Consider the following 57088-nt stretch of genomic DNA (forward strand, 5'->3'; position numbering starts at 1 on the left):
GCGGCATTTGGTGGCGGCTTCCATTGCGCCACACTCGACGTCCGACGGCGCGGCACATTGAAGAGCTATTTTTGAACCGACTTCCAACACGTCTCGTCGCACCGTTCTGCCTAAGTGGTGATTTCAGTCCGATCATGCCCAATAGAATAAAGCCGATGCAGGTAAGCCTAAGCAACGTCAGGGGCTCGTTAAATAGATAGATGCCGAGCGCCGTGGTGCCAACAGTGCCAATGCCTGTCCACACCACATAGGCTGTACCGACCGGCAGCGACTTAAGGGCGATTCCGAGGAACCCAATACTGGCCGCCATAGCGACAATTGTGCCGATTGTCGGTAAAACGCGCGCGAAGCCTTCCGTGAATTTGAGACCGATCGCCCAGGCGATTTCACACAGGCCAGCAACGAGCGGTAAGAGCCAAGCCATGGGAATGACCCTAAACGCTTGAACCACGAGCAATCTCTCTCAGGGTATGTTCCAAATCAATGCTTTGAAAGTTTTGTAGTAGGATCGGGCTTAGGGCTGGCCCCAAAGAGATCGAGCATTGCCCGCACACCGTCTTGGTCGTCTGCAACCACCGCACTGCTAACGGCGCAAGAGTCGGCTTGGGGTCAGGAGCAGACGATCGCGGCCAAGCCAAGTGACTTCCGCTGGCCGTTGCAACCCGACGCTGATGAGGACACGCCCTAGCTCGTTCGCCTGCCCCTACGCATCGTTGCCAGCACGATGTCGGCGGCGAGCACGCTCGGCAATTTGTTGCCGGTGGACATGATCTGATCGAGCTGGGCGAAGGCCTCGACCTGATGCCGGCGCAGCGGCGAATCCGTCAGCAACTCGGCGAGCGCCGGTGCCAGATTCTCCGACGTGCAGTCCTCCTGCAGGAACTCCGGAATCACGTCCTTGCCGATCACGAGATTGGCAAGGATCACCGAGGAGACGCGGATCGCGCGGCGCAGGATGAAGGCCTCGATGGCGCCGACGCGATAGGCCGTCACCATCGGAATGCCCGACAGCGCAAGCTCCAGCGTCACCGTGCCGGATTTGGCCAGCGCGGCCCGCGCGATGCGGAACGCGGCGCGCCGCTCATTTTCGCCGATCACGATCTGCGGCTTGACCGGCCAGTTCGCGATGCCTTCGCGGATGGTGGCTTCGAGATGCGGCATGGTCGGCAGCAGCAGCTCGAACGCGTGCCCTTCCGTCTGCAAGCGGCCGAGCGTTGCGCCGAACACCGCGAGATGGTGCCTGACCTCGCTGCGACGGCTGCCGGGCAGCACCAGCAGCACCGGCGGCTCGCCGGCGCGGCGCACCTGCTCCTCCGCATTCGGCCGCAACGACGGCAATTGCTCGATGAGGGGATGGCCGACATAGCTGCATGGCGGCCCGCCGAGCTTGCGGTATTCCTCCGGCTCGAACGGCAACAAACCGAGCACATGGTCGACGTAGCCGAGCATGGTCCGCGCCCGTCCCGGCCGCCAAGCCCACAGCTGCGGCGAGACGTAATCGACGACCGGGATCGCGGGATTCTTCGCGCGCACGCGGCGGGCGACGCGATGGGTGAAATCCGGGCTGTCGATGATGACGAGCGCGTCGGGCGCCGCCTCCAGCACAGCCTCCGCCGTCTTGCGGATCAACCGCAGGATCTTCGGCAATTGCTGCACCACCGCGGCGAAGCCGACGATCGACAGCTCCTCGATCGGAAACAGCGATTCCAGCCCCTCGCGCGCCATGGTGCGGCCGCCGACCCCGACGAACTCTACGCCGTCGCCGAGGCGCTGGCGCAGCACCTTCATCAAGGCGCTGCCGAGCCGATCGCCGGATTCCTCGGTGGCGATCAGGAAGATCTTGCGCTTGGGATCGCTCGACTGCATCACGCCGGCAGGCCAATGACGAAGAGATATTTCGCGTCGGCGAGCGCGATCATCGCCTGCGGCTCGGCGGCGATGGTGTTGCCGGCGATGACGGCGATGCCGGCCAAGCCCGCGGCGGCAACACCTTCGAGCGTGCGCGGCCCGATCGTCGGCAGGTCGAAGCGCAGATCCTGGCCACTCTTGGGCGCCTTCACCAGCACGCCGCGGCCCATGGCGGCGCGGATGCGCCCCTCCTCACGCAGCCGCGCCACGCGCGCGAGCAGCGCGTCGGTGCCCTCGATGTCCTCGACCGCCACCACATGGCCGTCGATCACCACCGCGGCCTGGCCGATGTCGAACGGTCCGAGCGCAGTCAGCACCGCACGGCCGCGCGCGATGTCGGTCTTGCTGTTGTCGTTCGGCCAGGCGCGGCTGATGCAGCCCTCGGGCATCAGGAGATCCGGTGCGACGTCCTTGATGCCGACCATGCGAAAGCCGTCCTGCTCGAGGAGGCGGCCGACGCCGGACAAGAGATGATCGTCGCCGCCGCGAAAGGCGCGGATGACGTTGCCGAGCAGGCGCAGCGTCTTGACGTCGAACCGGATCTCCGCAAGCGAAGGCCGCACCAAGGTGCCGATGAAGATCAGGTCGCGGCAGCCCTCCTCGCGGAACAGCCGCATCGCACGGCCGAGCTGGCCGACCGAGATCCAGCGGTGGCGGAACTTCTCCACCCGCGCCGGATCGCAGGCCCCCCGCAGCGGAAACAGCACCGGCGTGATGCCGCGTGCGGCGAGCGAATCGGCGACCGCGAACGGCATCGCGCCGCCGCCGGCGACGATGCCGACCGGCGAGGAAATCTCCGACGCCGCCGATGTCATGCCCGCGGCCATCCCAAGATCACTTCGTAATAGCGGGAAGACAGAGCGGGCGCTTGCCCTTGCCGATGAAGTCGAGAATCTCGGCAATCGCCGGATCCTCGCCCGCGAGCGGCCTGGATGCCTCCAGCCGCTCGGCGAAGGTGCCCGGTCCGTGGAAGAGCTTTTGGTAGAACCCACGCACGGTCGCGAGCCGCTGCTTGGTGAACTTGCGCCGCTTCATGCCGATCAGGTTGAGGCCCTCAAGCACGGCGTATTGGCCGTTGACGAGGCCAAACGGGATGATGTCGTCGCGCACACCACACACGCCGCCAACCATGACCTGCGGCCCGATGCGGGTAAATTGATGCACGGCGGACAGTCCGCCGATGAAGACGAAGTCGCCAATCTCGCAATGACCGCCGAGCGTTGCCGACGTCGCGAAGATGACGTCATTGCCGACATGGCAATCGTGGCCGACATGGCTGCAGTTCATGAAATAGCCGCGGTCGCCAACCGTGGTGACCCCGCCGCCGGCGACGGTGCCGGCGTTCATGGTCACGGATTCGCGGATGGTGCAGCCCGAGCCGATCTTGAGCTGTGTCAGCTCGCCTCGATAGCTGAGCGACTGCGGCGGTGTGCCGAGCGAGGCGAACGGGTAGATGGTGCAATCGTCGCCGATCGTGGTCTGCGCGGTGATATGCACATGCCCGATCAGCTTGCAATTCTTGCCGATCACGACGTTGGGGCCGATGATGCAATAGGGCCCGATCTCGGTGCCCTCGCCGATCACGGCGCCGTCCGCGATCCGTGCGGTGGGATCAATCTTGCTCATCAAACCCAATCTTACTCGTCAAGAATGTCTGGTTATCTACTGAAGTCGCTCAGTTTTCCGGTGGTTAGCGCGACTATGCCCGATCTGTCCAGTGACGTATCATCTCTAGCTGTTTCAAGTACCGGATGAGGCGGCCGTCCCGGTCCGTCAACACGTTCAAGCGGAGCTTCAGCACCGTGGTCAGGGCCTTGGCACTTCTCTTCGCACAGCTCGCGGCCGCGCCGATCGTGTCCGAGACGGTCGAGACCGGCGATCGCCGGCCCATCGACCTCACGACATTCGAATGCCGTGACATCAGCCGCAGCACGGTGCTTCAGCGTGTCTGCTACGACCCCGCGCAGCACGATCTCGTCGTCGCGACTGGCGGCTTCTATGCGCGCTACTGCGGCGTCGCGGCCGAGACAGTCGACCGCCTTCTGGGCGCGCCATCCATGGGTCAATTCTTCAACCGGCATATCAGGCGCGAGGCCGCCGGCAGCCGCTACGATTGCAGCGCGTAAGCCTCGGCCTGAAGCCGCTCAGTCCGTCAGCATGGCGCCGACATCGGCTTCCGCAACCACCTGCCCGTTGACCTTGGCGTCGCCGTGAAACCACCACATGGCCTTGCGCCGGCCGAGCGAGCGCATGTGGTACTCGATGGTGTCACCGGGCAGCACGGGCTTGCGGAACTTGCACTTGTCGATGGTGAGAAAATAGACCGCCCGCGGCTTCTCGGTGCCTTCGACCGACTTGATGCCGATCACGCCCGCGGTCTGCGCCATTGCTTCGATCATCATGACGCCGGGATAGACCGGGCGCTCCGGGAAATGCCCCTGGAAGGCCGGCTCGTTGAAGGTGACGTTCTTGATGCCGATGCCGCTGTAGTCGGCGCGGATATTGATCACGCGGTCGATCAGCAGCATCGGAAAGCGGTGCGGCAGGGTCTGGAGGATCGCGTTGATATCCACCAGCTCGAACTTAACAGGTGATTCCGCCGTCATTCCCGTCCCTCGTCCTTCGCATCGGCCTTACTGTCGCGCACCAGGCGTTCCACCGCGATGATCTCCTTGAACCACTGCTTGGTCGGTTTGGCAAAAAAGCCACCCCAGCGTCCGCCTGCGGGGATGTCGTCCTTGACGCCGCTCATCGCGGTGACCTGGGCCCCATCTCCGATCTTGAGGTGGTTGTTGATGCCAACCTTTGCTCCCAGCGCCACGTTGTCGCCGATGGTCAGGCTGCCGGCGAGCCCGATCTGAGCCGCCAGCAGGCAATTCCGGCCGATGGTCACATTGTGGCCGATCTGGACCTGATTGTCGATTTTGGTGCCCTCCCCGATCACGGTGTCACGCAAGGACCCGCGATCGATAGTGGTGCCGGCGCCGACCTCGACATTGTTCTGGATCAGCACCCGGCCGGTCTGCGGCACTTTCAGATGGCCCTCGGGGCCGAAGAAGATGAAGCCGTAGCCGTCCTGGCCGATCGAGCAGCCGGGATGGATCAGCACGTCGTTGCCGATCAGGGCGCACTGGATGGCTGTGCGGGCGCCGACATTGCAGTCCCGGCCGATCTTGACCCCGGGGCCGATCACCGCCCCGGCGCCGACCACCGTGCCGCTGCCGATCTCGACGTCCGGGCCGATCACTGCCAGCGGATCGACGATCACGCCGTCCTCGAGCCGGGCCGTGGGGTCGATGATCGCGGACGGCGCGATGCCGTCATTGCCGACCCAGGATTGCGGCCTGAGCGCGTCGCCATGCCATTCCCGGGCGAGCCTGACGAAGGCCCGGAACGGCTGCGCCACCCGCAGCACGGCCACATGCGCGGGCACCTGCGCCTCGAAGCGCGGGCTTACCAGGCATGCGCCGGCTTTGGTCGCCTTGAGCTCGTCGGCGTATTTCAGATTGTCGAAGAACGCCAAATGCATCGGGCCTGCTTCGTCGAGCGAAGCAAGGCCCGTGATGATGTGGCCGCCCCGGCCGGGATCGACCAGCTGCGCCTGAGTCAGCGCGGCAATGTCAGCCAGCGCTGAGGCAGGCGGTTTTGTGAAGAAGATCGGCTGCGCCATTCCACCCCGTCGCGGTCCGGCTTCGGCATGAAGCGGTCAGGCCGCATCATGCCCCATCTCTTGGAATGGCACGATCCCTTTCGGAAACCGGCTCCAGTGATCCGGATCGTGCCGTGCTGATCGAACTAGAACGTGGTGCCGCCGCCGAACCGGAACTCCTGCGTGCGGTCGTACTTGCCCTTGCTGAGCGGCACGGCGTAGTCAAAGCGCAGCGGGCCGAACGGCGACTGCCAGATCAGGCCGACACCGACCGACGAGCGCACCACCTTGCTGTCGTCATAGACGAGGCCGGTACAGGTGCCGGTGGACGACGGATTGACGCTCGACGGGATACAGCCGGGCACATTGACCTCGTTGGTCGTGGTCCAGCTCGTCGGTCCCCTATAATCGTAGAGGCCGCCGGCGTCGGCATAGACCGCGCCCTTCAGACCCACTTCCTTCGGCAGGAACCAGAACGGCATCTGCAATTCGAGCGAAGCACCCCAGTACTTGGTGCCGCCGAGCGCATCCTGCGTACCAAAGGGGTTCAAGTCGCGCGGGCCGATGCCGTTCGGGGCAAAGCCGCGGACCAGATTCGGACCCATCTGGAAGTGATCGAGCATCCGCAGATCATCGTTGATCTTGGTCAGAATACCGCCTTGGAGACGGACGAGACCGACGATGTCAGACACCAGCGGAGCATAGTACTTTCCGTCCGCGACGGTCTTCAGATAGGAGACGTCGCCGCCGACACCGGCGAAGTCCTGCCGGAAGTCGATGAGCAGACCGTCGGTGGGGTTCTTGTTGTTGTCCAGCGTGTTGTAGGTCAGCGTGTAGCCGAGCGCCGAGGTCAGGGTCTTGCCGTTGGCAAGCTCCTTGCGCACCGGCAGCGAGGCTTCGCCGTCGTAGTAGCAGCCGAGGCCGTTGGTCGCGCTGAGATCCGGGACGCCGCCATTGGCAGCGGAGAAGGCTGGGCTTGTATTGCCCGCAACGCCGTTATTCAAACAGTTCGCCAGGTAGCCCGGCAGCGAGATTTCCTGCTGGTAGATCGAGTAGCGCAGCTGGAGCGACAGATCTTCGCGCAGGGAGAAGCCGAGGCGCGGCGAGAAGCCCAGCGTCTTGGTGCCGTAGGAGATGTAGTTGTTGGCGAGTTGCTGGCGCTGATAGAGGTCGAGGCCGAGCGCGACGCGGTAATCGAGCAGATATGGCTCGACGAACGACAGCGAGTAGCCGCGGGCATATTGGCCATAGGTCACCGACGCTTTGGCGAACAGGCCGCGGCCGAGCAGATTGCGCTCGGAGATCGAGACTTCGGCCAACGCGCCATCCGTGGTGGAGTAACCGCCCGAGACCGAGAAGTCGCCGGTCGATTTCTCTTCCATGTCGACGATCAGGATCACGCGGTCGCTCGACGAGCCCGGCTCCGTCGTGATCTTCACGCTCTTGAAATAGTCGAGGTTCTTCAGGCGCCGCTCGGCACGGTCGACCAGGGCGCGGTTGTAGGCATCTCCTTCCGAGATGTCGAACTCGCGGCGGATCACGTAATCGCGCGTGCGCGTGTTGCCGCGAAGGTTGATGCGCTCGATATAGGTGCGCGGGCCCTCGTCGATGTTGAACACGACGGAGACGGTGTGCGCCTCGAAATTGCGGTCGCCGCCGGGACGGACCACGGCGAAGGCATAACCGCGGCGCGAGGCCTCGATCTGCATTTCCTCGACCGACTTCTCGACCGATTCGACGTTATAGAGGGAGCCGACATTGACGCGGGAATAGCCGCGCATCGAGCTGGGATCGAAATTCGGAATGCTGGAGCGGAAATCGACCGCGCCGACGCGGTACTGAACGCCTTCCTCGATCTTGAAGGTGACGTTGAAGCCCTTCTTCTCCGGATCGTATTCGGTGAGCGCGGCCACGACCTGGACGTCGGCGAAACCGTGTTTGAGATAGAAGCGGCGGATCAGGTCGCGATCGGCCTCGACGCGATCGGGATCATAGACGTCACCGCTGCCGAGGAAGCTCAAGAGGTTCGTTTCGCGCGTCTTGATGACATCCCTGAGACGATAGGACGAGAACGCAACGTTGCCGACGAACTCGATCGATTTGACGCCGGTCTTGGCGCCCTCCTCGACCGTGAAGATGAGATCGACGCGGTTGTTCGGCTGCTCGATGATCTCAGGCGTGACGTGGACGTCGTAGCGGCCCGACCGGCGATAGATTTCAGCGATTCGCAGCGTGTCGGACTGCACCATGGCGCGGGAGAAGGTGCCGCGCGCCTTGGACTGAACTTCAGCGGTGAGCTGCTCGTCCTTGATCTTCTTGTTGCCCTCGAAGGCGACCCGGCCAATCACCGGGTTTTCCACCACCGAGACGATGATCTGGCCGCCGGAGCCGCGGTTGATCCTGACGTCCTGGAACAGGCCCGTCTCGATCAACGCCTTGAGGCCGTCGTCGACGGCGGCTTGATCCAGGCGACCGCCCGGACCCGGCTTGAAATAGGAGCGGATCGTCTCCACCTCGACGCGGCGATTTCCTTCGACGGAAATCGACTGAACGGTCTGAGCGAGCGCAGACGAAGACACAAAAACAGCCCCAACCGGGGCAACCACCGGCGCGCCGAACATGATCAGGGTTGCGAGCAAGCCCCCCCGGAGTCGCAGTCCAAACTTCATCGCGCAACGCGCCCTTATCATTCCGAGCCAGACCCAACCCCAACGCCGGTCTGGAGATTCCCCAAGTCGAGGCCGCTTGTAGCCAATTTCCCCGACGCCGCAAACGGCCGAAAGCGTCGTGATTTCAATTTCATTCCAAGACGTTGCTCAACAGCAACGCCACAAAAAAGCCTCCATCAAGAGGCCGCCATCCGCAGGATGTCGTTGTAGGTCGCAAACACCATCAACATCAGCACCAAGCCGAGCCCGATTCGGAATCCCATCTCCTGAGTCCGCTCGGACAGGGGCCGGCCACGAACCACCTCAGCCGCGTAGAACATAAGGTGACCGCCATCGAGCAGCGGGATCGGGAACAGGTTCAACAGGCCAATCGATACCGACAGCACCGCGCACAAATTGATCACGAACTGGAACCCGGCGCTGGCCGCCTGCCCCGACATCTTCGCGATTCCCAGGACGCCGCTAACCTCGTTGGGATTGCCGTTTCCGACGAACAGCGATCCCAGGAACTTGAAGGTGCTGGTGATGATGAACCAGACCTGCTCGACCCCGATCTTGAGTGCCTCGCCGACGCCGACCGGCGCGGTCGAGGCCTCGCCGGCCTGCGACTTGTGCTCGACGCCGAGCACACCGAGACGGTGGCTGTTGCCGAATGGATCCTTGCGCTCGAGCAGCGCCGGGGTTGCGGTCAGCGAGACGATGGTACCGTCCCGCTTCACCTGGAAGGCAAGCGCCGAACCGGCGTTCATCGCAACGATTCGCTGCATGTCGGCAAAGCTCTCGATCGGCTTGCCGTCGATCTGGACGACGATGTCCCCGACCTTGAAACCGGCCGCAGCGGCGGCGCCGTCGGCGACGACGCCGTCAACGCGCGCGATCGTGCTCGGCTTGCCGTAATACAGCGCCATGCCCGCGAAGATCAGCGCACCCAGGATGAAATTGGCGATCGGTCCGGCCGCGACGATGGCAGCGCGCGGGCCGACCTTCTTGTGGTGGAAGCTACCGGCGCGCTCCTCGGGAGACATGGCCGCGAGCGTCTGGGCCGACGGGGTCGAGGCCTCGCTCTCGTCGCCGAAGAACTTGACGTAGCCGCCGAGCGGAATTGCCGAGATCTTCCAGCGGGTGCCGTGGCGGTCATTGAAACCGACCAGCTCAGGTCCGAAGCCGAGCGAGAAAGTTAACACGCGAACGCCCGCCCAGCGCGCGACCAGAAAGTGGCCGAGCTCATGGAAGAACACGACGATCGTCAGAACGAACAGGAAGGGAACCGCGTAGCCGAGGAGCCCATGGCTCAACGTATTGAAACTATGGACGAAAAAGTCGATCATCGATTTCCCTCATCCAGCGCCGCAAGGCCCTGGCCGCGAACCATCTAGGATGCCTTTAAGGCAATTTGAGGCAATAGGGCGGCAGCCCTATTTCGAGCAACATGGTCAACAGAGATTGCATCGTCGGCGGACGTCAGGGGCGCCTGGTTCCCGCTGCGGATCCAGTCGTCCAGTGTCGCTTCCACCAGCCGGGCAATCGCGCCGAACCGGATCTTGCCGGCGATGAACGCGGCGACCGCGACCTCGTTGGCTGCGTTGTAGACGGTGGTCGCCCCCTTCCCGGTCCGGAGCGAATCGAAAGCCAAGCGCAGCCCGGGGAAGCGCTCGAAATCGGGGGCCTCGAAGGTGAGCTGGCCAATCTTGGCGAGGTCCAGCCTGGCCGCCGGTCCCTTGATGCGATCGGGCCAGCCGAGGCAGTGCGCGATCGGGGTGCGCATGTCGGGCGCGCCGAGCTGGGCCATCACCGAGCGGTCGGAAAACTCGACCATGCCGTGGATGATCGACTGCGGATGAACGAGAACATCGATCTCGTCGGGCGTAAGCGCGAACAGATAGGACGCCTCGATCACCTCGAGCCCCTTGTTCATCATCGAGGCGGAATCGATCGTGATCTTCTGGCCCATGCTCCAGTTCGGATGCTTCAAGGCCTGCGCAAGGGTCGCCTGCTCGATATCCGCCGGCTTCCAGGTGCGGAATGGGCCGCCCGAGGCCGTGATGATGACGCGCACGAGCTCGTCGCGATTGCCTGACGCGAGCGCCTGGAACAGCGCATTGTGCTCGGAATCGGCCGGCAGGATGCAAGCGCCCGCCTTGGCCGCACGCTGCATGAAGAAATCACCGGCGCAGACCAGACATTCCTTGTTGGCCAGCGCCACATGCGCGCCGCGATCGACCGCTGCCAGTGCCGGTTTCAATCCGGCAGCGCCACTCACGGCCGCCATCACCCAATCGGCCGGACGCGCGCCGGCTTCGATCACCGCGCTTTCACCGGCACCGCATTCGGTGCTCGTTCCCGCCAGTGCGGACTTGAGCTCGGCGAGCTTGGAAGTGTCAGCGATTGCGACGTAACGCGCGGAAAATTCCTTCGCGAGCTTCGCCAGCGCTTCGACGTTGCCGTTCGCCGTCAGCGCCTCGACGCGGTAGCGCTCGGGCGAGGCGCGCAGCAGATCCATCGTGCTGTCGCCGATCGAGCCGGTGGCGCCGAGAACCGTGACGCTGCGGACATCGGACGCAGCAAGCCTGTTATTACGCAATGGGACCGCGCTCATATCCTCACCAAACCATAAGACCGCTTCCGGCGCTATGCACACCATGGCGGAGAAAGCCGATAATCCATGCCGCCAGGATGGCGGCGACAAAGCCGTCCAGGCGGTCCAGAAGCCCGCCATGGCCGGGAATTAAGTGACTGGAATCCTTGACGCCGAAGCGCCGCTTCACTGCGGATTCGAACAGATCGCCGAGCGCCGACACCACCGAGAGGATGGCGCTGACGAGGAGCAATGGCGCCATCTTTCCGAGCCCGCAAGCGGCAAATCCGACCGCAACCAAGAGGCTTGCGACAAAGCCGCCGAGAGCGCCCGCCCAGGTCTTCTTGGGGCTCACGCGCGGCCATAGCTTCGGTCCGCCGATGCTGCGGCCGGCGAAATAGCCGCCGATATCGGTCGCCCACACCACGAGCAGCACGAACATCAATGCGGAGAACCCGTTGACGAGATCCTTTCGCACCAGGATCGCGGCCAGTAGCGCCGCCGCCGCGTAGGCGAAGCCGGTCGCTGCCCACAAGAACTTGCCCCGCGCAATCAGCGTCACGATCGCACCGCCGACAAGGCCGACGACGACTGAGGTCTTGAGCGCGCCGAAAGCGACGGCGGCCCCCATCATGGCGATGACGATCGTGCCTGCGCCGGTCAGCGCGACCGAGGCCGCGCCCACCACCATCAGCCATTCCGCGAACAGTCCGATCGATACCAGGGTGACGAGAAGCGCCCACAACCAGCCGCCGGCATAGGCCAGCGCAATGGCGAGCGGCGCCAGCACCAGCGCTGCGAGGACTCGCATCACGAGATTGCTCGGGGCAGGCTTGGCGCCCGCCGGTGCGGAATCTTGTTCGCTCACGAGGCGGTTTTCGCAACCAGACCGCCGAAACGGCGCTCGCGCCTGGCGAATTCGGCGATCGCGCTTTCCAGCGCCGCCTTGTCGAAATCGGGCCAGTGGATCGGAACGAACACGAGCTCGCTATAGGCGGCCTGCCACATCAGGAAATTGGACAGGCGCTGCTCGCCGCTGGTGCGGATGATGAGATCGGGATCTGGAATATCGGGCGCATCGAGATGCGCGCCGAGCGTTTCGGCGTCGATCGTATCAGGGTCGCGCCTGCCCTCCGCGACCTCACGGGCGAGCTTCTGCGCCGCCTTCGCGATCTCCTGCCGCGAGCCGTAGTTGAAGGCGACGACGAGCGTGAGACGCGTGTTGTCGCGCGTCAGCTCTTCGGCCTCGTTCAAAAGCGCGCAGATGTCGCTCTCCAGCCCTTCGCGCTCGCCGATGATGCGGACCTTGACGCCGTCACGATGCAGGCTCGCCAGGTCGTTGCGGATGAAGCGGCGCAGCAGACCGAAGAGATCGCCGATTTCGCTCGCCGGGCGCGACCAGTTCTCCGACGAGAAGGAGAAGATGGTGAGATAGCGGATGCCGAGCTCGTGCGAGGCACGCACGACGCGGCGCAGGGCCTCGACGCCGCGGCGATGCCCTTCCGCACGCGGCAAACCGCGCGCGGCCGCCCAACGCCCGTTGCCATCCATGATGATGGCGACATGCGCGGGCGCCTCGGACCGATCGGGTCCTTCCGTTGCGGGCGCGGCGGCGTTGGACATGAAGGCGATGCCTTAAACGGTGAGGATTTCTTTTTCCTTAGCGGCCAGCAACTGGTCGATTTCGGCGATGGTGCCGTCGGTCGCCTTCTGCACCTCGTCGGCGTGGCGCTTCTGGTCGTCCTCCGACATCTCGTGGTTCTTCTCGAGCTTCTTGAGGACGTCGAGACCGTCGCGGCGGACATGGCGCGCGGCGACCTTGGCGGCTTCGGCATATTTATGCGCGACCTTCACCAGCTCCTTGCGCCGCTCCTCGTTGAGTTCGGGGATGCGCAGACGCAACACCTGGCCCTCGGTCGCGGGCGACAGGCCGAGATTGGAATCGACGATCGCCTTCTCCACCGCCTTGACCATCGACTTGTCCCAGACCTGCACCGAGATCAAACGCGGCTCCGGCACGCTGACGGTGGCGAGCTGGTTCAGCGGCATGTGACCACCGTAAGCGTCGACCTGCACCGGATCGAGCATCGAGGCGGAGGCGCGCCCCGTGCGCAGGCCTCCGAGCTCGTGCTTGAGCGAGGCGACGGCGCCCTGCATGCGGCGCTTCACTTCGTTGAGGTCGAAATTACCCGTGGGCATCACGTTTCTCCTTCAAAATCCCGGCGACCGCTCGGCGCCCCCTTCCGCGGGTGCGCCAGACGAGCCGTCAGCCGGCGACGATGGTTCCGTGGCCGACGCCACGCAGAATCGCGCCGATCGACCCCGGCTCCGCGATCGAGAATACGATGATAGGCAGCGCCGTCTCGCGGGCAAGCGCGAAGGCGGTCGCATCCATCACCTTGTAGCCGCCCTCGATCGCCTGCGAATGGGTCAGCCGGTCAAACCGCGTGGCGGCCGGATCCTTCTTCGGATCCGCCGAGTAGACGCCGTCGACATTGGTCGCCTTCAGCACCGCCTGGGCGCCGATCTCGGCGGCGCGCAGCACCGCGGTCGTATCGGTGGTGAAGAACGGATTACCGGTGCCGCCGCCAAGCAGCACGATGCGGCCCTCGGCGAGATATTTGTGCGCCGCAGTGCGGGTGAACAGCTCGGAAATCTCGGGCATGACGAAGGCCGACAGCGTGCGCGCCGGCGTGCCCTTGCGCTCGATCGCCGCTTCCAGCGCGAGGCAGTTCATCATGGTGGCGAGCATGCCCATGGTGTCGCCGGTCGGGCGCGATACGCCGCGGGCCGAGACCTCGACGCCGCGCACGATATTGCCGCCGCCGATCACGACCGCAACCTCGGTGCCGAGCTTGCGGGCGGCGATCAGATCGTCCGCAACCCGGTCGACGGTCGGCTGGTCGATGCCAAAGCCTTGCTGTCCCGCGAGATATTCGCCGGACAGCTTGATCACGACGCGACGATAGACCGGATCAGTCATGAGCACTTTCCTTGTCCGGGCGCCGCTTCCGGCGGCACGCCGGAAGGATCGTTCCGGCGCTTACTTCTTGCCGCTGGCCGCGGCGACCTCGGCTGCGAAGTCGCTTTCCTGCTTCTCGATTCCCTCACCGAGAGCATAGCGCACAAAGCCGGCGATCTTCACAGCGCCGCCGACCTTGCCCTCGGCCTCCTTCACGGCCTGCGCCACCGACTTGCCGGTGTCGTGGATGAAGGCCTGCTCGAGCAGACAGACTTCCTTGTAGTAGGTCTTGAGGCCGGACTCGACGATCTTCTCGATCACGTTCTCGGGCTTGCCCTGCTGGCGGTATTTGTCGGCCAGCACGTCCTTCTCGCGCTTGACGACCGCCGGATCGAGGCCGGACGGATCGAGCGCCAGCGGGTTGGTGGCGGCGATGTGCATGGCGATCTGGCGGCCGAGGGCTGCGAGCTCGTCGGCCTTGCCGGGCGATTCCAGCGCCACGATCACGCCCATCTTGCCGGCGCCATCGACCACGGCACCGTGGACGTAATGCGCCACGGCGCCCTGGCTCACCTCGAGCGAAGCTGCGCGGCGCAGCGTCATGTTCTCGCCGATGGTGGCGATCGCGTCATTGATCGCGGCTTCGACCGTGACGTCACCGACCTTGGCGGCCTTGATCTTCTCGACATCGGCGCCGACATCGAATGCAACCTGGGCAATCATCTTGACCAGGCCCTGGAACTGACCGTTGCGCGCGACGAAGTCGGTCTCGGAATTGACCTCGACCACGACGCCCTTGGTGCCCTTGGTGAGCGCGCCGATCAGACCCTCGGCCGCGACGCGGCCCGACTTCTTGGCGGCCTTGGACAGACCCTTCTTGCGCAGCCAATCCTGCGCCGCTTCCATGTTGCCGTCGTTCTCGGTCAGCGCGGCCTTGCAGTCCATCATGCCCGCGCCGGTTGACTCGCGCAGGTCCTTGACCATCGCAGCTGTGATCGTTGCCATCGTTGAAAATCCTTTGTGCCTGCCGGTTCGCCGCGGCGCGGCCCGATCGCCTCGCCGCGGTCCATCTCAGGGATTCGCGTCAACTGAATGGTGGCCGGATCCTATCCGGCCAATCCATCGCTCTTTTTTGACTATTCCGCTTCCGCGGTCAGCGCCTTGGCCTTGGCCACCCAGGCGTCCGCACGGCTCGGCAGACCGACTTCTTCGCCGATCTTGTGCGCGGTGTCGTGATCGAGCTCGGCGAGCTGCCAGTAGTGGAAGATGCCGAGGTCGTTGAACTTCTTCTCGATCGCACCCGACACGCCCGGGAGCTTCTTGAGGTCGTCGGCGGTGCCGCGCGGACCTGCAAGGCCCTGGAAGCCGCTCGACGAGGGCGCCGGCAGCTCTTCAGCAAGCGGACGGGCCGAGGCGCCGACGTCGATGCCCGAATCGCCCTGGGCACGGGAGATACCGTCGATCGCCGCGCGGGCGATCAGATCGCAATAGAGCGCGATCGCACGGCCGGCGTCGTCGTTACCCGGCACCACATAGGTGATGCCCTTGGGGTCCGAATTGGTGTCGACGATCGCGGCGACCGGGATGTTGAGGCGCTGGGCCTCCTGGATCGCGATGTCTTCCTTGTTGGTGTCGATCACGAAGATCAGGTCGGGCAGTCCGCCCATGTCCTTGATGCCTCCGAGCGAACGGTCGAGCTTGTCGCGCTCGCGCTGAAGCGTCAGGCGCTCCTTCTTGGTGTAGGAGCTGGCATCGCCGCCCGACAGCACGTCGTCGAGGTGCCGCAGGCGCTTGATCGAGGCCGAGATCGTCTTCCAATTGGTCAGCGTGCCGCCGAGCCAGCGCGAATTGACGAAATACTGCGCGCAGCGCTTGGCAGCGTCCGCGACGCCGTCCTGCGCCTGGCGCTTGGTGCCGACGAACAGGATGCGGCCGCCCTTGGCGACGGTGTCGCTGACCGCCTGCAAGGCCGTGTGCAGCATCGGCACGGTCTGCGCGAGGTCGACGATGTGAATGTTGTTGCGAGCGCCGAAAATGAACGGAGCCATTTTCGGATTCCAGCGGTGAGACTGGTGACCAAAGTGCACGCCAGCTTCAAGCAGCTGACGCATAGTGAAATCGGGTAGCGCCATCGTTCTAATTCTCCGGTTGGTTCCTCCGGAAACGTGTGAGCAAGACGGAGCGTTCTCGCCCCGGCTGCCACCGGACGGCCTTGTGAGCCATGTTTCCGTGTGAGATGGCGCGCTATATAGCGCCATTTCGGCCAGAAGCAAGGAAATAACGGGCCCATCTGGGGCACCGGAAAGCTTCGGTTGCTTCCCGGCACCCCCGGATGCCTAGCACTTCGGCTGGCCGGGCGGGCAAGGCTTTGGTGGCGGTCCGGCCGGCCGCGGCGGCGGGGGTGGTGCCGCACGCGGCGCGGCGGCCATGGGAGGCGGCGCCGGCCGCGCCACAGGAGGTGGCGCCGCACGCGCCATCGGCGGCGGTGGCGCTGGACGCGCCATAGGGGGAGGTGGCGCTGGACGCGCCATGGGGGGCGGTGCGGGCCGGGCAATGGGCGGCGGGGGTGCCGGTCGTGCCACCGCCACCGGCGGAGGCGCAGCCCTTGGCGGCGGAGGTGGTGCGACCCGCGGCGGTGGTGGCGGGGCCGGTCTCGCCAGAGCTTGCGGATGGGCTGGGGGCGCAACGGGCCTGGCGGCCTGCGGTAACGCGGCGGGCCGGTGATCCGGAACCCTGGAGGGCTCCCGTGCTGCCACCGGTGGCGGCGGAGGTGCCACCGGCTTGACCGTGTTCGGAACGGCCGGTTTGCCAGTAGCCGCGCTCGGCGGCGGCAAACCGCCCGGTTGCGGGCCGGTCGGCCTGCCGCGCGGGTCAGCCGCGGACGGAGGCGATGCCCCCGGCCTGGGTAGCCCCGCGGACGGGGTCGTTCCTCCGGGAGCCGGCGGATGGTTGGGCGCCGTCGCGGTCGCCGCGTTCGGCTGCGCGGGCGGGTTATTGCCGGCGGGCGACGTGGTGGTCGCAACGGGTTTGCCAGGAGCTGAGACAGCGCCGGGCGCGCCCCCTGCTCTTGCTGGGGGCGGTGGTCCGCCAGGTGTCCCTGGGACCGGCAACGTGTTCGCCTGCGGCAGCTTGGCCGGCGCTGCTCCGTGCGGGATGGTAGCAGCGTTGCCAGTCGGGGCCGTCGCGGCCGGACCCGGTGTGCCGCTCGGCGTGACAGTGCCGGGCGCCACCCCTGCCCCCGCCGGCGGAGCGCCAGGAGTCCCCGGCGATGGCGGGGTGGCCTGCGGCAGCTTGGCCCCTGCCGGGGGCTGCGCTGTTGTGGCGGGAGCGACATTGGCCGGAGCAGCTGCCGGGATACCCGGCTTCGCTGTCGGTTGGATGGTCGCGCTCGGCGGCATCGGCGCCTTGCCCTGCTGAATCAGGGCGGCGCGCTGCGCGACGGCCTGCGGCACGGCCGGACCTGCCGGGTTGGCACGACCGGCAACGGCTGGCGCCAGATTGGCCGGACCGGGTCCCGGCCCCGCAGCCGGCGCAGGCGCCGGCGGGCGATTGATCACCGTGTTGATCACCGTCGTATTGTGGATGTTCTGGTAGATGATGTTGTTCGGCGGCGGCGCGACATAGACCGGCGGCCTCACGAACACCGGGATCGGCACGAACACCGGCTGCGGCAGCACGAACAAGCCGACGACGGGCAGCGGCGGCGGCAGCACGACGAAATCCGGTGGCGGCGGCGGCAGATAATAGACCGGCGGCGGCGGTGGCGGCGCGAAGCCGAAATCGGGGTCGCTGAAATACAGCACCGGGCGATCGACATAGACCACCTCCTCCGGTGGCGGTGGCGGCACGTCGTAATCGATCATCGCAAAGGTCGGTGGCGGCTCGGCCGGCGCGGTGAGGATAGCAAGGCGCCGGCGTGCATCGGCCGCGTGCGGCCCGCGCGGATAGCGGCGCAGATAGGACCAATAGGCCTCCGGCGTATCGGTCCGGTATGTCCGCCGCCAGGTGATCGCCTCGCGCCGCGCCGCGACGATCGCCATCACGCGCTTTGACAAGGGATCACCGGGATAGGCCGCGAGGAATTCCTCGTAGGCCGCAAGCGTGTCACGCTCGAGCGCGGCGGCATAGGCGTCCTGCACGCCGAGATCGCGGATCGGCTTGCTGCGAATCGCGGCGACCTGATCGGGCGCGGCTTCCGGTGGCGGCGCGTCGGGCCCGCGCTCGAAGAACGAGAATGGCGCGGTGATCTTCTGCTCGTTCCAAGGCACTTGTGCACCCTTGGAAGCCTCGTTCACGCGCAGGCGGAGGCGGTCGAAGACCTCAGGCAGCGGCAGGCCGCCGGTGCGGATCATCTCGGCCAGCGACTGGGCGTAGATGCCGTAGGGCCCCGGCTCCTCCGGCGCCACCGTGCCGGGCGCGGCGTTGAAGGCGATCAGCATGTTCGGATCAGGTTCGACCAGCGCCAGTCCGCTCGCGATCGGCTGGCCGCCCTCGATGAAGGGCTGCGCGCGAGCAGCGTCGAGCACGACGATGTTGGCCTTGAGCGGAATGGCCGCAAGCTGCCGCGCGTAGTCGCTGATGCGCAAAGCCTCGGTCGGAATGTCGGTGTCGCGGCTGATGTTGGAATCGACCGGGATGAAATAGTTCTCGCCGGCAAGCTGCACGCCGTAACCGGCCAGATAGACCATCGCGACGGTGCCAGGTCCCGACGCCTGGGCCTTTTGGACGAAGTCGCGAAAACTCTTGCGCAGCGTATCGCCGTCGAGATCGCGGGCGCCGACGACGTCGAAGCCCGCCGCCTGCAGCGTCTGCGCGATCAGGCCGGCATCGTTCGCAGTCGTTGCCAGCGGCGACTTGGCGTAGGCGCCATTGCCGACCACCAGCGCAATCCGCTTCTCCTGCTGCTGCGCGCGCGCCTCGCCCGGCGCGCTGGCGGCAAGGGCCACGATCGGCAGGAGAAAGCAGATAAAGACCCTGAGCGTCCCACGCATGGCTTGCTGCCCGTTATTGTTGTTGAGGTGCCACCACGCATGAAGCGCGCGGCCGGCTGAACGAGGGTTGAACGAAAGGCTCGGATTGAGGCGGTGGCGTGGCCACGCCGCTGCCGGCGTAAGGCCAGCGCTAGAGCACGACGAGGCGGTCTTCCCCTCTGGCCTCCAGTTCACGCCATGCCGCGAGGCCGAAGTCAACAAACGCCCACGCTCGCTTATTCGGCCAGTCGAAGCTCCGCAACCGTCGTCCGCGCGGCCTGTTCCTCCAGCGGCAGAAAATCCAGGGGCCCCTGATTCTTGTAGCCCGAGGTGATCGCGAGCGTGAGGCCCCAGCCGAGCAATCCCGTACTCGAATTTGCGATCATCGCGTTTTTGCGCTCGCTGAAGCGCGCCACGAAGAACAAGGTCTGGCCCGATCGAGCGGTGAAGTCCACGCGCGTGACACCGAGCGCTGCCTCTTCCGCCACGAATTGATGTTGGCCTGCGGGCCGGTCGACATAGACGTATGTCCCGGTCTTCAGACCTTTGATCGGTGTTCCATCGATGCTGAAGGCCCAGTCGGGATCGCCAATCCCGCCGAAGCCCTTTTCGCGAAGGACGACCACACGTGCATGCCCTGCTTTGGGTGGACCGATCTTTCGCTCCGTTGCCGAATAGTCGAGCCCGCTCCTAGCGGTTTCACAGCCGCACAGCAACACGGCGGCCACGAATAGTACCAGTCCACGCAGCAACATCACGCCCCCAGACATTCCCGGGACGCATCCTAGTGGAAAGCACCGCCTGGTTGCAACATCATGACCACGACCACCGTGCCAGACTAAAGCTGCTGCACGTCCACCACGCCCGCGACGGCCTTGATCGCGCCGGCGATCTGCGGCGAGACCTTGAAGCGGCCGGGCAGCTTCATCTCGACCTCGGTCTCGAGGTCGAGCATCATCACGAGCGAGACCTCGCCGTCGCCATTGGAGCGCGGCGCGAGGCCCGGACTGCCGATCTTTGGCGCAGCGCCATTCGATGCGGCCATGTCGGGGCCGGCCAAACGCTTGGCGATCGATTCCAGCGGCTTGGTGTCGCGCACGAAGATGCGCAGCCCCTTCTGCGTCTTGGCGGCGGCATCATCCAGCGGCTCGGCATGCAGCACGCGGGCGCGGACGTCCTCGCCCTGAAGCTCGGCCCCGAGCTGCAGCAGCACGGCGGCGCCCGGCTCCAGCACGTCGCGATATTGCGCAAGGCCTTCGGAGAACAGCACCGCCTCGAAATGGCCGGTGGGATCAGACAGGCCCATGATGCCCATCTTGTTGCCGGTCTTGGTGCGCCGCTCCATGCGCGAGACCACGGTGGCTGCGACCTTGCCGGCGGTGGCGCCGGTCTTCACCGCGCGCGAGAATTCCGCCCAGCTCTGCACCCGCAGGCGCTTCAGCACGGTGGCGTAATCGTCGAGCGGATGTCCCGACAGGAAGAAGCCGATCGCATCATATTCGCGGCGCAGCCGTTCGGCCGGCAACCAAGGCTCGATCTGCGGCAGCATGATGGTCGGCGCATCCGCCGACATCCCGAACATGTCGTTCTGGCCGATGCTCTCGGCCTGATGCGCGCGCTGGCAGGCGGCGAGGATCGAGTCCGCGCCGGCGAAGACGCGTGCGCGGTTCGGCTCCAGCGTGTCGAAGGCGCCGGCGGCGGCGAGACTTTCGATGATGCGCTTGTTGATCGCGCGCGGATTGACCCGTGCGGCAAAGTCGGCGAGCGAGGTGAACAATCCCCGCTTGGTGCGCTCCTCGATGATCTGCTCGATCGCCTGGATGCCGACGCCCTTGAGCGCTGCGAGCGCGTAGTAGATCGTCTTCTCGCCAACCTCGAAGGTCGCGCCGGAGCGGTTGATGTTCGGCGGCTCGACCTTGATGCCGAGGCGCTGCGCCTCCGAGCGGAATTCGGACAGCTTGTCGGTGTTGTTCAGATCGAGCGTCATCGACGCTGCGATGAACTCCACGGGATAATGCGCCTTCATGTAGGCGGTGTGGTAGGACACCAGCGCATAGGCCGCCGCGTGGCTCTTGTTGAAGCCGTAGTCGGCGAACTTGGCGAGCAGCTCGAAGATGGTTTCGGCCTGCCCTTTCGGCACGCCGTTCTTCACCGCGCCCGCGACGAAGATGTCGCGTTGCTTGTCCATCTCGGCGCGGATCTTCTTGCCCATCGCGCGGCGCAGGAGGTCGGCGTCGCCGAGCGAATAGCCCGACATCACCTGCGCGATCTGCATCACCTGTTCCTGGTAGATGATGACGCCGAAGGTTTCTTTCAGGATCGGCTCCAGCACGGGATGCAGATATTCCGGCTCCTCGTCGCCGTGCTTGCGCGCGCAATAGGTCGGAATGTTCGCCATCGGGCCCGGGCGATAGAGCGCGACCAGCGCGATGATGTCCTCGAAACGGTCGGGGCGCATGTCGACCAGTGCGCGCCGCATGCCCTGGCTTTCAACCTGGAACACGCCGACCACCTCGCCGCGCGCCAGCATCTGGTAGCTCTCGGCATCGTCGATCGGCAGCGTCGCAAGATCGACGTCGATGTTGCGCGGCTTGAGCAGTTTGCACGCGACGTCGAGCACGGTGAGCGTCTTCAGGCCGAGGAAGTCGAACTTGACGAGGCCGGCCGGCTCGACCCATTTCATGTTGAACTGGGTCACCGGCATGTCGGATTTGGGATCGCGGTAGAGCGGCACGAGCTCGCTCAGGGGACGATCGCCGATCACGATGCCGGCCGCATGCGTCGAGGCGTGGCGCGTCAGGCCTTCGAGGCGCTGGGCGATGTCGAAGGCGCGCGCCACCACCGGGTCTTCGTCGCGGAAGGCCTGAAGTTTTGGCTCGCTCTCGATGGCGGCGGCGAGCGTCACCGGCGCCGCGGGGTTCTGCGGCACGAGTTTTGTGAGTTTGTCGACCTGCCCGTACGGCATCTGCAGCACGCGGCCGACGTCGCGCAGCACGCCGCGCGCCTGCAGCGTTCCGAACGTGATGATCTGCGCGACCTGGTCGCGGCCGTAGCGCTGCTGCACGTAACTGATCACCTCGCCGCGGCGGTCCTGGCAGAAGTCGATGTCGAAGTCCGGCATCGAGACGCGTTCGGGATTGAGGAAGCGCTCGAACAGCAGGCCGAACTTGATCGGATCGAGGTCGGTGATGGTCAGCGCCCAGGCGACCAGCGAGCCGGCGCCGGAGCCGCGGCCCGGCCCGACCGGAATGCCTTGCGACTTCGCCCATTTGATGAAGTCGGACACGATCAGGAAGTAGCCGGCGTATTTCATGCGCATGATGACGTCGAGCTCGAACGCCAGGCGCTTGTTGTAGTCCTCTTCGGTGGTGCCCTGCGACAGGCCGTGGACGCTGAGGCGGTTGGCAAGCCCCTCCTCCGCCTGGCGCTTCAATTCCGCCGCCTCGACTGCGGCAGCGTCCGAACTCTGCGCGGCGCCGACGGTGAAGAACGGCAGGATCGGCTTGCGCGTCATCGGGCGGAACGAGCAGCGCTCGGCGATCTCCACCGTCGAGGCCAGCGCCTCCGGAATGTCGGCGAACAGCACCGCCATCTCGGCACGGGTCTTGAAGCGATGATCGGGCGTGAGCTGCTCGCGCTCGGTCTCCGCGATCAGCCGCCCGCCGGCGATGCACAAGAGCGCGTCATGCGCCTCGTAATCGTCGGTCGAGGCGAAATACGGCTCGTTGGTCGCAACCAGCGGCAATCCCTTGGCGTAGGCCATGTCGATCAGGCCGCTCTCGACGCGCCGCTCCTTGTCGGTGTTGTGGCGCTGCAATTCGATGTAGAGGCGGTCGCCGAACAGGCCGGCCAGACGCTCGCAGCGCAGCGCGGCGAGCTCGCCAAGACCACCCGCCAGCGCCAGCGAGATCGGCCCGTCCGGTCCGCCCGTCAGCGCGATCAGGCCCTCGGTCTCGCCATCGAACCAGTCGAACTTGACGAACGGAGCATGGCTGTCTGGCGATTCCAGGAACGCGCGCGAGTTCAGCCGCATCAGGCTGCGATAGCCGCGCTCCTGCGCTGCCAGCAGCACCACGCGTGAAGGCCCCATCGCGTTGCGCGCGTTCGGATCCTGGTCGCCGAAATCGATCGCCAGCTCGCAGCCGACGATCGGCTGGATGCCGGACCCCGCCATCTTGTCGGAGAACTCCAGCGCACCGAACAAATTGTCAGTGTCAGTCAGCGCCAGGGCCGGCTGGTGATCCTTCTTGGCAAGCTCGGCAAGCTTGGCGATCTTGATCGAGCCCTTGAGCAGCGAATAGGCCGAGTGAACGTGAAGGTGAACAAATCCGGCGCTCGGCATGGTCGCGTGACGGCCTCTTGCAGATGAGATGGAGCGCTCGCCGGCTCTTCAAGGCATCATGCACCCGCCTGGCCGACTCGCCTCACAATGGTGGGGCGTCACTGCTCCAGAGTCCACGCCCGAGCGGCCAATTGGCCGCGTCGTCCTGCTTTTCCCCAAGGTGCACCGGTAATAAGGAGCACCGGTTTTCAAGACCGCTGCCCTGGAGCTGCGGAATCAGAGCTGCGGTATCACTTGGGCCCAGATCGCGATCATCCCGACGAACAGCGTGATCGATGCCAGGGCCGCCGCTTCTTCCACGAAAATCTTGAACATGATCTCGCTCCCTTGCTAGAACGTATGAAGAACATTGTTCTCATTTCGTTCTCAGGAGTCAAGCCGTCTCAACCATCCCGCAAAGGAATGGTTAACTCGCTGAACTCGCGCAAGAAAAAAGCCCCGGCGCAAGGCCGGGGCTTTCGACAAGCGCTCGAAAGAGCGATTGCTATCAGTAACGGCCGAGGATCGGGCCGCCGAACTTGTAGTTCAGGCGGACGAGGCCCATGTCGACGTCCTGACGGATACGATCCGTCTGCAGGCCGGCGAAGGTGACGTCCTTGTCCGACAGGAAGATGTGGTTGTACTCGACGCCAACCGACCAGTTCGGCGCAAAGCCGAATTCGAGGCCGGCACCGACCGTGCCACCCCAGCGGGTCTGGTCGTTCGAGGCCAGCAGCGCGCCCGAGGCCGTGCTGAACACGTCGTACTTGGCGCCAACCACGGCCGCACCGCCCTTGACGTAGAGCAGGACGTTGTTCCAGGCGTAGCCGACCTGACCGGTGATCAGACCGAACGAATCGATCTTCGAGCGATTGCGCTGCGCAAGGAAAGCGCTGACGTTGTCGCCCGTGAAGTCGGCCCAGTTGCCCTGACCTTCCACGCCGAACACCCACTGGCCCGACTGCCAGCGATAGCCGATCTGGCCACCGACCGTGCCGCCGGTCGCGTCGTGCGAACCTTCGCGGCCGATGAAGGGAGCGGTCTGATCCCAGGTCGAGCGCGCCGAACCGCCGCCGCCGTTGATGCCGATGTAGAAGCCGCTCCAGTCGTAGATCGCAGCGACCATCGCAGGCGCCTTGGTGTAAGGCCGAGCCGCGAGATCAGCAGCCAGCGCCGGCGCAGTCGCGCTGAGCGCGACGAGGCTCACAGCAGCAAGCAACACATACTTCTTCATTTGAATCCCGTTCCAGTTTCGTCGTTGGGCCCCCCGGCCGCGCCGTGGTCATAACAGCGATCGACGGAATTGCTGTAACCTCGACGCAACAGTTCGCTCCAAAGGCCCGCGCTTCATTAATGAAGATTTATCAGCGCGCGCTGGAAACCCTTTGAAACAAGCGTTTTCTGTAATTCCAATGTCGGCGACACGAGATAATTTGCATGCGCGCGTAACAACGTCGCGCGCACGTTCGCGTGATGGAGAATTGAAGATGCCTGGACGAACACTCTCCCCATTGTCGCCACATTTTCGCTCGCACTCGCCACATTTGTATTCGCGTCGAGCGCAAAGCACACCGGCGCTCGTTCGCCACGCACCATCCATTCTGCCTCACCTGTGATGAATGGCCGGGTCTGAGCAATTGCAGGTTCGGTACCTACGCGCAGTGTCAGGCAAGCGCATCGGGCCGCGCACTGATCTGCATCGCGAATCCGTATTTTCGCGGGACAAGAGCAAGGACCATGCGACACCAGTTAATTGTTTGACGTGACTCGGCTCCAGCCTCGATGGCCTTAACCCGCCAACGTCACGATCAAAGGTCCGTTTCGCGTGGCGATCACGGTGTGCTCATACTGGACGGTCGGGGCCGCGGGGCTGCTGTAGAGCGTCCACGGATCATCGCCATCCTCTGCCCACTCGGCGCCAAGAGACAGGAACGGCTCGACGGTGAACACCAGGCCCTCGTTCATGATGCGGCGCTCGGAGCGGTCGGGCCATGTTGCAATCTCGGTCGGCTCCTCGTGAAGCGACAGGCCGACACCGTGACTGGCCAGGTTCCGCACCAGGCTGTAACCGTTCTTCCGCGCAAAGATCCCTATGGCCTGACCGATGCGGGCAATCGGCTTGCCGGCTCCGACCTGCTGCAGGCCTGTCCACATCGCCCGCCGGCCATCCCTGCAAAGTCGTTCGACTGCCCGGGTTGCGGGTGGAACAGCGAACGAGGCGCCCGTATCCGCAAACAAGCCGTTCTTCTCGGCTGACACGTCGATGTTCACGAGGTCGCCGCGCGCGATCCGCCGCTCGCCCGGGATGCCGTGAGCGATCTCCTCATTCACGCTGATGCAGGTCGCCCCGGGAAACTCATAGGCCAGCTCCGGAGCCGAACGCGCCCCGGCGCCCTCCAGGAGCTATCGCCCGATCAGGTCGAGCTCGGCGGTGGTCATGCCCGGCTCGATCGCCTTCCCCATCGCCTCCAGCGCATTGGCGACAATACGCCCGATCTCTTTCAGACGCGTGAGGTCGTTGTCATCCGAGATTGTCATGTCAGGGCTCTTTCTAGAGGCGGGGCATAGCGCTTGTGCGGGCGGCTTGCAAACCGGAGCGCGCAGCGCAGACTCTTGTCGCAGCCGCGCCGGCGATTCCGCCGGGCTCGCGGACGAAGCGAAAAAAACTAAACCGTCATGCCACCGCAAGTTGTGATCGCGCCAATCGTCGTATAGCGTCGGTCACGGCCCTCACCATACCTGTCGATCATTTCATGCTGTCCCGAATATTGTTTCTGCTGGCCTTGCTGTCGACATCGGGCGCATTGCATACCGTGGCGGCGCCGGCCGAGAAACCTGGCTTTGCGCCCAGGCTGACGATCTATCTCGCCAAGGGCGCTCCTGACGCGTGCGGACCGGGTTGCGATCGCTGGATCGCGATCGAGGGCCAGATCGATCAGGACGCGGCGTCCCGCGTTCGCCGCTTCCTCGCCGGCGTCAAGGACACGCAGCGGCCGATCTACCTTCATTCGCCCGGCGGAAACGTGGAGCAGTCTTATGTGATCGGCCGGCTGCTGCGCAGCCGCAGGGCGATCGCGCGGGTTGGCCGGACGATCGCGACGGCTTGCGCCACGGGCACGCAGGTGGACGCCGCCTGCCTAAAGATCAAGAGCGCGACCGGCGAGGTCGAGGCCGAGCTCACCACCCACCATGCGATGTGCAACTCGGCCTGCGGTTATCTGTTTCTCGGAGCGACCTCGCGCGAGGTTGCCCCCGATGCCGCGCTGGCAGTCCATAACTCCAGGCTGATCCTGCGCTTCCGAGGGGATCCACCTCCGGAGGTGGTCGCGGAAGCGCGCCGACGTCGGCTTGCCAGCGCCGACCGCGACCGCGCAGCGTTCATTACGGCGATGGGAATCAGCGGCGAGCTTGATGCGCTGATCCGCACCGTGAAGTTCGAAAGCCTGCACGTGCTGACGCGGCCCGAGCTCTTCCGGTTCGGCATCGACACGCGACCGCTGGCCGAAACGATGTGGAGGCTGGAAAAGCAAGCGCGGCCGTTCGTGCGCAAGGTCGCGGTGATGAAGAAGGAGAACGGCACCTTGTTCCGTACGATGGAGTGGCGGCTGTCTTGCGAAAGCAGCCAGCGCGTGCCGCTGTCATTCGCCGGCGAGATCGACGAGGCGGCCGTCGGAAAAAACACGATCCTGATGACAGCGGATGCTGAGGCGGGCAAGCAGGCCGGAGGATCTCCAGTGCGGTCCGGCAAGTACGAGCTCTGGCGGGGCAGCATCGACTCCGACACGGTCAAGGCGATGTTGGCGTCCCGCGCCCTGCATGTCCGCGAAATCACAACGATGCCGGACGACAAGACGGACACGACGAAATTCGACATCGACTTGACCGGCCTGGCGTCGGCGTGGATCCAGCTCAAGTCATCGTGCGCCTTGTCGACGCTCAGCCCGATCAGCCCTTGGCCCGCCACAGTGCCAAACATCGGCACAACGCCCGCGTCTGCGCCGTCGCCATAGTGGGCACCGAATTCGTCTGATCAGCTTCGAACGTTGGATTTCGCCCGTGTAGCCACTCGAACTCGAATGGTCCAAGCATGAGCCTGGATTGAACTACATGAAACCCGGATTGCGCGGGAGGTAGCTGGCCCAATCTCCGAACGGTCGATTCGACATCAGCAGCATCGGGAATGTCAGATGCATCCCGTGGTCGATCGCGGCCTTGAGCGCTGGCTCGCTCGCGCCCGGTACGAAGGCCGAAATGGTCGGAAAATCACTCTTCGCCGCGCGTGACAACGCAGCAGCAAGCGCGGAGCTCATGAGATCTGGTCGGCGGACTGCCAGCGGGCCAATGTGTCCCTCCGAAATATAGACATACCCCACGCACTCGCTGCCCGAGTGAATGGTGAACCCACCCGTTGTGCTGTCTCCTTGGAGATAGCGATGATGCTTGGCTCTGGAAACACCGAGAGCGCTGACATCAATGAATCCCAGCTCATCAAAACTGGCGGTCCCGGCGGCGAGAGATTCAAGACGAAGCCGCGGCTCAACCAACCGTGACGCCAGTCGGTCACGAGGCACGCTGACCATGTAGATCGGAAAGCGCGGGAACAGCCCGTGGCGGATGTATAATCCTTGAGAAACATTGTTGAATGTGAAGGTGATCAGCGCCTTGATGGATGCTCCGCGCATCTCTGCCTGGTCGAATGTTTTGCTGATGAGTTGATTGCCAATGCCGTCGCTCTGGCGATCAGGGGCCACGAAAAGCTGCGCCAGAAACCAAAGCTCCCCACAAACCCAACTCCACGCGAAGCCGACAATTTCTCCGTCGTCATCGGCCACCCAAAGACCTTCGGGATCGTCCGTTAGCGAGAAAGCCTGGAAAGTCTGCGGGCGAGCGGATGCCATCCTTCCGAAGCCTCGCCGTTCGGTGAGTTCATTGATGCTGGCGACCACCATCTCGTCGGCTTGCTTCAAGTCCTCCATGCGAGCGGGCCGGCACACGATAGCCATGTCGAGTCCCTCCGCGAAAATCGCCACGTCCGGCCAACTAGCGAACCGGGTCGCAGCATAGTCGCCTTCTACTCAACAGAACGAGAGCGGCGAAATCCCTATCTGGGAATCAGGCCAGCGGCCGGATGTTCTGGTTCATGCGGAAGAAGTTTGCCGGATCGTATTTCGCTTTGATCCGCTGCAGACGCCGGTAGTTCGGTCCATAGGCGGCAGCGACCGGGTCGCCCGTCTCGTCATCATCGAGATAATTGACATAGCGGCCGGAGGCAAAGAAGGGTCGCATCCTTTCGTAGGTCTCGCGTGCCCAGGAGATGGTGCGGCTCGTATCGCTGGGCTGCATCCATTGCGCAAGGATCAGGAAATTATAGCCCTCCTGCCGGTGCGGAAATGCCGTATCCGCTGTATCGACGCGGGCCGCCGCACCATGGATGTGTTCGAGGAGGAACTGCCCCATGGACGTCGGGCAACGCGCAAAACATTCGATCATCGTCGCAATCGCACCATCGCTCAGCTCCGTCAGGAAGTTCGATTTCCAGTAATTGAAGGCGCCTTTCGGATAGTTGGCATCGAGCATGCGGTTGAGCTCGCAATAGGGCATCGGTCCGACCGCATCCATCATCGGAGCCCCGAACTGTTTCAGCGGCCGCATCGCGCCTTCGGCATCCGCGACCGGACCGCAATGGGTGGTGACCAAGACGGCGACCTCCGTGCCGGACCCGTCGGGCGCGTGGGTCAGCGATGCAAACAGCATGTGCTCGTCCGCAAGCGTTCGCGTACTGGCCCTGAAGAATTCGAGCACATCACGGGAGCGCTCGATCGGGTGGATGATCGGACCGCCGGTGATGATTGGCCCAACCGCATGAAGATCGTACTCGAGGCCGGTGGCGATCCCGAAATTTCCCCCGCCTCCGCGGATGGCCCAGAACAGATCGGGCTCCTCTTGCTTGCTGGCCCGCAGAACCCTCCCCTCGGCGGTGACGAGTTCGACGGCCCGCAGATTATCCAGTGCAAGGCCGTACTTGCCCATCAGCCAGCCTAGGCCTCCGCCGAGGGTCAGGCCGGCGATCCCGGTGGTCGAGACCACGCCACCGGTGACCGCAAGCCCATGAAGTTGCGTTTCGCGATTGACCTCGCCCCAGGTGACCCCGCCCTGCGCCCATACGGTCTTGCCGACAGGGTCGACCCGAACGCCCTTCATGGGCGAGAGGTCGATCATAATCCCGCCGTCGATGGTTGCGCGCCCCGCCACGTTATGGCCGCCACCGCGAACCGCGACCTCGAGGCCGAGCTTGGTCGCAAGCGCCACAGCATCGACGACATCGGCCACGCTGCGGCACCTGGCAATCAATGCCGGCCGTTTGTCGATAAGCCCATTGTGGACCTTTCGCGCCCCTTCATAGCCCTCGTCCGCAGGTTTGAGGAGTTGTCCTCCGAAGGAAGCGCCAAGATCGGCGGCAGCGCTGGCGACAGATGCAATCGACGACATGACATGGTCTCCTCAGCTTGACTGGCGATATCCTCGATCGTGGGCTGTCTTGGAGCAAATCCGAAGAATTCAGGTGACGGTGAATTGATTTCACCTAGACTGCCCCTATGCACAAGTTGCCGCCCCTGATCGAGCTTCGCGCCTTTGAAGCTGCCGCCCGCCACCTGAGCTTCAAGAAGGCCGCGGCAGAACTCGGCGTTACGCCAACGGCAATCAGCCACCAGATCGGGCTGCTTGAGCAGTATTGCGGTCACACTCTGTTCCGCCGCAGGCCCCGGCCTCTTTCGCTGACCGATGCCGGAGCGCGGCTTTTTCCTGCCATCCGCGACGGGCTCGAGGGGTTTGCGGCTGCAATCATGGCCGTCAGGCAGGAGGGCGACCAACAGTCACTTCGGGTGACGACGACCAACGCTTTCGCCAGCCGCTGGCTCGTGCCCCGCCTGCCCCTCTGGCGGAAGTTGCATCCCGACGTGCGGCTCGACGTCATCGGCACCGACACTGTGCTCGATCTGCAGGCCGGAGATGGCGACGTCGCCATTCGCTATGCGACCAGCCGAGTCCGGCCGACTGACGGGCTGGTCGAGGATCTCTTCAGCGATACATTCTGGCCCGTCTGCAGTCCGCGTCTCCTTGCAACGGGGCGGCTGAAGAGACCACTCGACCTTGCAAGCCACGTTCTGATCCACTCCTATTGGTCGCCTGCCGATCGCGAGCCACCCACGTGGCAGAGATGGCTCCAGGTGGCGCGAAGTGCCCCAATTCAAGGACATGCAACACTTGAGTTTTCGGGAGGAATTGCACGCCATCGAGGCGGTGATCGCCGGACAGGGAGTGGGAGTCTTCAGTGATGTGCTCGTGGCAAACGACCTCGCAGCGGGGAGGCTCGTGAAAGTGTTCAAGTTGAGCTTGCCTGGCTACGGCTTCCATGTGGTCAGCAAGCCGAACCATCCTCGCGCGCGGACCATCCGGGCCTTCTCGGAGTGGTTGCGGTCAAGTCCTTGATCCGCGGCGCTCAGACCCGTCTCACACCTCACACCGGCGTGTAGATCACCAGCTTCAGCGCGGGATCGTCATTGGCCTGAAAGCTGGTGTGCTCGAACCGGAGCACGCCCCTGGTCGGATGGTTCATGGTCTTGAGGCCGGACATGGTGCTGCGGATGTCGTGGGCTCCCCACCATTTGACGAATTCCGGACTGCCCTGGCGCAGCCGCGTCAGCAGCTCAGTGAAGGCGGGATCGCCGGCCCAGACATCGTGCGTGGCGCGAAACATCGCAACCATGCTCTTGGCGACGTTGGTCCAACTCGCGCCGTAGAATTTTCGCGTCTGCTTGTTCGTCAAGACCAGCAGCAGCGTATTGCGATCCTGCTCCGGCAATTGCCCGAAGGCGAAGACGTCCTCGGCCGCGTCATTCCAGGCCAGCACGTCCCAGCGCCGGCCGGTGATGTAGGCCGGCTGGGGCAGGCTCTCGATCATCCGCCGAATGGGCGACGGCACGATTTCGCGCGTGAACGGGCTTGCTGCGCCGTCGCGCGCCAGCGCCTTCAGGTGCGCGTGCTCAGTCCTGCTCAGGCGGAGCGCGCGGGCCAGCGCATCGATGGTGGTGACGGACGGGCTGACGGTGCGGCCCTGCTCGAGGCGGATGTACCAGTCGACGCCGATGCCGGCGAGCTGCGCGACCTCCTCGCGGCGGAGCCCTGCGGTGCGCCGCCGCCGCCCGGCGGGAAGCCCGACGGTTTTCGGCGACAGCTTTTCCCGGCGGGAGCGGAGGAAGTCGCCGAATTCGACGCGGCGTGGGTCGGCCATGCCTGATGTCCTCGATGGAGGGGCCTGCGGAATACTAGGATAATACCAGGCCTTCTTGTCCCGTCCAAGGCAGAGCATATGGGCTTCACCCCACTTTGAGGTGAAGATCATGAAAGCCGCCGTACTCAAATCCTTCGGTTCGCCGCTCGTCATCGAGAATGCCCCGGAGCCGGTGCTCGGCACCGGCGAGGTCATCGTCGACATCGTCGCCACGCGCGTCCTCTCCTACATGAACGAGGTCTTCGACGGGACGCGCAATTACGCGCTCGACCTGCCGATCATCCCCGGCCCCGGCGGCATCGGTCGAGTGCGCGCGATCGGCCCGGACGCAACCAAGCTAAGCGTCGGCGACTGGGTGTTCTGCGATCCGACGGTGCGTTCGCGCGACGACGCCGTCGCGCCCGACATCGCCCTGCAAGGACTGACCGCCGCCGGCCCTGGCGGCCTGCGCCTGCAGAAGCATTTTCGCCACGGCTCGTTTGCCGAGCAGATGCGCCTGCCGACCGAGAACGTGAAAGCGCTCGGTGCAATCACGTCGGAGCAAGCGACCCAATGGTGTGCCCTTGGGACATTGCTGGTGCCTTACGGCGGCTTCCTCGCGGCGAACCTGCGACCCGGCGAGACCGTGCTGGTGAGTGGGGCCACAGGCAATTTCGGCAGCGCCGCGGTCTCTGTCGCGCTCGCTATGGGCGCGGCCTGCGTGGTCGCGCCCGGCCGTAACGAGAGGATCCTGGCCGACCTTGTCCGCCGCTTCGGCCCGCGGGTGAAGCCGGTCAAGCTCACCGGCAATGAGGACGATGACCGCGAAAGCATGAAGCGCGCCGCATCAGGTCCGATCGCTTGCGTGTTCGACATCATGCCGCCCTCGGTCGGCACCACCGTGGTGCGAGCGGCGGTCATGACGGTGCGTCCCTATGGCCGCGTCGTGCTGATGGGCGGCGTCGGCATGGCGGGCGGCGCGGGCCTCGAGCTGCCCTACCCCTGGATCATGCGCAATTGCATCAGCATCCACGGCGTCTGGATGTATCCGCCGGATGCCGCCAGCCGTCTGATCGCGCTGGTGCGCGCGGGGCTGCTGCGGCTCGATGAATACGAGACCACGGCCTTCGACCTCGACCATGTCAACGAGGCCGTCGCCCACGCCGCCGCCAATGGCGGGCCGTTCAAATTGACCGTGATCAGGCCTTGAGACCCCGGGCGGCGGCGAAGCGCCGTCGCCGATTTTTTTCGCAAGTCCCGCCAAGCACTTCGCAAGTCCCGCCAAGCACTTGGCTACTGTGCATGGGGTTGTTTTCGCGTTTCTATTCGAGCTCGACCACCTGGCCGTTCGACAGCGAGACCCGCCGGTCCATGCGGCCGGCGAGCTCCATGTTGTGAGTCGCGATCAGCATCGAGACCTTGGTTGCCTTGACGAGCTGCATCAGCGCCTGGAAGACGTGATCGGCGGTGTGCGGATCGAGATTGCCGGTCGGCTCGTCCGCGAACAGCACGCGCGGTGCATTGGCCACCGCGCGCGCGATTGCGACGCGCTGCTGCTCGCCGCCGGATAGCTCGGCGGGGCGATGGGTGATGCGGTCGCCGAGGCCGAGATAGCCGAGGATCTCCTTGGCGCGCTTGACGCTCTCGGACTTCTTCAGGCCGCGGATCATCTGCGGCATCATGACGTTCTCGAGCGCGGAGAACTCCGGCAGCAGCCGGTGCGACTGGTAGACGAAGCCGATATCGGTCCGGCGCAGCTGCGTGCGCTCGATGTCGGGCAGCTGCGAGGTCGGCGCGCCCGAGACATAGACCTCGCCGGAATCTGGCGCCTCTAGCAGCCCCGCGATGTGCAGCAGCGTCGACTTGCCCGAGCCCGACGGCGCGACCAGCGCGACCGACTGGCCGGCCCACAGCGCCAACTTGGCGCCGTCGAGGATCGTCAGCGGCACCTCGCCCTGCAAGTACTGCCGCTTTATCTCGTGGAGATAAATGACCGGTACATCTTCAGCCCCCTGCTGATCCATCAGCCCCTCACTCGTACCGGAGCGCTTCGACGGGATCGAGGCGCGCGGCGCGCCACGACGGATACAGCGTCGCCAGGAACGACAGCGTCAGCGCCATGATGACGACGGCCGTGGTCTCGCCGACATCGATCTCGGCGGGCAGCTTCGACAGGAAATAGAGTTCCGGCGAGAACAGCTCGGTCGAGGTCAGCCAGGACAGGAATTGCCTGATCGATTCGATGTTGAGGCAGATCACGAGGCCGACGAAGAAGCCGACCATCGTACCGACCACGCCGATCGAGGCGCCCGTGATCAGGAAGATCCGCATGATCGATCCTTGCGAGGCGCCCATCGTGCGCAGGATCGCGATGTCGCTGCCCTTGTCCTTCACCAGCATGATCAGGCCGGACACGATGTTGAGCGCCGCGACCAGCACGATCATGGTCAGGATCAGGAACATCACGTTGCGCTCTACCTGGAGCGCGTTGAAGAAGGTCGAGTTGCGCTGCCGCCAGTCGACCAGGAACACCGGACGTCCCGCCGCCTCCGTCACCGCCTTGCGAAAGGCGTCGATCTTGTCGGGGTTGGTGGTGAACACCTCGATCGAGGTGACGTCGTTGCTGCGGTTGAAATAGGCCTGCGCTTCGGCCAGCGGCATGAACACGAAGCCGAGATCGTATTCGGACATGCCGATCTCGAACACCGCGACGATCTTGTACGGCTTGATGCGCGGCGTCGTGCCCATCGGCGTGACCGCGCCCTTCGGCGCCACCAGCGTGATGCTGTCGCCGGCATGCAGCGACAGCTGGTCGGCGAGCCGTCGGCCGATCGCGACGCCCTGCCCCTCGTCAAAGCCTTCGAGCGAGCCCTGCTTGATGTTCTTGGCGATCGAGGTGAGGTTGTTGAGGTCGTCGGAGCGGATGCCGCGCACCAGCACGCCCGAGGCGTTCCAGGGCGATGATGCCAGCGCCTGGCCGTCGACCACCGGCGCGGCCAGCCGGATGCCCTGGACCTGGCTGAGGCGGTCGGCGACGTCCTTCCAGTCGGTCAGCGGCGATTCCAGCGGCTGGACCAGGATGTGGCCGTTCAGCCCCAGGATCTTGTCGAGCAGCTCCTTGCGGAAGCCGTTCATGACGGCCATGACGATAATCAGCGTCGCCACGCCCAGCATGATGCCGAGAAAGGAGAACCCGGCGATGACCGAGATGAATCCCTCCTTGCGGCGCGCCCGCAAATAGCGCCCCGACAGCATCCACTCGAATGGCGCAAAAGGCGCGGTCTGCACGGTTTCGGTCATGGTCTCATCCATCGCTCGATAATCCCATGATTCGGGGTCAAATGTGGCCGGATTGGCGGCCGCGATATCGCGCGATGAACAATATTCAGCCGACCAGCCTTATCAGCCCACAAGTCTTGCGACCGCGTCGGCAGGCGACATGGTCTCGCGGGCGCCGTCACTTCGCCGCTTGATCTCGACCTTGCCGTCGGCGAGCCCCTTCGGCCCGATCATGATCTGCCAGGGGATGCCGATCAGGTCGGCGGCGGCAAACTTGGCGCCGGCGCGCTGGTCGGTGTCGTCATAGAGCACGTCGACGCCCTTGGCGCTGAGCTCGGCATAGAGCTTCTCGCAGGCCGCATCGACGGCGGCATCGCCCTGCTTGAGGTTGAGGATCGACACGCGGAACGGCGCCACCGCCTCCGGCCATTTGATGCCGGCATCGTCATGGCAGGCCTCGATGATGGCACCGAGAAGGCGCGAGACGCCGACGCCATAGGAGCCGCCATGGATCGGCACGTCGACGCCATCAGGCCCCGCCACCAACGCCTTCATCGGCTCGGAATATTTCGTGCCGAAATAGAAGATCTGCCCGACCTCGATGCCGCGGGTGTTCACCCGCTTCTCCGCAGGCACTTCCTGCTCGAAGCGTGCGGCATCGTGGACGTCTTCGGTGGCGGCGTAGACCGAGGTCCACTGCTTGATGATCGGCGTCAGGTCGCTCTCATAATCGACGTCCTCGCCGGGCACAGGCAGATCCAGCACGTCGCGATTGATGAAGACGCCGGATTCGCCGGTTTCGGCCAGCACGATGAACTCGTGGCTGAGGTCGCCGCCGATCGGACCGGTCTCGGCCCGCATCGGGATCGCCTTCAGCCCCATCCGCGCGAAGGTGCGCAGGTAAGCCACGAACATCTTGTTGTAGGCGACGCGCGCCGCGGCCTCGTTGAGGTCGAACGAATAGGCGTCCTTCATCAGGAACTCGCGGCCGCGCATCACGCCGAAACGCGGACGCTGCTCGTCGCGGAATTTCCATTGGATATGGTAGAGATTCAGCGGCAGGTTCTTGTAGGACTTCACATAGGCGCGGAAGATCTCGGTGATCATTTCCTCGTTGGTCGGCCCGTACAGCAGCTCGCGCTTGTGGCGGTCGGCGATGCGCAGCATCTCCGGACCATAGGCGTCGTAGCGGCCGCTCTCGCGCCAGAGGTCGGCAAGCTGCAAGGTCGGCATCAGCACTTCGATCGCGCCGGAGCGGTCCTGCTCCTCGCGCACGATCTGCTCGATCTTCTTCAGCACGCGAAAGCCGAGCGGCAGCCAGGCATAGATGCCGGCCGCCTCCTGCCGGATCATGCCCGCGCGCAGCATCAGCCGATGCGAGACGATCTCCGCCTCTTTCGGATTTTCCTTCAGGATGGGCAGAAAGAACCGCGACAACCGCATGGCAATACTCTGGGAATCAGTGACCGGTTGCAGTGAAACCGGATTGAGAGCGAAAACACAAGACCGGGACTGAGGAAAAGCCGCTAAGGCAACGGAATTCCTGTCATTTTTCCGTCGGACTTCAGGTTCAGCATGAGCTGTGCCTTACGGCAACGCGACGTCGAGTTCATCTTCGAGCCTGATTTGCTCGAAGTCGGTCACCAGCGCGTCGATCCGGACATGCCAGCGGCCGGCAAAGGGAAGCTCGACCTTGCGCGCATGCCAATAGCCGTCCGGCTCTGGCAAGGCCTTCCGCTCCATCGGCTCGATGCCGCGCTCGGGCAGGCTCAGCGTCAACGTCACCTCCTTGGCCACAAGCGGCGTCCCCTCGCCGGTCATGAGCTGGAGCACGAAATCGTCGAGCCCCGGCCTGCCCGGAGAGACCAGGACCTGGAACATCGCCTTGTCGCTGTGGATGTGGATCGCCAAAGGCGTCTCGGGAACCATCGTCCGCGGCGGCGGCGTGAAGCGCCAGCCGGCGACCACAGCCAGGATGGTGAGGGCGACAACGCTTTCGAGCAGGACCGAGCGCTTGAGGGCGGCCGTCGCTGTCTCGTTCCTGGCCAGAGCCGGCGTCAGCCGAAACCGATTGAGCGCGGCCAGCGCCAGCAATCCTGTGACCAGGACGAGCTTGGTCGAGAGGATCAGCCCGTAACGGGTCGCGACCAGCGCTCCCGGCTTTTCGAGCTGCACGATCGCGAGTGCGAGGCCGGTCAATGCCAACACGCCGACCGCGAGCGCAGCAATGCGGGAAAAGCGATTGACGATCGGGAGCGTCGCCGTCGTCGGCCGCGACATTAGCGTGACAAGCGGCGCGAAAGCGCCGATCCAGATGGTGACACCGAGTCCATGGAGAAAGACCGCCGGACGTGTCAGCACCTCAGGCGGCGCCGTCGCGGCGTGCCCGGTCATGGCGAGCGACAGGCCGACGCCGATGAATGCGATCATCGCAAGAGCGCGCGCGTACCATCCGCTGCGCAGCGCCATCCATGCGAACAGCATGGCTGTGAGGGCAACCGTCAAGGCAGGACCTGCACTGGTTGCAAATGCGACCTTCCAGGGACCAGCCGTCGCGAGCGCAGTTGGAGGCAGCCCGAGGAGATCGAGGCCCAACACGCCAACGGACGCCACCGCGCTCGGAAGGCCGAGGGCGAGCGCCAGGCGCGGGACAGCCATGCCGTTCATCGACCATGCAACCCAGCGCGCGAAGAACACGCCGCCGACGCCGACGAACAGTCCGACATAAAGGCCGATCCGCACTAGCCAGATCAACGCGTTCAACCCGCCGTCCACGGCGGCTGGAGGCTTCGTCGCCGTCGGCGTGCCGATCGAGAAGATCACCGATCCCGTGACGGGATGGCCGTCCTGTGAGATCACGCGATAGCTGACGACCGCGGTCCCCTCAGGCAAGTCCGTCGGCAACGCGACCGAAATCGTCTCGCCCGATGCACTGACACCTGTATCGTCCCGCGCCCTGCCCGCACCGTCGATCAGCCGGATCGCGCCCGGCGTCACCATTTCGTTGAAGCGCAGCTCCACCGCCTTGGGCGCGGCCGCGAGCACGCTGCCGCTCGCCGGCTCGACCGAGATCAGCGCTGCGTGCGCCCACGCCGCACTCGCGAAGCCGGCAGCGAGGAGCAGCGTCGCGAGCGCGGCAAGCAGGCGCATCAGGGCTTTGGCAACAGTTTCAGGCCCGGCGCCGGCGACTTGCCCTCGTGTGAGTGCTTTGCCCCCTCCGCAGGAATCTCGATCCAGCGGCTGACGCCGGTCTCGCATTCCTGGACGACGGGGAAGTACAGCGTCGTGTTCGGCTTGAGCGTGTCGGTCAGGACCGTGTGCATGACGAACTCGTCGTAGTTCTTGTCCGGCAGCTTGCCGCCGGACCACGCCACCTCCTTGACGCCGGAGGAGAGCTTGTTGCCGTGATAGTCATATTCGCCGGCATATTTGCCCTCGACGACGTCGACATTCCAGCCCGCCTTCGGCATCGGCTTCACTGCGATCACCCCTTCCGGGATCTGCACGCGGATCTTCACCGTCGGCGAGCCCGAGCAGCCGTGCGGCACGGTGAACACAGCCTTGTACGACGCGCCGACTGTGGCTTGCTTGGTCTCGAGCGAGACATGCGCCGCCGCCGGCGAGGCGGCGAGCGCGGCAATCAGGACCAGGCAGGATCGCTTCATGTTCGGTCTCCCGAGAGCCCAGATCGGTCTCACTTCATTTTCATTCCCGAATGATCCGGCATTTTCTTCATGTCCATATGTCCGGAATGCCCGGCATCGCCAGGCGCTTGCGCACCGACGCCCTGAACATCGAGGGAGACGGCGACTTTGCCGGCCTTCTCGAATTGCAGCGTCACCGGCACCTTGTCGCCCTGCTTGAACGGGCCCTTCAGCTCCTGCAGCATCAAATGATTGCCGCCGGGCGCGAGCTTCACCGCCTTGCCGGGATCGATCGCGAGCCCCTTGTCGAGCGGGCGCATCTTCATGACGCCATTGTCCATGGCCATCTCGTGAATCTCGCTCTTGCCTGCGATATCGGCGGACACGCTGACCAGCCTGTCCGCAGCCGTCCCCTTGTTCTCGATGGTCAGATAGCCGCCGGCGACCTTCGCGCCGCCCGGCGTCGCGCGGCTCCACGCCTGCGAGATCACGAGTTCGCCGGCCTTGACGTCGTCGGCGAATGCGGTCGCGCTGCAGCTCAGCAGAATGGCAATTGCCAAGAGTGTTTGTCGGGTCTTGCTCATTTTGGTTCCCTCATGGTTGATCCGACCGACCGCGTAGGGCCGACGTTGTTTCAGCGAACCCGCAGCGCCTACCATCGATACCTCATTCCGGTGTAAATTGCCCGGCCCGTTCCCGGCTCGAACAAAGCCGACGCCGCTGTCGCACGATCGATGATGCTGGCGCTCGCAATATAGGTCCGATTGGTGAGATTACGGCCCTCGACATACGCAGAGAACGGACCGCCATTGTCAAAACCGGCCTTCAGTCCCAACAATGCATAAGACTCTGTCGTCAGCGTATTCATGCTGTCAACGAAATAGGCCTTCGGCACCCATTCGACGTTCGGTCCGATATAGAGGCCTGTCGGATGCTTGTAGAGCAATTCGGCGCGCAAATAGTGACGAGGCGCCCCCGGCAACTGATTGTTGCCGAACGTAGCATCGTTGTCGAAGCGAAAGTCGTTATAGGTGTACGCCAGGTTGAGCCACACTTTGTCCGGCGCGCTCCCCATCACGAAGATATCGCGGAAGATCGCGGCTCCCCCGCCGGCTTCGATGCCCTGGTGGATGGTCTGATCCGCATTGGTCACGTTGCAATTGCCGAAGGCGCTATAAAGGCACAGCAGTTCGTCGCGGATGTTGGCGCGATAGGCCGTCAGTTCCCACGAATAGTCCGGCCGCCGCATGCGCGTCCCGATCTCGTAGGTCGTCGCGATCTGGGGGCGGATGCTGGTGAACGGAATCGTCGGAATGCCCGGACCATTTGAGCTCTCGCCGAAGCTCGGCACCTCGCCGCTCCGCGAGACGTTGGCGAAAGCCTGCCATGTCGGATCGATTTGCCACAGCAAGCCCGTTTTCGGCGACCACAGATTGAAGCGGGTTGCCCCCGATTGATCGCCGTCGCTGAGAAAACGGTCCTGCCGGTTGCGCGTTGCATGGAGAAACTGCGTCCCGGCGATCGCTGCAACACTGGGAAGGAAATAGAAGCTGTCTTCAACGTAGACGGACGTGTTCTTCGATCGATCGATCGACGATGAGCGCAGCGCTCCCTTTTGTCCGGCAATGTTGGCGAATTGCTGATTGTCGATGCTGCCGTTCAGCACGTTGACACCTGCGACCAGCCTGTTGCGGAAGCCGCCGATGAACCGCTCGTCGGTCACTTTCGCGAAGCCCCCGTAATCCTTGTAGCGATAGTCGAGCCACTGGAAAATCGGATGCATCAGATGGCGATCGACGCCGAAGGCACCGAATTCAACCCTGGTCTCGTCGAAACGGATCGTCGTCTTGTTTGCAAGCCTGACCGTGTCGATATTGCGCTGCTGATCCATGGCAACATTTGCCGGAGCTGCAGCCTCGGGATTGTTCAGCGCAGACGTCTTGGTGACGGTGCCGGGAATGCGTTGCCGCACCTCGTTGGCATTGAGATAGAAGCGCGTCTCGAAATCCGGCGAAAACTGATAGCCGACATTGCCGCTCAAGCGGCTGCTCGACCCGAAGCTGTGATCGCGAAATCTATCCGCGGCCTGCGTGGAAGCGGTCACGAAACCGTCCCAAGGCCCGTTGAAGCCTCCTGCGTTCGTCTGAAGGCGTTTGAAGCCAAACCCTCCGATGTCGAACGACACACCATTCGGGAGCGCATCGCGGCCCGTGGGCGTCACGAAATTAATCGCACCACCGAGCGAATTCGCACCGAACTGGAGCGCGTTCCCGCCTTTGTAGACTTCGACGTATTTGTAGGCCGTCGGGCCAATCTCCTGAAAGTCGCCGTAGCCATCGGCGGTGTTGATCGGAATACCGTCCATATAAAGCTGCACGCCGCGCAGATGGAAATTGCGCGATAGACCGGAGCCGCGAATCGAGAGCCGGGTGTCGTCGCCCCATTTGGGCTGGGCAAAAACGCCGGGCACGTAATCCAGAACGTCCTTGATTGTGCTCGCGGGCGTGGAGTTCCGGTAAGCATCGGCCGTCACCAGTGCCACACCGCCCGGCGTCTGATTGATTTCCGCAAGGGCCTGCTGCGCGGTCAGAACGGTCAACGCACCCGGACCACTGGCGCCCTCCCCCTGCGGGGGTGCCGCTTGTTGCGGAGCCGCGGTGCGTGCGCGCGTCGATCGGACGGCAGTTCGCTGCGGGCGGGCCGGCGCAGCACGCTTCTGCCGTGGCGAGTCCACGATCACGGGAGGAAGCTCGCGCCGACTTTCCTGCGCATCGGCAAGCTGTGGCAGGGAGAGGGCAGAGAGAGAAACAAGCATGATTCCGCGCGCGGACGCGTTTTGGAGCAACTCAAGGCGAGACATGAGACAATTCCTGATACCAGCGCGAGCGCCGGTGCATTGCGAATTCCCGTGCAGCACCGCCGCCGGGGCAGATTCGTCGCTACGTCAGGAAAATTGAGGTGGTGCGCGTGCCTGGGCGCTGGAGCCATCGTAAGCGCCGATGGCGAGCGCATCTGCTGGATGCCACACCACGGGCTCGGCATGGCGGATGAGAATCGGGAGTGCCGCGTGCGTCGGCGAGTCGAGCGACGCATTGGCCTGGGCCAGGCAACACAGCGCGCACGCACCGGCATGTGCGGGCGGCGCGCCGCTCCGGTCGCTCGGCCCGCTTTGATCGCTCGCACTGTGACAGATGATTCCAGCGGACAGCGGATCGGCAACGGCAAGGCCGGTCGCCCAGCAGGCGGCGATCGGCGCCAGCACCTGCATCACCAAAGCGAGCAGGACCAGGGGCAGGAATTTTTGTAGCCGAGCGTGCATCCGCCGAACCATTCGTTCGCGTGCTAACTAAACACCGTGCCCGGCCCCAAGTCGAGGTCAGTTCCACCGCCGACTTGGCCCAGCGCAAATTTGGCGAAAACCGTGACCCGGTAACCCGGCATGGCATCGGGTTTGGGCATTTGAGGCATCTCAAACGGCCCGGCCACCCACAGATTTCTTTTATTTGTCATATACTTGGGGGCCTAAGCGCCCAATCGTTTCGTCAACTGATGGAAATTTGAACATTCGTTGCTGAAAATGATGACAAGTGAGAAAAGTTGATCTAGCATCCCTCTTGCTCAGGCGCTGACCGCAAGGTCGAGGCCTGGTGGTCCAAGTCTCGGGAGGAGCCCCTGGCGCGCAAAATGCAGCGTCGCCCCGTCAATCAAGAGCAAATCTTAGAATCGGGGATAATAGGGTCGACACAATTTTTGAGCGGGGCCAGGGCCCCGCTCTTTTTTTGTCCGCGAGGCTGACGCGCGGTTGATGGCTTGATCCAATCTGATCGAACGACGTCTTAAGATCGCGGCCGCGTCTTGCGCGCTCGTCGCAACGCTCGCGCTGACGATCGGAGCGACCCTCGATTTGCCGGGACGCGCAGCGGACATTTCCTCCTGATCGCCAGCGAAAGTCGTCGCACGATGCAGATTGAGTAGCATCAACTCTTGTGAGACACTTTCGAACATCGGTCGCGCAATCAATGACGCGCCGACGATAAAATTTATGGGAGCGAGCAATGTCCGGGACGAAAGATTTCTCGACGACGAGGCGCGATCTTCTTCAGGCGGCAGCGACCGCCGGCGCCGGAGCTGCCCTCTTCGGCAGCATGGGCATAAATCCAGCACTGGCCGCCGAAGTCGGACGCAGCGAGAAGCCGTTGAAGGCGGCGTTCTCCAATGCGGGCCTTCAGGCCACCTGGTGCGCACAGGGCAAGCAGGCCGCGGAATTCTGGGGCAAGCTGTTCAACGTCGAGGTCACCTGGTTCGATGGCCAGCTCGACGCGGTGAAGCAGCGCGCGGCGATCGACAACATGGCCTCGCAGAAATGGGATTTCGTCGCGATCCAGGCCTTCGGCATCGGCACTCTCACCCAGCCCGTGCAGAAGATGATCGACGCCGGCACGCCCGTGATCGACATGGATACGCTGATTGCGCCGCTCGATCAGATCAACGTCCACTCCTTCCTCGCCCCCGACAACGAGTTCATGGGCGCCTCGGTGACCCAGGCGCTGTGCAATGCGATGGGCGGCAAGGGCAAGATCATCATGACTCAGGGCGCGCTCGGCCATACCGGTGCGCAAGGACGGGCCAAGGGCTTCACCTCGGTGGTCAAGCAATTCCCGGGGATCGAGGTGCTCGACACCCAGCCGGCCGACTGGGACGTCTCCAAGACGGCGCGTCTGTGGGAAACCTACCTGACCAAGTATCCACAGATCGATGCGGCGTTCTTCCACAATGACGACATGGCGCTCGCCGCGGCCAACATCATGAAGGCGCGCGGCCGCACCAACATCCTGATCGGCGGCGTCGACGCCATGCCGCCGGCGATCCAAGCGGTGAGCGAAGGCCGCATGTTCGCGACCGTCCGCAATCCCTCCTGCCGCATCCATGGCGGCGCCATTATCGCGGGCGTCTCGGCCGTGGTCGGCGGCGAGAAGAGCGGACAGGGCATTCCCAAGAATGTCGTCACCGACGGCCCGGTCGTGACCAAGGCCAACGCCGCCGGGATGCAGTGGATGCAGGATCACTTCCTGATCTGAGCCTGCAAGATCTGAACTTTCATGTCTGAGGGTCGCTCGCCCATCCTTGAACTGCAGGGCATCACGAAGAGCTTCGGCGGCGTCGAAGCGCTTCGTGGTGTCGACTTCGCGCTTCTTCCCGGCGAGATCCACGGTCTCGTCGGCGAGAATGGCGCCGGAAAAAGCACGCTGATGAAGATCATCGCCGGCGTGCACACCGAATTCTCCGGCCGCTTCCTGATCGACGGCGCGGAGACGCATTTCCGCTCGGCCCGCGACGCCCACGCGGCCGGCATCGCGATGGTGCATCAGGAGCTCTCCGTCGCGCCCGACCTCACGGTCGCCGAGAACGTCTTCCTCGGCAACCAACCGACCAACGCCCTTGGCCTCGTGCAATGGCGGCGCATGGCGCGCGAGGCCGGCGAGCAGCTCGCCCGCTTCGGTATCGACGTCGATCCCATGTCGCGGCTCGGCGACCTTCCGATCGGGCTGCAGCAGCTGATCGAGATCGCGCGCGTGCTGTTTTCCGGCGCCCGCATCGTCATCCTGGACGAGCCGACCTCCGCCCTCTCCCCGCCCGAGGTCGAGCGTCTGTTCGCAACGCTCAGGCGGCTGCGCGAGCAAGGCACTGCCATCGTCTTCATCTCGCATTTCATCGAGGACATCTTGCGCGTGTCCGATACCGTGACCGTGTTCCGCAACGGCCGGAAGGTCGCGGAGACCGCGAGCGCCGCGACCAGCAAGGGCGCGCTGATCGAAGCGATGATCGGCCGCGGCGGCGAAGCGCTCGAACACAGCTACACCGACGATCTGATGTTGCCACAGCCGAGCGGAAGCTCGGTGATCCTGAAGGTCGACCAGCTTTCGCTCGCCCGCAGCCTCCAGGACGTCTCCTTCGAGGCCCGCGCCGGCGAGGTGCTCGGCATCTACGGCTTCATGGGCTGCGGCCAGCAGGAGCTGTCGCGCATCCTGTTCGGCAAGCTGAAGCCGGACGCCGGCACGCTTCTCGTCGAGGGCAAGCCAAAGACCTTCGCCAGCACGGCGGCGGCGCGGCGCGCTGGCGTCGCGCTGGTGCCGGAGAGCCGGCGCGACATGCTGTTTCACCAGGAGCCGGTCTACAAGAACATCTCTATCAGCATTCTGGACCGTATCTCGGCCCTGCTGCTGAAGCCGGCGCAGGAGCGCGACATTGCTCAGCGCCAAGTCGAGCAATTGCAGATCAGGCCGCCGGTGGTCGGCCTCGACCTCGGCATGCTCTCCGGCGGCAACCAGCAGAAGGTCGCGCTGGCGAAATGGCTGACCCATCCGCCAAAGCTTCTGGTGCTGTGCGAGCCGACACGCGGCATGGATGTCGGCGCCAAGAACGACGTCATCAACATCGTCCGCGACCTCCGCGCCAAGGGGCTTGCGATCATCGTGCTGTCGACCGAGCCGGAAACGGTTCTGTCGCTGGCCGACCGGATCCTCGTGCTCAAGCGCGGCGCAATGGTGCGGGAATTCAAGAACGAGCCGGTCAGCAAGGACCGCCTGCTGGAAGCGGCGTGACGGAGAAGCACATGAGCAGTGAGACGGCTTTGGCGGCAGGTCCGCGGTCACGAGGCCTCGCGCCTTTCCTGCGCTCGCAAATGCGCAACATCGCGCCGTTTCTGACGCTGATCTTCCTGTCCGGCTTCTTCGCCTTCGCCAGCCCCTCCTTCGCGACGCTGGACAATCTCGGCAACATCCTGACCCAGGTGTCGGTGACCGGCATCATCGCGGTCGGCCTCACTTTCGTGATCCTCTGCGCCGAGATCGACCTGTCGATCGCCAGCATCGCCAACGTCACCGGCATTGCCGTCGCCTATTTCACGCTGCAGGAATCCTACGTCAACATCGCCAACATCCCGCTGCCCGGCGCGGTCGCGATCATCCTGTCGATCCTGCTCTGCGCCCTGCTCGGCCTCGTCAATGCGCTCGGGCTGACCGTGATCGGCATCCCCTCCTTTATCATGACCTTGGCGATGATGCAGATCGCGGCCGGCATCTCGGCCCTGCTGGTGCGCGGCCAGATCGCCTACAAGGTGCCGAGCCTGATCACGACGCTCGGCTCGGGCTCGATCGGCGGCATTCCCTGGATCGTCATCGTCGCCGCCATCATGCTGCTCGGCGGCCATCTGGTGCTGACCTACACGCGCTTCGGCCGCTACGTCTACATGGTCGGGGGCAACCGCGAGGCCGCCGAATATTCCGGTCTCAACGTCAAGCTCATCCTCGGTGCTGTGATGGTGATCTCGGCGGTCTGCTCCGGCATCGGCGGCATGCTCGGCGTCGCCCATTTCGGCAGCGCGCAGCAGAACGAGTTCGACACCTATCTGCTCGACTCCATCGCCGCCGTCGTCGTCGGCGGCACCAGCCTGTTCGGCGGCCGCGGCGGCATCGGCAACACCATCGTCGGGCTGTTCGTCCTCGGCGTCCTCAACAACGGCCTCGACCACGTCAACATCGACAGCTTCCTGAAAATCCTGATCCGCGGCCTGATCCTGCTGGCGGCGCTGGTCATCAACGTCTATGCGCAGCGACTGAGGGAAAAAGCGGCGGAGTAAAGACCCCGCGCATCAAAAAGCGCGAAAACAACCCCATGCACAGTAGCCGGGGCTAGCAGAATCAACGGGTTATCGGTGAGGTCGCGACCCGTCATCCTGAGGTGCGAGGCAGGCGATGCGAAAGCATCGCATGCGGAGCCTCGAAGGTTGAACGGCCGAGATGCAGCCGGGCCGTCGCCCTTTCGAGGTCATCGAGGCCTCCGCTGCGCTCCGGCACCTCAGGGTGACGGTTCGATATCCGCAACCCTCGAAAATCTGAAATCGCAATGGCTGGCGCCGCCGGCCAGCGTTTGCGTCCGCTCCAGACGAATGCCGCGCGTTGCATATGCGTCGAAATCGAGCCCGCAGATGTTCGGCAGGATTTCCTTGTCCCCATGACGTGCGGCGAATTTGCAAAAGCCGCAGGCCTTGTAGTTGATGCCGAATTCAAAGTGGTCATCCGGCCCTGGCTCGACGAAATCGTAGACGAAATCTTCCGGAAATGCGTCCTGATGGCCTTTCGTGGCGCTTTCTGCGGCCTGCTCGCGGAGCAACGCCTGGTTTTCCGACGACATGAATTGGCGCCCCGCGGCGAGACGTTCCGCTTCGGGCACCGTGAGCAGTTGCGCCTTGTAGGTTTCCCGCTCGATGTCGCCGATCACGGGCAGCGGCACGCCGTGTCGCCGGAGCACGCGGCTGATGGCCATGAAGCCCATGAGACGCATATAAAAATCGCTCATGCGGCTTGCCGCCCCTCCGACATAGGGCATCTGGGCGAGTACGACCGCGAATTCGTCCATCACCTCCTCCCGGATCGCATCGATCTCGGGCAGGTCCGCACGATCGCGCAACATCGCTTCGGCAAGGTCGAGCCGATGGCGCATGACGGCTTCCATGGCGCCCCGATGCGTCTCGTAGAAGGGATGGATGATCTCAGCCATTGGACACCTGATCTGGTTGTTTCACTGCGAAGCCGGCAAAGCCCGGCTCATTCCGCGGCGATCGCTTCGATCTCCAGCAGCCATTTGCTGTCAACAGTCTCGACGATCACGACAGTCAACGCGGGCTGATGATCGCCGAGCATCGCGCGCCGGATGGCACGGTTGGTCACAACCTGGTTGCGGTCAGTCAGGAACGTCGTGACCTTGACCAGATGCGCAACGCTGAGGCCGGCTACGGCGAGCACTTCCTTGACGTTGCGCCAGGCCTGCTCGCATTGCGCCTCAAAGCCTTCGGGCACGGCGCCGTCGGAGCTTTCAGGGACCTGGCCGCTGATGAACAACAGGCGGCGATGCTGCTTCAGTTCAAGTCCCATGCTGTAGCCGCCCAGGGGCGCGTTGATTGTTGCAGGATTGTGGCTGACGATGTGAGCTGGGGGCATGGGTTTCTCCGATTGCAGAGCGAACCCTATCCGGCGGCATGGTGGCGGCGCAAAGCATCATTCCTGCGGTTCAACGCAAGAAAATCTATTGCAAGCGCAGAACCATTCGGTGTCAAAGTGCGGCGCGATGACCTACGCCCTTCCCCCACTCAACGCGCTCCGCGCCTTCGAAGCCGCCGCGCGGCATCTCAGCTTCAAGCTGGCCGCACACGAGTTGCACGTAACGCCTGCCGCCGTGGGGCAGCAGGTGAAGGCGCTGGAGGCGCGCCTCGGCGTACGCCTGTTCGATCGGCTGCATAAGCAGCTCATCCTCACCGCAGCCGGCCAGGCCTATTTGCCTGGGATATCCGAAGGCTTTCGTCACATTGCCGAGGCGACCTCGCAATTGAAGCCGGCGGGCGCGGTGCTGCTGCAATTGGGGGTCCATGGCAGCCTCGACCTGCGCCGGCTCGAATTGGAGGAGTTTCGCAGCACGCACGCGGAGATCGGTTTGCGGGTGCTGCAGCCCGCCGGCTTGCACGAGTTGGTCGAGGGCAAGGTCGATCTACTGATCGCCCGCGGACTTGGCCGCCATCCCGGCTATCGCTGCGAACGGATCAATGAGGGATCAGGTCTCGGCGATTGGCTGATGGCACCAGAAGGCACGGCAGACTGCCCTGAAGTCGTCAGCTTCCGCGCGTGGCTGCGCGCTTTGCCGGCCGAGAAACCGCGCGCGAACCCGCGCCCGCGTCTGGTCGGCATCAGCGGACGTTGAAAGAGGCGGCCGAGCCAATTGGTGCCCCGTCATCCTGAGGCGCGACGCTTGCGATGCCAAAGCATCGCAAACGGAGCCTCGAAGGATGAACGGCCGAGGTGCCAGCCGGGCCGTCGCCCTTCGAGGGTCGCTGAAGAAGGGCCACCTCAGGGTGACGGTGATAGAGCAAAGCTCGCTGCACCAATCTCGTCAGCCCGCCAGCATCGCACCGCATGCCCGTCGGGTCGCGTCTCCAGGGGCGGTCCCGGTTCGTGACGGCAAACGTCTTCCGCATACCGACATCGCGGACTGAAGGCGCAGCCGTTCGGCGGATTGAGCGGGTTGGGCAGGTCGCCGGCCGTCGTGGCCAGCGGCGCATGGCGCAAGGGATCGGGGATGGCGGCGATCAGGGCTTGGGTGTAGGGGTGCGCGGGGCGTTCGAAGATTTCGCGCCAGTGGCCGTTCTCGACGATGCGGCCGAGATACATCACGGCGACGCGGTCGCTCATGTGCTCGACGACGCCGAGGTCGTGGCTGATCATGATGTAGGAGAGGCCGAGCGTCTCCTTCAGCTCCAGCAGCAGATTGATGATCTGGGCGCGGATCGAGACATCGAGCGCCGAGACCGGCTCGTCGCAGATGACGATCTTGGGATTGAGGATCAGGGCACGGGCAATGCCGATGCGCTGGCGCTGGCCGCCGGAGAATTCATGCGGGTAGCGGCCCGACTGTTCGGGCCGCAGGCCGACATGCCGCAGCATGGTCGCGACGCGATCCTCGATCTCGCTCTTTGCGGTCACGCCATGCACGCGCAGCGGATCTTCGAGCGTGCGGCGAACGGTCTGGCGCGGATTGAGCGAGGCATAGGGATCCTGAAACACCATCTGCACGGTACGCGCCAAGGACTTCCGATCGCCGGATTGCCGGTTCGTGACGACCTGCCCGTCCAGCACGATGCGGCCGCGCGTCGGCGTCAGCAGACCAAGGATCGACAATGCGATCGTCGACTTGCCGGAGCCGGATTCGCCGACGAGCCCAAGGCATTCGCCGCGCCTCAAGCTGAGGTCGACGCCGTCGACGGCCCGGAGCAGCCGCCGGCCACCGCCCAGCAAACCGCCGCCCAGCGGAAATTGCACCGCGAGATCCTCGACGCTGAGGATGAGATCGTCGTCCGGCCTCCGCTCACCCAGCATGTTTTGCGGCTCATGCATGGTGGTGACACCTGACCAGACCGCCCGCCTCCAGCACATCCGTCTCCGGCGCACTGGTTCGGCAAATATCGGTCGCTTGCGCGCAGCGCGGGTTGAACCGGCAGCCATTAGGAAAATTCGTGATGGCCGGGACCACGCCCGCGATCTCCTTCAGCCTGCTGCGTCCGAGCGCCGCGCGGCTGCCGAGCCGCGGCAGCGAATCGACCAGGCCTTGCGTATAGGGATGCGAGGGCGCACGGAAGATATCGGCCGAGCCGCGCTCCTCGACGATGCGGCCCGCATACATCACGGCCACGCGGCGGCAGACATTGGCGACCAGGCCGAGATCGTGGCTGATCATCAGGATCGCCGTTCCCCGCTCGGCGCACAGATTGCGCATCAGCTCGATGATTTCGGCCTGCACGGTCACGTCGAGCGCGGTGGTCGGCTCGTCGGCGATCAGCAGCTCCGGATCGCAGGCCAGCGCGATGGCGATCATCACGCGCTGACGCATGCCGCCCGATAGCTGGTGCGGGTAATCCTTGACGCGGCGCTCGGGCGCGGAAACGCGCACACTCGCCAGCGCCTCCACCGCCAGCTGATTGGCTTCCCGCCAGCTCTTGCCCTTGTGCAGCACGAACATCTCGGCGATCTGCCGGCCCACGGGTGAGACCGGGTTCAGCGCCGTCATCGGCTCCTGAAAGATCATGGCAATCCGATTGCCACGCAGATCCCGCTGTTTGGCCGCAGATAGGTGCTGGATCTCCTTCCCCTCGAACCGGATGACGCCACCGCCGATCGAGAGCGGCGGCCGCAGCAGGCCGATCAAGGCGAGCGCCGTGATGCTCTTGCCGCAGCCGGATTCGCCGACGAGGCCGAACGTCTCGCCGCGGTCGATGCGGAATGAAATGCCCTCGGCTGCCGCAACGCGCCTCGACCCGTCATCGAGATCGATGCGCAGATCCTCGACCTCGAGCAGCGGCGTGCCCGTCATGTGCGCCGGCTCCGCGATTGGGGATCGAGGATGTCGCGCAGGCCGTCGCCGAGCAGGTTGAGTCCGAGCACCGTCAGGAAGATGGCGAGGCCCGGAAAGATCGAGAGCCACGGTGCCGTCGTAATCTGCTCGCGGGCTTCCGACAACATGCTGCCCCAGCTCGGAAAGGGCGGGCGGACGCCGAGGCCGAGGAACGACAATGCGGCTTCGGACAACACCGCGCTGCCCATGCCGAGCGTGCCGATGACGACGATGGGACCGAGCATATTCGGCAGCAGCTGCGTGATCATGATGCGCAGATCGCCATAGCCGAGCACGGTCGCCGCCTGCACATAGCCCTGGCTACGAAGCGACAGCGCCGAGGCCCGTGCGATCCGGCAGGTGAAGGACCAGTTGGTTAGTCCCAGCGCGATGAGCAGGCTCGTCAGGCCAGGACCGAGCACCGCCATGATGGCGAGCGCGAAGATCAGCGAGGGGATCGCGAGCATGACATTGGTCAGGGCGTTGACGACATCGTCCCACCAGCCGCCGAAATAGCCGGCACTCAGGCCCAGAGCCACGCCGATGACGCTGTTGATGAGCTGGGAGATGATGCCGACCGTCAGGGAGACACGCGCGCCATACACGACGCGGGAATAGATATCGCGGCCCTGGTCGTCGGTCCCGAACCACCAGGTCCAGCTCGGCGGCTCTTCCGCGTTCATGAGGTTGGCGTCCATGACCGGATCGGTGTGCGCCAGCCACGGCGCAAGCAGGCCGACGAAGATCGCAAGCGCGAACAACACCCCACCGATGACGAGATTGGCACGGAGCTTCATGCGTATCTGATCCTGGGATCGATCACGCCGTAGAGCACGTCGATCAGCAGATTGATCGCGAGAAAGGCCAGCACCACCACGAGAATGGAGCCTTGGACGGCCGGAATGTCGCGCTGGAGCACGCTGTCGACCAGCAGCGAGCCGATGCCGGGCCAGGAGAACAGTTTCTCGACGACCACCGCCTGCCCCATCAGTCCGCCGAACTGCAGGCCGACGGTCGTCAGAATGATGACAAGCGCATTGCGCATCACATGCCACTTCACGACCCTGGTCTCGCTCATGCCCTTGGAGCGCGCGGTGCGGACGAAATCGGCGGTCATGATTTCCAGGACCGCGGCGCGCGTCGTCCGGGCAAACAGCGCCATCGGCGAGACGCCGAGCGTCGCAGCGGGCAGCAGCAGATATTTCAGTCCCCCATCGCCGTAGCCGAAACTCGGCAGCCAGCCCAGCTTCAGCGCAAACAGATACATCAACACCAATCCGAGCCAGAACTTGGCAATGGAAAGGCCCGACACCGCCACGACCATGGCGATGGTATCGACGATGCCGCCGGGTCTAAGTGCTGCGATGAAACCAAGCGGCACGCCGACAACAATGGCAAACGCCATGGCCGCGAAGATCAGTTGCAGCGTCGGCCAGGCTCGTTTGGCGATCATGACCGTGACCGGCTCGCGGGTCCGGAACGACGTCCCGAAATCACCGGTCGCGAGCTGGGCGATGTAGGTTCCGAAACGCACATAGACGGGCTGGTCGAGGCCGAGCTGCTTCTTCATGCGCAGCTCGACCTGCGGATCGCTGTCGTCGCTCATCGACGTCACGATGCTGCCGGGAACGACGCTGAACAGCACGAAGACCAGCAGCACGACGGCAAGCACGGTCGGAATGGTCTGCAGCAGGCGACGGAACAGGAACGAGAGCATCTCAACCTTTCCCCTCTCCCTCCATCGTTCGTTGCAATGGAGGGAGCGAGAGAGCGCGTGTCACTTCGCGGGCGAGGTCTCGTCGACCCAGAGGTCCTCGACGTTCTGATGGGTCAGCTCGGTCGCGTTCAGCTGAATCCCCTTGAGCCATGGCTGCACCGCCATGACCGCCTTGTTGTAGTTGAAGAACCAGACCGGAGCCTCCTCGTAGAGCAGCGCATTGGCCTTTTGCAGCAGCTGGATGCGCTTGGCGGGATCGTCGGCCTGCCCGGCCTCGTCGACGATCTTGTCGAACTCGGCGTTCTTGAAGGTCGTGTAGTTGCAGGCCGGTTGCGGCGTCGACGAGTGGAAGCATTTGAGGGCAGCGAGCGGATCTGGGCCGCTCGCCTGGGAATAGATGAAGGCCTGATAGTCGCCGCTGCGCACCACCTCCGCCAGCACGGCGGTCTCGACCTGCTTGACCTTGGCCTTGATGCCAACCTTATCCAGCATCGGGATCACGGCCGAGACGATCGGCAATCCCCAGCTCTCATTCTGGCTGGTGGTCCATTCGAACTCGAAGCCGGAGGCGTAGCCGGCCTCGGTGAGCAGCTGCTTGGCCTTGGCGGGATCGTAGGGATATGGCTTCATCGCCTTGTCGTAGGCCGGAGCCGTCAGCGGCAGCCAGCTGGTGGCGCGGTAGGCCTTGCCCTTGACCAGCTTGTTGATGATCAGGTCGGTATCGATCGCGTAGTTGATGGCCTGCCGGACGCGCTTGTCGGCGAACGGCTTGAACGTGGGATTCATGCCCATGTAGCGCGTGAAGACCTCGGCGACCTCGACGATGGTGCCCTTGAGAGCGGCATCAGACTGATAGGCGACGTATTGCGCCGGCCCCAGCACAGAGGTGTCGATCTCCTTGTTGCGGAAGGCGACATCGCGCGCCGCGGCCTCGCCCATGACCGCGACGACGATCTTGTCGGCATAGGGCTTGCCGGGCTTGTAGAACCGGTCCCACCGCTCCAGCACGATGCGCGATCCCGGCACGTGCTCGACGAATTTGAACGGTCCGAGGCCGATCGGCTTCTGGATGAAGCTCTCCTTGGCGCCCTCATCAGCGGGATAGATCGAGGTCAGTGCGGTGAAGAAATAAAAGCCCGGATCGACCTTCTCGGTCAGCTTCATCTCGATGGTGAAGTCGTCGATCTTCTTTAGGCCGGAAATGTCCTTGGCCTGGCCCTTCTCGACCGCGGCCGCGCCCTCGATCACGCGGACAAACCGCGCGCCGGGATAGGCCTTGGTGCCGTCCATGATGCGGTTATAGGACCAGATGACGTCGTCGGCCGTCATCTGGCGGCCATTGTGGAAATAGGCGTCGTCGCGCAGCTTGAAGGTGTGAACGAGGCCGCCGCCCGAGACCACATCCTCCTTGGCGAGTTCCAGAACCGGTTTGCCTTCCGCCGAATTCCAGATGTAGAGCGACCGGTGCAGAGCCTTAGCGTAGATCTCGTCCTGGGCGCGCTGCGTGGTGTGGATATCGAGGCTCGTGAAGCTCGAGCCGTAGGGCGCGGTCATGCGGATGGTTCCGCCCTTGCGCGGTGTCTGGGCCTCCGCCGATCCGGCGAGCGCCAGCCCCAACCCCGCAACGATCGCAATCATCCTGAACATCATGTGCCCCCCAACAACGCAGGTGTATTCCGGTCAGAGATTTGATCATTCGCAGCGTGCCGAATGCAAGCTTCGTTTTTGATGGAGGCCAATGCCGGTTCCGAAGGCTGGCCCATAGGCGAGGCTCCCTCCGGAGGTCAGGTTGCATCCCCCAAGTGATGCAAGGCACCGATTGACGCGGTGCGTCATTGCACAGCCAGGAACAATGAACATTTTTCGTGATCGATGCGACCAAGCTCAGGATCACTATCTGAGCGGCAAGGATCGCCCAAAAAATGAATCGTCGAATGCTGAGTATCCTGCTCGCCGGCAGTTTGGTCGCCGCGACGGCGGCGATGGCGATCCCCGTCACGCCGGACCCTGCCCGCGACAGTCCGGCCAACACCGTCCACATCAGCTGGTCTCGCACCACGCAATCCAACGGGTATGTCGACGATACATGGTGGGCGCTCAGGGATCGTTGTGCCCCGGACTATCTTGGCGAGCGCCTGGTCTGCAACGCCATCGGACTTCTGGCACGGGTCACGAGCCGGACGTTCGAGACCAAAATGTCCGACGAATTGGGTCTGCCGCTGGCCGACCGTTGGGACCTGATGACCGCGAAGAATTCACCCTTCATCAGGTCGGCTCACGTCGAGACGCCGCTTGGTCTGGACGCCGTGCTCGGCTTCTATCGCGCTGCACTCGAAAAGCGCGGCTGGACTGAAAACGACGGTGCGGCCGTCGCGCCTGACCGTGCCGTTGTGACCTTCACGACTTCAGATGGGCCGGGGCTGCTCCGGCTTGTCCGTCAGGACAACATGACGATTGCCGACCTGTCGCTGCGCAAGCTGCTGGCCGCCACGACGAGCATCCGGCCGGCGCCGGACCGAGTGATGTTGTTGCTCGGCAACAAGATGGATGAAGCGGCCGATATCACCATCAATGAGCGAACCATCAGACTGGCCGCTCACGCCGGAGAGAAACTGATCGACTCCGACGCCGATGCGGACAAATTGCCTGATAGCCAGAAAATTGATCTGCCGCCGGGCAGGTACAAGATCACGCTCAAGCTCGACGGCAGCGCTGCGCAGGAGCGGGAGTTCGAGGTCGCGGCCAACGAGACCTGGGGCCTGCTGGTCGGCCCCGAGGGTGCCCCGCTGCCGATGCGGCTTTATTGAGGGCGCGCCTCCGCTCCCTCCCCGCCATCGCGAGTCTTCAACTCGACAATTCCGGCATCCAATCCCGCAGTTTTCGCGCGGCGCCGGTGACGTCGGCGATCGTCCGAAACGCCGCCGTCTCCACCATCATCGCCCTCGCCAGCCGTACGGCGCGGGCTTCGCTGATGGCGCGCTTCTTCGGGTCCTCGATCAACTCGAAATCGATGTTGTGCGCGAGGCCGAAGATGCGGCGGATGATTTTTGCGGCGGCGAAGCCGACGGCATCGGTGAACAGCCGCTGCATGTAGGTTTGGCGCTCGGCCTCCAGGCGCGCGACACCCTTCTCGCCGGCGAAGAGCGAAGCCGGGTAAGCGTCGCCTGCGGCGCCCGCGCGCCAGAGGTCGAGGAAGTTTCGGGAAAACTCGGTCCAGACCTGGTCGACCGTCTCCAGCACCCAGACCTCGAACGCGGCCCGCTCGCCCGGCGAGCGCTCGTGGCCGCTTGATGCAAAATAGGCCATCAAAAGGTTGGCCAGCACGGCGCCGACGTCGAACCCCATCGGACCAAAGAAAGCGAACTCGGGATCGATCACCCGCGTCTGGCTGTCCGTGACCATGATCGATCCGGTGTGGAGGTCGCCGTGCAGCAGTGCCTCGGGGCTGGCCATGAATTTCAGCTTCAGCCGGGAGATCGCGACATGCAGCTCCATGTCATCGCGCAGGCTTGCAGCAAGCGCATCGAGATACGGCGCGGTCCAGCGGTTCTGTTCGGCGATGCGGTAGGGATCGGTGAAGATCAGATCCTCGGTGATCTTGCAGAGCGCGTGGTTGCCGGCGAAAGCCGCGATGCCCTCCTTCTTCTCGGCCGCGGACAGCGCGAGATCGGAGGTGAAGAACAACGTTCGCGCCATGAAGGTGGAGATGTCGTCCACAAAGCGCGGATATTGCGTTGCCGCAACCAGCCCCTTGCGCATGATGATGTGGGGCTCGAGCAGCTCCATCACAGTCAGCGCCAAATTCTCGTTGTGATGCAGCAAAGCCGGCACGAGGCCGGGCGCGAGCTGGGCCTGCTTCGACAGCGCCAGATATTCGTAATGGGCCCGCGACAGCGGCAACGGCCAGCTTTCGCCGACGAGACGGACATAGGGCAGCGCCTGCTTCAGGGCGATGCCGCCGCTCGCGCCCTTGACGATGAAGACGAGGTTGAGATTGCCGTCGCCGACTTCGGTGATCCCCCAGCCGGCCGGCTCGCCGCCGAGCAGTGCTGCGATGTCGGGCAAGCCCGCGAGATAGTCCCGCAAGGCCGCCTCATGCAAAATCCGGTAGTCCCCCCGCTCCTGCGCCATGCCGATCCCATCCCATCCGTATGGGCCGGATCGTTACTCCCGCTCCAGGAAGCTCGAGCCGATCTCGGCCTTTCTTTTGATCGGATCGTAATCACAATAAACGAGGTCCGCCACCAGCGTATAGCTGGCGCTGACGTTGTATTTGTCCAGCTTGACCGAGTTCAGGCCGATCACCGAGGTGCTCTTGCCGCCGTTCCATTTGAACGGCGTCGAGCTCTTGGCCTGCTCGCAGGCCATCACGGCTTCATTGAAGACGTAGCCTTCGACGAACGCCTTCAAGGTGCGCACCTGCACCGCCATCCTCCATTCGACATAGCCGATGGCACTGATTCCGGCGACGATCAGCACCAGAAGCGCAATGACGATCCTCTGAAAAGTCATTCGTTTTCCCCCATTCGCAATCGAGCAACTGCAAAATTCTAGGCGCGTGACGCGACTAAGCAAAGTCTACCGCCGAGGTGCTGCACCTCTCCCCGACGGGGAGAGGTGCAGTTAGAACGGCATGCCCATCATCTTCGACAGGCGCTCGATCGAGAGATAGCCGGCGTGATACGCGGCGAGGCCGAGGCCATAGATGATCGCCGAGATGATCGTGGTCCAGATCAGCTTGCGGCCCATCCGGGTCAGGATCGGGGCGCCGGGGTCGGTGCCGGGCGCGCCGACGCCGTCCTCGTGCTGGCTGCGCACGCCGAACGGCAGCGTCAGGAACAGCGCGACCCACCAGATGACGAAGTAGATCGCGATCGCGGTCGATATCTGGATGGCCATGGGACGGCCTTATGCCTGCTCGATTTCAACCAGCGCGCCGGAAAAATCCTTGGGGTGCAGGAACAGCACCGGCTTGCCGTGGGCGCCGATCTTCGGCACGCCGTCGCCGAGCACGCGCGCGCCCTCCTTCACCAGCGTGTCGCGCGAGGCGATGATGTCGACGACCTCGTAGCAGACATGGTGAATGCCGCCGTCGGCATTGCGCTCGAGGAATTTTGCGATCGGCGAGGCGTCGCCGAGCGGCTCGATGAACTCGATCTTGGTGTTAGGGAGCGTGGCGAACACG

The 57088-nt window shown here is 64.2% G+C and carries 50 protein-coding genes and 3 pseudogenes (1 of these 53 cut by a window edge); 11 read left to right on the forward strand and 42 right to left on the reverse strand.

The annotated features are described in order from the left end of the window. Positions 1–121 precede the first annotated feature (121 nt). The 4 genes and pseudogenes from IVA79_RS04365 to lpxA all read right to left on the reverse strand — a co-directional run. Positions 122–424, reverse strand: a pseudogene (locus tag IVA79_RS04365) (multidrug efflux SMR transporter); the annotation flags it as partial. A gap of 260 nt (positions 425–684) precedes the next feature. Next, positions 685–1869 carry a lipid-A-disaccharide synthase gene (lpxB, locus tag IVA79_RS04370; protein WP_247550649.1) on the reverse strand — a complete coding sequence of 395 codons (1185 nt, stop codon included), beginning with the start codon at positions 1867–1869 and terminating at the stop codon, positions 685–687. Then, positions 1866–2723 (reverse strand): UDP-2,3-diacylglucosamine diphosphatase LpxI, encoded by an 858-nt coding sequence (gene lpxI, locus IVA79_RS04375; RefSeq protein WP_247550650.1) that lies wholly within the window; start codon positions 2721–2723, stop codon positions 1866–1868. The genes lpxB and lpxI overlap by 4 nt, the downstream gene beginning before the upstream one ends. A 19-nt stretch (positions 2724–2742) precedes the next feature. After that, the gene (gene lpxA, locus IVA79_RS04380) at positions 2743–3534 is read right to left on the reverse strand and encodes an acyl-ACP--UDP-N-acetylglucosamine O-acyltransferase (protein WP_247550651.1); all 792 of its coding nucleotides are present in this window, start codon (positions 3532–3534) and stop codon (positions 2743–2745) included. Between the two features lie 176 nt (positions 3535–3710). On the opposite strand from lpxA, the gene IVA79_RS04385 reads away from it, so the two are divergent. After that, positions 3711–4034 (forward strand): KTSC domain-containing protein, encoded by a 324-nt coding sequence (locus IVA79_RS04385; RefSeq protein WP_247551414.1) that lies wholly within the window; start codon positions 3711–3713, stop codon positions 4032–4034. A gap of 18 nt (positions 4035–4052) precedes the next feature. Here IVA79_RS04385 and fabZ read toward each other — a convergent pair whose 3' ends face one another. From fabZ to IVA79_RS04460, 15 genes are all read right to left on the reverse strand, one after another. Beyond that, positions 4053–4514 (reverse strand): 3-hydroxyacyl-ACP dehydratase FabZ, encoded by a 462-nt coding sequence (gene fabZ, locus IVA79_RS04390; protein WP_024341283.1) that lies wholly within the window; start codon positions 4512–4514, stop codon positions 4053–4055. After that, positions 4511–5578 carry a UDP-3-O-(3-hydroxymyristoyl)glucosamine N-acyltransferase gene (gene lpxD, locus IVA79_RS04395; protein WP_247550652.1) on the reverse strand — a complete coding sequence of 356 codons (1068 nt, stop codon included), beginning with the start codon at positions 5576–5578 and terminating at the stop codon, positions 4511–4513. Before lpxD ends, fabZ begins: the two co-directional genes overlap by 4 nt. A 125-nt stretch (positions 5579–5703) precedes the next feature. Beyond that, positions 5704–8226, reverse strand: coding sequence for an outer membrane protein assembly factor BamA (gene bamA, locus IVA79_RS04400; RefSeq protein ID WP_247550653.1), 2523 nt, complete (start codon positions 8224–8226; stop codon positions 5704–5706). A gap of 176 nt (positions 8227–8402) precedes the next feature. Continuing rightward, positions 8403–9554 (reverse strand): RIP metalloprotease RseP, encoded by a 1152-nt coding sequence (gene rseP, locus IVA79_RS04405; protein WP_247550654.1) that lies wholly within the window; start codon positions 9552–9554, stop codon positions 8403–8405. A 44-nt stretch (positions 9555–9598) separates the two neighbouring features. Continuing rightward, on the reverse strand, positions 9599–10822 hold the full coding sequence (dxr, locus tag IVA79_RS04410) for a 1-deoxy-D-xylulose-5-phosphate reductoisomerase (protein ID WP_247550655.1): 1224 nt from the start codon (positions 10820–10822) through the stop codon (positions 9599–9601). Positions 10823–10826: 4 nt separating this feature from the next. Further along, a complete protein-coding gene (locus IVA79_RS04415) occupies positions 10827–11669 on the reverse strand; it encodes a phosphatidate cytidylyltransferase (RefSeq protein WP_247550656.1) in 843 nt (280 codons plus the stop codon). After that, on the reverse strand, positions 11666–12424 hold the full coding sequence (locus tag IVA79_RS04420) for an isoprenyl transferase (RefSeq protein ID WP_247550657.1): 759 nt from the start codon (positions 12422–12424) through the stop codon (positions 11666–11668). The genes IVA79_RS04415 and IVA79_RS04420 overlap by 4 nt, the downstream gene beginning before the upstream one ends. A 12-nt stretch (positions 12425–12436) precedes the next feature. Next, positions 12437–13000, reverse strand: a complete 564-nt coding sequence (frr, locus tag IVA79_RS04425) for a ribosome recycling factor (RefSeq protein WP_028136111.1) — start codon at positions 12998–13000, stop codon at positions 12437–12439. Between the two features lie 67 nt (positions 13001–13067). Continuing rightward, complete coding sequence (pyrH, locus tag IVA79_RS04430) at positions 13068–13784, reverse strand: UMP kinase (protein ID WP_247550658.1); 717 nt, start codon at positions 13782–13784, stop codon at positions 13068–13070. A 60-nt stretch (positions 13785–13844) separates the two neighbouring features. Further along, complete coding sequence (gene tsf, locus IVA79_RS04435) at positions 13845–14768, reverse strand: translation elongation factor Ts (RefSeq protein ID WP_247550659.1); 924 nt, start codon at positions 14766–14768, stop codon at positions 13845–13847. Between the two features lie 131 nt (positions 14769–14899). Then, on the reverse strand, positions 14900–15895 hold the full coding sequence (locus IVA79_RS04440) for a 30S ribosomal protein S2 (protein WP_247550660.1): 996 nt from the start codon (positions 15893–15895) through the stop codon (positions 14900–14902). 204 nt (positions 15896–16099) lie between these two features. Next, positions 16100–18754 carry a caspase domain-containing protein gene (locus IVA79_RS04445; RefSeq protein WP_247550661.1) on the reverse strand — a complete coding sequence of 885 codons (2655 nt, stop codon included), beginning with the start codon at positions 18752–18754 and terminating at the stop codon, positions 16100–16102. A 215-nt stretch (positions 18755–18969) separates the two neighbouring features. Beyond that, complete coding sequence (locus tag IVA79_RS04450; RefSeq protein ID WP_247550662.1) at positions 18970–19503, reverse strand: DUF2846 domain-containing protein; 534 nt, start codon at positions 19501–19503, stop codon at positions 18970–18972. A 68-nt stretch (positions 19504–19571) separates the two neighbouring features. Beyond that, on the reverse strand, positions 19572–23075 hold the full coding sequence (dnaE, locus tag IVA79_RS04455; protein ID WP_247550663.1) for a DNA polymerase III subunit alpha: 3504 nt from the start codon (positions 23073–23075) through the stop codon (positions 19572–19574). A gap of 487 nt (positions 23076–23562) precedes the next feature. After that, a complete protein-coding gene (locus IVA79_RS04460; RefSeq protein WP_247550664.1) occupies positions 23563–24288 on the reverse strand; it encodes an outer membrane beta-barrel protein in 726 nt (241 codons plus the stop codon). A 246-nt stretch (positions 24289–24534) separates the two neighbouring features. Between IVA79_RS04460 and IVA79_RS04465 the strand changes: the two are divergent. Then, positions 24535–24776: pseudogene (locus IVA79_RS04465) on the forward strand (DUF3551 domain-containing protein); the annotation flags it as partial. Positions 24777–24842: 66 nt separating this feature from the next. Here the strand turns inward: IVA79_RS04465 and map are convergent. Further along, a pseudogene (map, locus tag IVA79_RS04470) lies at positions 24843–25592 on the reverse strand (type I methionyl aminopeptidase). 500 nt (positions 25593–26092) lie between these two features. Between map and IVA79_RS04475 the strand changes: the two are divergent. Next, on the forward strand, positions 26093–27064 hold the full coding sequence (locus IVA79_RS04475) for a hypothetical protein (protein ID WP_247550665.1): 972 nt from the start codon (positions 26093–26095) through the stop codon (positions 27062–27064). 93 nt (positions 27065–27157) lie between these two features. On the opposite strand, the gene IVA79_RS04480 is transcribed toward IVA79_RS04475, so the two are convergent. Both IVA79_RS04480 and IVA79_RS04485 read right to left on the reverse strand, forming a co-directional pair. Next, positions 27158–28057, reverse strand: coding sequence for a GNAT family N-acetyltransferase (locus IVA79_RS04480; protein ID WP_247550666.1), 900 nt, complete (start codon positions 28055–28057; stop codon positions 27158–27160). 109 nt (positions 28058–28166) lie between these two features. Then, complete coding sequence (locus IVA79_RS04485) at positions 28167–29543, reverse strand: FAD-binding oxidoreductase (RefSeq protein ID WP_247550667.1); 1377 nt, start codon at positions 29541–29543, stop codon at positions 28167–28169. Between the two features lie 107 nt (positions 29544–29650). Here IVA79_RS04485 and IVA79_RS04490 point away from each other — a divergent pair, with 107 nt between their 5' ends. Then, positions 29651–30391 carry a LysR family transcriptional regulator gene (locus tag IVA79_RS04490; protein ID WP_247550668.1) on the forward strand — a complete coding sequence of 247 codons (741 nt, stop codon included), beginning with the start codon at positions 29651–29653 and terminating at the stop codon, positions 30389–30391. Next, the gene (locus tag IVA79_RS36690; RefSeq protein ID WP_253075254.1) at positions 30312–30545 is read left to right on the forward strand and encodes a LysR substrate-binding domain-containing protein; all 234 of its coding nucleotides are present in this window, start codon (positions 30312–30314) and stop codon (positions 30543–30545) included. Before IVA79_RS04490 ends, IVA79_RS36690 begins: the two co-directional genes overlap by 80 nt. 28 nt (positions 30546–30573) lie before the next feature. Here the strand turns inward: IVA79_RS36690 and IVA79_RS04495 are convergent, their stop codons facing one another. Next, complete coding sequence (locus IVA79_RS04495) at positions 30574–31347, reverse strand: helix-turn-helix transcriptional regulator (protein ID WP_247550669.1); 774 nt, start codon at positions 31345–31347, stop codon at positions 30574–30576. A gap of 109 nt (positions 31348–31456) precedes the next feature. Here IVA79_RS04495 and IVA79_RS04500 point away from each other — a divergent pair, with 109 nt between their 5' ends. Beyond that, positions 31457–32536 (forward strand): zinc-binding alcohol dehydrogenase family protein, encoded by a 1080-nt coding sequence (locus tag IVA79_RS04500; RefSeq protein ID WP_247550670.1) that lies wholly within the window; start codon positions 31457–31459, stop codon positions 32534–32536. A 112-nt stretch (positions 32537–32648) separates the two neighbouring features. Here IVA79_RS04500 and IVA79_RS04505 read toward each other — a convergent pair whose 3' ends face one another. The 8 genes from IVA79_RS04505 to IVA79_RS04540 all read right to left on the reverse strand — a co-directional run bounded on the left by IVA79_RS04505 (position 32649) and on the right by IVA79_RS04540 (position 41580). Next, positions 32649–33350 carry an ABC transporter ATP-binding protein gene (locus tag IVA79_RS04505; protein WP_247550671.1) on the reverse strand — a complete coding sequence of 234 codons (702 nt, stop codon included), beginning with the start codon at positions 33348–33350 and terminating at the stop codon, positions 32649–32651. 7 nt (positions 33351–33357) lie between these two features. Then, positions 33358–34638 (reverse strand): lipoprotein-releasing ABC transporter permease subunit, encoded by a 1281-nt coding sequence (locus tag IVA79_RS04510; RefSeq protein ID WP_247550672.1) that lies wholly within the window; start codon positions 34636–34638, stop codon positions 33358–33360. 90 nt (positions 34639–34728) lie between these two features. After that, positions 34729–36048 carry a proline--tRNA ligase gene (gene proS, locus IVA79_RS04515; RefSeq protein ID WP_247550673.1) on the reverse strand — a complete coding sequence of 440 codons (1320 nt, stop codon included), beginning with the start codon at positions 36046–36048 and terminating at the stop codon, positions 34729–34731. 144 nt (positions 36049–36192) lie between these two features. After that, the gene (locus tag IVA79_RS04520; protein WP_247550674.1) at positions 36193–37755 is read right to left on the reverse strand and encodes a CopD family protein; all 1563 of its coding nucleotides are present in this window, start codon (positions 37753–37755) and stop codon (positions 36193–36195) included. Beyond that, on the reverse strand, positions 37755–38270 hold the full coding sequence (locus IVA79_RS04525) for a YcnI family protein (protein WP_247550675.1): 516 nt from the start codon (positions 38268–38270) through the stop codon (positions 37755–37757). Before IVA79_RS04525 ends, IVA79_RS04520 begins: the two co-directional genes overlap by 1 nt. Positions 38271–38299: 29 nt before the next feature. After that, positions 38300–38833 carry a copper chaperone PCu(A)C gene (locus tag IVA79_RS04530; protein ID WP_247550676.1) on the reverse strand — a complete coding sequence of 178 codons (534 nt, stop codon included), beginning with the start codon at positions 38831–38833 and terminating at the stop codon, positions 38300–38302. 68 nt (positions 38834–38901) lie between these two features. Further along, a complete protein-coding gene (locus IVA79_RS04535) occupies positions 38902–41109 on the reverse strand; it encodes a TonB-dependent receptor (RefSeq protein WP_247550677.1) in 2208 nt (735 codons plus the stop codon). 84 nt (positions 41110–41193) lie between these two features. Beyond that, positions 41194–41580 carry a DUF2946 domain-containing protein gene (locus IVA79_RS04540; RefSeq protein ID WP_247550678.1) on the reverse strand — a complete coding sequence of 129 codons (387 nt, stop codon included), beginning with the start codon at positions 41578–41580 and terminating at the stop codon, positions 41194–41196. 724 nt (positions 41581–42304) lie between these two features. Here IVA79_RS04540 and IVA79_RS04545 point away from each other — a divergent pair. Genes IVA79_RS04545 through IVA79_RS04555 form a run of 3 tightly spaced genes read left to right on the forward strand, consistent with a single transcriptional unit; the run spans position 42305 to position 45888 of the window. Continuing rightward, positions 42305–43327 carry a sugar ABC transporter substrate-binding protein gene (locus IVA79_RS04545; RefSeq protein ID WP_246921063.1) on the forward strand — a complete coding sequence of 341 codons (1023 nt, stop codon included), beginning with the start codon at positions 42305–42307 and terminating at the stop codon, positions 43325–43327. Positions 43328–43348: 21 nt separating this feature from the next. Next, entirely contained in the window at positions 43349–44851 is a 1503-nt protein-coding gene (locus IVA79_RS04550) for a sugar ABC transporter ATP-binding protein (RefSeq protein WP_247550679.1), read from the forward strand. A gap of 11 nt (positions 44852–44862) precedes the next feature. After that, complete coding sequence (locus tag IVA79_RS04555; RefSeq protein WP_247550680.1) at positions 44863–45888, forward strand: ABC transporter permease; 1026 nt, start codon at positions 44863–44865, stop codon at positions 45886–45888. A 218-nt stretch (positions 45889–46106) separates the two neighbouring features. Here IVA79_RS04555 and IVA79_RS04560 read toward each other — a convergent pair whose 3' ends face one another. Continuing rightward, positions 46107–46808, reverse strand: coding sequence for an L-2-amino-thiazoline-4-carboxylic acid hydrolase (locus tag IVA79_RS04560; RefSeq protein WP_247550681.1), 702 nt, complete (start codon positions 46806–46808; stop codon positions 46107–46109). A 47-nt stretch (positions 46809–46855) separates the two neighbouring features. Then, complete coding sequence (locus tag IVA79_RS04565; RefSeq protein WP_247550682.1) at positions 46856–47248, reverse strand: RidA family protein; 393 nt, start codon at positions 47246–47248, stop codon at positions 46856–46858. A gap of 127 nt (positions 47249–47375) precedes the next feature. On the opposite strand from IVA79_RS04565, the gene IVA79_RS04570 reads away from it, so the two are divergent. Further along, the gene (locus tag IVA79_RS04570; RefSeq protein ID WP_247551416.1) at positions 47376–48002 is read left to right on the forward strand and encodes a LysR family transcriptional regulator; all 627 of its coding nucleotides are present in this window, start codon (positions 47376–47378) and stop codon (positions 48000–48002) included. A 146-nt stretch (positions 48003–48148) separates the two neighbouring features. Here the strand turns inward: IVA79_RS04570 and IVA79_RS04575 are convergent, their stop codons facing one another. The 5 genes from IVA79_RS04575 to IVA79_RS04595 are packed head-to-tail and all read right to left on the reverse strand — an operon-like array spanning position 48149 to position 53553. Continuing rightward, the gene (locus tag IVA79_RS04575; protein WP_247550683.1) at positions 48149–49192 is read right to left on the reverse strand and encodes an oligopeptide/dipeptide ABC transporter ATP-binding protein; all 1044 of its coding nucleotides are present in this window, start codon (positions 49190–49192) and stop codon (positions 48149–48151) included. Beyond that, entirely contained in the window at positions 49185–50165 is a 981-nt protein-coding gene (locus IVA79_RS04580; RefSeq protein WP_247550684.1) for an ABC transporter ATP-binding protein, read from the reverse strand. Before IVA79_RS04580 ends, IVA79_RS04575 begins: the two co-directional genes overlap by 8 nt. After that, complete coding sequence (locus tag IVA79_RS04585; RefSeq protein WP_247550685.1) at positions 50162–50983, reverse strand: ABC transporter permease; 822 nt, start codon at positions 50981–50983, stop codon at positions 50162–50164. The genes IVA79_RS04580 and IVA79_RS04585 overlap by 4 nt, the downstream gene beginning before the upstream one ends. Next, entirely contained in the window at positions 50980–51903 is a 924-nt protein-coding gene (locus tag IVA79_RS04590) for an ABC transporter permease (RefSeq protein WP_247550686.1), read from the reverse strand. Before IVA79_RS04590 ends, IVA79_RS04585 begins: the two co-directional genes overlap by 4 nt. Positions 51904–51963: 60 nt before the next feature. Continuing rightward, positions 51964–53553, reverse strand: coding sequence for an ABC transporter substrate-binding protein (locus tag IVA79_RS04595; protein WP_247550687.1), 1590 nt, complete (start codon positions 53551–53553; stop codon positions 51964–51966). A 332-nt stretch (positions 53554–53885) separates the two neighbouring features. Between IVA79_RS04595 and IVA79_RS04600 the strand changes: the two genes are divergently transcribed. Continuing rightward, positions 53886–54710, forward strand: coding sequence for a hypothetical protein (locus IVA79_RS04600; protein WP_247550688.1), 825 nt, complete (start codon positions 53886–53888; stop codon positions 54708–54710). A gap of 37 nt (positions 54711–54747) precedes the next feature. On the opposite strand, the gene mtnK is transcribed toward IVA79_RS04600, so the two are convergent. From mtnK to mce, 4 genes are all read right to left on the reverse strand, one after another. Beyond that, positions 54748–56034: an S-methyl-5-thioribose kinase gene (gene mtnK, locus IVA79_RS04605; protein ID WP_247550689.1), complete on the reverse strand. Its 1287-nt coding sequence runs from the start codon at positions 56032–56034 to the stop codon at positions 54748–54750. 33 nt (positions 56035–56067) lie between these two features. Continuing rightward, the gene (locus IVA79_RS04610) at positions 56068–56415 is read right to left on the reverse strand and encodes a hypothetical protein (protein WP_247550690.1); all 348 of its coding nucleotides are present in this window, start codon (positions 56413–56415) and stop codon (positions 56068–56070) included. Between the two features lie 111 nt (positions 56416–56526). Continuing rightward, positions 56527–56802: a DUF1467 family protein gene (locus IVA79_RS04615; RefSeq protein WP_247321719.1), complete on the reverse strand. Its 276-nt coding sequence runs from the start codon at positions 56800–56802 to the stop codon at positions 56527–56529. A gap of 9 nt (positions 56803–56811) precedes the next feature. Then, positions 56812–57088, reverse strand: the 3' portion of a protein-coding gene (gene mce / locus IVA79_RS04620) for a methylmalonyl-CoA epimerase (protein ID WP_247550691.1). Its footprint extends 128 nt past the window's final position; only the last 277 of its 405 coding nucleotides appear in the window; the start codon falls outside the window, past its right edge; it ends in the stop codon at positions 56812–56814.

Source organism: Bradyrhizobium sp. 138, from assembly GCF_023074075.1.
Classification (GTDB): domain Bacteria; phylum Pseudomonadota; class Alphaproteobacteria; order Rhizobiales; family Xanthobacteraceae; genus Bradyrhizobium.

Bases quoted from the DNA above. Each gene is read 5' to 3' on its own strand.
- lpxI (WP_247550650.1), bottom strand. From the start codon at position 2,723: ATGACATCGGCGGCGTCGGAGATTTCCTCGCCGGTCGGCATCGTCGCC.
- lpxA (WP_247550651.1), bottom strand. From the start codon at position 3,534: ATGAGCAAGATTGATCCCACCGCACGGATCGCGGACGGCGCCGTGATC.
- fabZ (WP_024341283.1), bottom strand. From the start codon at position 4,514: ATGACGGCGGAATCACCTGTTAAGTTCGAGCTGGTGGATATCAACGCG.
- lpxD (WP_247550652.1), bottom strand. From the start codon at position 5,578: ATGGCGCAGCCGATCTTCTTCACAAAACCGCCTGCCTCAGCGCTGGCT.
- bamA (WP_247550653.1), bottom strand. From the start codon at position 8,226: ATGAAGTTTGGACTGCGACTCCGGGGGGGCTTGCTCGCAACCCTGATC.
- rseP (WP_247550654.1), bottom strand. From the start codon at position 9,554: ATGATCGACTTTTTCGTCCATAGTTTCAATACGTTGAGCCATGGGCTC.
- dxr (WP_247550655.1), bottom strand. From the start codon at position 10,822: ATGAGCGCGGTCCCATTGCGTAATAACAGGCTTGCTGCGTCCGATGTC.
- IVA79_RS04420 (WP_247550657.1), bottom strand. From the start codon at position 12,424: ATGTCCAACGCCGCCGCGCCCGCAACGGAAGGACCCGATCGGTCCGAG.
- frr (WP_028136111.1), bottom strand. From the start codon at position 13,000: ATGCCCACGGGTAATTTCGACCTCAACGAAGTGAAGCGCCGCATGCAG.
- pyrH (WP_247550658.1), bottom strand. From the start codon at position 13,784: ATGACTGATCCGGTCTATCGTCGCGTCGTGATCAAGCTGTCCGGCGAA.
- tsf (WP_247550659.1), bottom strand. From the start codon at position 14,768: ATGGCAACGATCACAGCTGCGATGGTCAAGGACCTGCGCGAGTCAACC.
- IVA79_RS04440 (WP_247550660.1), bottom strand. From the start codon at position 15,895: ATGGCGCTACCCGATTTCACTATGCGTCAGCTGCTTGAAGCTGGCGTG.
- IVA79_RS04445 (WP_247550661.1), bottom strand. From the start codon at position 18,754: ATGCGTGGGACGCTCAGGGTCTTTATCTGCTTTCTCCTGCCGATCGTG.
- IVA79_RS04450 (WP_247550662.1), bottom strand. From the start codon at position 19,503: ATGTCTGGGGGCGTGATGTTGCTGCGTGGACTGGTACTATTCGTGGCC.
- dnaE (WP_247550663.1), bottom strand. From the start codon at position 23,075: ATGCCGAGCGCCGGATTTGTTCACCTTCACGTTCACTCGGCCTATTCG.
- IVA79_RS04460 (WP_247550664.1), bottom strand. From the start codon at position 24,288: ATGAAGAAGTATGTGTTGCTTGCTGCTGTGAGCCTCGTCGCGCTCAGC.
- IVA79_RS04480 (WP_247550666.1), bottom strand. From the start codon at position 28,057: ATGGCTATCGTGTGCCGGCCCGCTCGCATGGAGGACTTGAAGCAAGCC.
- IVA79_RS04485 (WP_247550667.1), bottom strand. From the start codon at position 29,543: ATGTCGTCGATTGCATCTGTCGCCAGCGCTGCCGCCGATCTTGGCGCT.
- IVA79_RS04490 (WP_247550668.1), top strand. From the start codon at position 29,651: ATGCACAAGTTGCCGCCCCTGATCGAGCTTCGCGCCTTTGAAGCTGCC.
- IVA79_RS36690 (WP_253075254.1), top strand. From the start codon at position 30,312: ATGCAACACTTGAGTTTTCGGGAGGAATTGCACGCCATCGAGGCGGTG.
- IVA79_RS04495 (WP_247550669.1), bottom strand. From the start codon at position 31,347: ATGGCCGACCCACGCCGCGTCGAATTCGGCGACTTCCTCCGCTCCCGC.
- IVA79_RS04500 (WP_247550670.1), top strand. From the start codon at position 31,457: ATGAAAGCCGCCGTACTCAAATCCTTCGGTTCGCCGCTCGTCATCGAG.
- IVA79_RS04505 (WP_247550671.1), bottom strand. From the start codon at position 33,350: ATGGATCAGCAGGGGGCTGAAGATGTACCGGTCATTTATCTCCACGAG.
- IVA79_RS04510 (WP_247550672.1), bottom strand. From the start codon at position 34,638: ATGGATGAGACCATGACCGAAACCGTGCAGACCGCGCCTTTTGCGCCA.
- proS (WP_247550673.1), bottom strand. From the start codon at position 36,048: ATGCGGTTGTCGCGGTTCTTTCTGCCCATCCTGAAGGAAAATCCGAAA.
- IVA79_RS04520 (WP_247550674.1), bottom strand. From the start codon at position 37,755: ATGCGCCTGCTTGCCGCGCTCGCGACGCTGCTCCTCGCTGCCGGCTTC.
- IVA79_RS04525 (WP_247550675.1), bottom strand. From the start codon at position 38,270: ATGAAGCGATCCTGCCTGGTCCTGATTGCCGCGCTCGCCGCCTCGCCG.
- IVA79_RS04530 (WP_247550676.1), bottom strand. From the start codon at position 38,833: ATGAGCAAGACCCGACAAACACTCTTGGCAATTGCCATTCTGCTGAGC.
- IVA79_RS04535 (WP_247550677.1), bottom strand. From the start codon at position 41,109: ATGTCTCGCCTTGAGTTGCTCCAAAACGCGTCCGCGCGCGGAATCATG.
- IVA79_RS04540 (WP_247550678.1), bottom strand. From the start codon at position 41,580: ATGGTTCGGCGGATGCACGCTCGGCTACAAAAATTCCTGCCCCTGGTC.
- IVA79_RS04545 (WP_246921063.1), top strand. From the start codon at position 42,305: ATGTCCGGGACGAAAGATTTCTCGACGACGAGGCGCGATCTTCTTCAG.
- IVA79_RS04550 (WP_247550679.1), top strand. From the start codon at position 43,349: ATGTCTGAGGGTCGCTCGCCCATCCTTGAACTGCAGGGCATCACGAAG.
- IVA79_RS04555 (WP_247550680.1), top strand. From the start codon at position 44,863: ATGAGCAGTGAGACGGCTTTGGCGGCAGGTCCGCGGTCACGAGGCCTC.
- IVA79_RS04560 (WP_247550681.1), bottom strand. From the start codon at position 46,808: ATGGCTGAGATCATCCATCCCTTCTACGAGACGCATCGGGGCGCCATG.
- IVA79_RS04565 (WP_247550682.1), bottom strand. From the start codon at position 47,248: ATGCCCCCAGCTCACATCGTCAGCCACAATCCTGCAACAATCAACGCG.
- IVA79_RS04570 (WP_247551416.1), top strand. From the start codon at position 47,376: ATGACCTACGCCCTTCCCCCACTCAACGCGCTCCGCGCCTTCGAAGCC.
- IVA79_RS04575 (WP_247550683.1), bottom strand. From the start codon at position 49,192: ATGCATGAGCCGCAAAACATGCTGGGTGAGCGGAGGCCGGACGACGAT.
- IVA79_RS04580 (WP_247550684.1), bottom strand. From the start codon at position 50,165: ATGACGGGCACGCCGCTGCTCGAGGTCGAGGATCTGCGCATCGATCTC.
- IVA79_RS04585 (WP_247550685.1), bottom strand. From the start codon at position 50,983: ATGAAGCTCCGTGCCAATCTCGTCATCGGTGGGGTGTTGTTCGCGCTT.
- IVA79_RS04590 (WP_247550686.1), bottom strand. From the start codon at position 51,903: ATGCTCTCGTTCCTGTTCCGTCGCCTGCTGCAGACCATTCCGACCGTG.
- IVA79_RS04595 (WP_247550687.1), bottom strand. From the start codon at position 53,553: ATGATGTTCAGGATGATTGCGATCGTTGCGGGGTTGGGGCTGGCGCTC.
- IVA79_RS04600 (WP_247550688.1), top strand. From the start codon at position 53,886: ATGGCGATCCCCGTCACGCCGGACCCTGCCCGCGACAGTCCGGCCAAC.
- mtnK (WP_247550689.1), bottom strand. From the start codon at position 56,034: ATGGCGCAGGAGCGGGGGGACTACCGGATTTTGCATGAGGCGGCCTTG.
- IVA79_RS04610 (WP_247550690.1), bottom strand. From the start codon at position 56,415: ATGACTTTTCAGAGGATCGTCATTGCGCTTCTGGTGCTGATCGTCGCC.
- IVA79_RS04615 (WP_247321719.1), bottom strand. From the start codon at position 56,802: ATGGCCATCCAGATATCGACCGCGATCGCGATCTACTTCGTCATCTGG.